Annotated in this window: 55 protein-coding genes (2 of these 55 cut by a window edge); 25 read left to right on the forward strand and 30 right to left on the reverse strand. The window is 62.9% G+C overall.

Translation table 11 applies throughout. The features are described 5' to 3' along the window. Positions 1 to 193, reverse strand: the beginning of a protein-coding gene (locus AC5ZG5_RS03995; protein ID WP_456641098.1) for a GlxA family transcriptional regulator. The gene continues 788 nt to the left of window position 1, outside the view; 193 of the gene's 981 nt are visible here — the first part of the coding sequence; it begins with the start codon at positions 191 to 193; its stop codon lies off the left edge, out of view. A gap of 111 nt (positions 194 to 304) precedes the next feature. Between AC5ZG5_RS03995 and AC5ZG5_RS04000 the strand changes: the two genes are divergently transcribed. Then, entirely contained in the window at positions 305 to 634 is a 330-nt protein-coding gene (locus tag AC5ZG5_RS04000) for a DUF3817 domain-containing protein (protein WP_456641099.1), read from the forward strand. Further along, on the forward strand, positions 631 to 1044 hold the full coding sequence (locus tag AC5ZG5_RS04005; RefSeq protein ID WP_456641100.1) for a CopD family protein: 414 nt from the start codon (positions 631 to 633) through the stop codon (positions 1042 to 1044). Before AC5ZG5_RS04000 ends, AC5ZG5_RS04005 begins: the two co-directional genes overlap by 4 nt. Here the strand turns inward: AC5ZG5_RS04005 and AC5ZG5_RS04010 are convergent. Further along, positions 1034 to 2368: a nucleotide disphospho-sugar-binding domain-containing protein gene (locus tag AC5ZG5_RS04010; RefSeq protein WP_456641101.1), complete on the reverse strand. Its 1335-nt coding sequence runs from the start codon at positions 2366 to 2368 to the stop codon at positions 1034 to 1036. The two genes, AC5ZG5_RS04005 and AC5ZG5_RS04010, sit on opposite strands and share 11 nt — an antisense overlap. A 288-nt stretch (positions 2369 to 2656) precedes the next feature. Between AC5ZG5_RS04010 and AC5ZG5_RS04015 the strand changes: the two genes are divergently transcribed. Next, positions 2657 to 3895 (forward strand): multidrug effflux MFS transporter, encoded by a 1239-nt coding sequence (locus AC5ZG5_RS04015; protein WP_456641102.1) that lies wholly within the window; start codon positions 2657 to 2659, stop codon positions 3893 to 3895. A gap of 189 nt (positions 3896 to 4084) precedes the next feature. Here the strand turns inward: AC5ZG5_RS04015 and AC5ZG5_RS04020 are convergent, their stop codons facing one another. Then, the gene (locus AC5ZG5_RS04020; protein ID WP_130224245.1) at positions 4085 to 5200 is read right to left on the reverse strand and encodes a branched-chain amino acid ABC transporter substrate-binding protein; all 1116 of its coding nucleotides are present in this window, start codon (positions 5198 to 5200) and stop codon (positions 4085 to 4087) included. Positions 5201 to 5472: 272 nt separating this feature from the next. On the opposite strand from AC5ZG5_RS04020, the gene AC5ZG5_RS04025 reads away from it, so the two are divergent. Beyond that, complete coding sequence (locus tag AC5ZG5_RS04025; RefSeq protein ID WP_456641103.1) at positions 5473 to 5715, forward strand: DUF1127 domain-containing protein; 243 nt, start codon at positions 5473 to 5475, stop codon at positions 5713 to 5715. Between the two features lie 350 nt (positions 5716 to 6065). On the opposite strand, the gene AC5ZG5_RS04030 is transcribed toward AC5ZG5_RS04025, so the two are convergent. Then, positions 6066 to 7043: a helix-turn-helix transcriptional regulator gene (locus AC5ZG5_RS04030; RefSeq protein ID WP_456641104.1), complete on the reverse strand. Its 978-nt coding sequence runs from the start codon at positions 7041 to 7043 to the stop codon at positions 6066 to 6068. Between the two features lie 349 nt (positions 7044 to 7392). Between AC5ZG5_RS04030 and AC5ZG5_RS04035 the strand changes: the two genes are divergently transcribed. Beyond that, positions 7393 to 8202, forward strand: coding sequence for an outer membrane protein (locus tag AC5ZG5_RS04035; RefSeq protein ID WP_456641105.1), 810 nt, complete (start codon positions 7393 to 7395; stop codon positions 8200 to 8202). 181 nt (positions 8203 to 8383) lie between these two features. Then, positions 8384 to 9562: a GGDEF domain-containing protein gene (locus AC5ZG5_RS04040; RefSeq protein WP_456641317.1), complete on the forward strand. Its 1179-nt coding sequence runs from the start codon at positions 8384 to 8386 to the stop codon at positions 9560 to 9562. 12 nt (positions 9563 to 9574) lie between these two features. Here the strand turns inward: AC5ZG5_RS04040 and AC5ZG5_RS04045 are convergent, their stop codons facing one another. Continuing rightward, positions 9575 to 10372 carry a MetQ/NlpA family ABC transporter substrate-binding protein gene (locus AC5ZG5_RS04045; protein ID WP_456641106.1) on the reverse strand — a complete coding sequence of 266 codons (798 nt, stop codon included), beginning with the start codon at positions 10370 to 10372 and terminating at the stop codon, positions 9575 to 9577. A gap of 61 nt (positions 10373 to 10433) precedes the next feature. On the opposite strand from AC5ZG5_RS04045, the gene AC5ZG5_RS04050 reads away from it, so the two are divergent. Together AC5ZG5_RS04050 and AC5ZG5_RS04055 are read left to right on the forward strand one after the other, a co-directional pair. Further along, complete coding sequence (locus AC5ZG5_RS04050) at positions 10434 to 10568, forward strand: hypothetical protein (protein WP_456641107.1); 135 nt, start codon at positions 10434 to 10436, stop codon at positions 10566 to 10568. Between the two features lie 40 nt (positions 10569 to 10608). Further along, positions 10609 to 12012, forward strand: coding sequence for an LLM class flavin-dependent oxidoreductase (locus AC5ZG5_RS04055; RefSeq protein WP_456641108.1), 1404 nt, complete (start codon positions 10609 to 10611; stop codon positions 12010 to 12012). A gap of 139 nt (positions 12013 to 12151) precedes the next feature. On the opposite strand, the gene AC5ZG5_RS04060 is transcribed toward AC5ZG5_RS04055, so the two are convergent. Next, positions 12152 to 12928 (reverse strand): MetQ/NlpA family ABC transporter substrate-binding protein, encoded by a 777-nt coding sequence (locus tag AC5ZG5_RS04060; RefSeq protein WP_456641109.1) that lies wholly within the window; start codon positions 12926 to 12928, stop codon positions 12152 to 12154. A 432-nt stretch (positions 12929 to 13360) separates the two neighbouring features. Here AC5ZG5_RS04060 and AC5ZG5_RS04065 point away from each other — a divergent pair, with 432 nt between their 5' ends. Further along, entirely contained in the window at positions 13361 to 14293 is a 933-nt protein-coding gene (locus AC5ZG5_RS04065; RefSeq protein WP_207230959.1) for an aliphatic sulfonate ABC transporter substrate-binding protein, read from the forward strand. 16 nt (positions 14294 to 14309) lie between these two features. Here the strand turns inward: AC5ZG5_RS04065 and AC5ZG5_RS04070 are convergent, their stop codons facing one another. From AC5ZG5_RS04070 to AC5ZG5_RS04080, 3 genes are all read right to left on the reverse strand, one after another. Continuing rightward, on the reverse strand, positions 14310 to 14975 hold the full coding sequence (locus tag AC5ZG5_RS04070; RefSeq protein ID WP_028162066.1) for a methionine ABC transporter permease: 666 nt from the start codon (positions 14973 to 14975) through the stop codon (positions 14310 to 14312). Continuing rightward, on the reverse strand, positions 14965 to 16086 hold the full coding sequence (locus AC5ZG5_RS04075) for a methionine ABC transporter ATP-binding protein (protein WP_456641110.1): 1122 nt from the start codon (positions 16084 to 16086) through the stop codon (positions 14965 to 14967). The genes AC5ZG5_RS04070 and AC5ZG5_RS04075 overlap by 11 nt, the downstream gene beginning before the upstream one ends. Before the next feature lie 172 nt (positions 16087 to 16258). After that, positions 16259 to 17353, reverse strand: a complete 1095-nt coding sequence (locus AC5ZG5_RS04080; RefSeq protein ID WP_456641111.1) for an LLM class flavin-dependent oxidoreductase — start codon at positions 17351 to 17353, stop codon at positions 16259 to 16261. A 436-nt stretch (positions 17354 to 17789) separates the two neighbouring features. On the opposite strand from AC5ZG5_RS04080, the gene AC5ZG5_RS04085 reads away from it, so the two are divergent. The 5 genes from AC5ZG5_RS04085 (at position 17790) to AC5ZG5_RS04105 (ending at position 22029) form a co-directional block, all read left to right on the forward strand. Beyond that, positions 17790 to 18560: an ABC transporter permease subunit gene (locus AC5ZG5_RS04085; RefSeq protein WP_456641318.1), complete on the forward strand. Its 771-nt coding sequence runs from the start codon at positions 17790 to 17792 to the stop codon at positions 18558 to 18560. Next, positions 18557 to 19276, forward strand: coding sequence for an ABC transporter ATP-binding protein (locus AC5ZG5_RS04090; RefSeq protein ID WP_456641112.1), 720 nt, complete (start codon positions 18557 to 18559; stop codon positions 19274 to 19276). The genes AC5ZG5_RS04085 and AC5ZG5_RS04090 overlap by 4 nt, the downstream gene beginning before the upstream one ends. Before the next feature lie 25 nt (positions 19277 to 19301). Then, positions 19302 to 20306 (forward strand): NrtA/SsuA/CpmA family ABC transporter substrate-binding protein, encoded by a 1005-nt coding sequence (locus tag AC5ZG5_RS04095; protein WP_456641113.1) that lies wholly within the window; start codon positions 19302 to 19304, stop codon positions 20304 to 20306. Positions 20307 to 20337: 31 nt separating this feature from the next. Further along, the gene (locus AC5ZG5_RS04100) at positions 20338 to 21570 is read left to right on the forward strand and encodes an acyl-CoA dehydrogenase family protein (RefSeq protein ID WP_456641114.1); all 1233 of its coding nucleotides are present in this window, start codon (positions 20338 to 20340) and stop codon (positions 21568 to 21570) included. Between the two features lie 255 nt (positions 21571 to 21825). Beyond that, positions 21826 to 22029 carry a hypothetical protein gene (locus tag AC5ZG5_RS04105; protein ID WP_456641115.1) on the forward strand — a complete coding sequence of 68 codons (204 nt, stop codon included), beginning with the start codon at positions 21826 to 21828 and terminating at the stop codon, positions 22027 to 22029. Here the strand turns inward: AC5ZG5_RS04105 and AC5ZG5_RS04110 are convergent. From AC5ZG5_RS04110 to AC5ZG5_RS04160, 11 genes are all read right to left on the reverse strand, one after another. Beyond that, positions 22026 to 22715: a DUF2848 domain-containing protein gene (locus AC5ZG5_RS04110; RefSeq protein ID WP_456641116.1), complete on the reverse strand. Its 690-nt coding sequence runs from the start codon at positions 22713 to 22715 to the stop codon at positions 22026 to 22028. The two genes, AC5ZG5_RS04105 and AC5ZG5_RS04110, sit on opposite strands and share 4 nt — an antisense overlap. Before the next feature lie 41 nt (positions 22716 to 22756). Then, positions 22757 to 24427 carry a thiamine pyrophosphate-binding protein gene (locus AC5ZG5_RS04115; protein ID WP_456641117.1) on the reverse strand — a complete coding sequence of 557 codons (1671 nt, stop codon included), beginning with the start codon at positions 24425 to 24427 and terminating at the stop codon, positions 22757 to 22759. Between the two features lie 40 nt (positions 24428 to 24467). Next, positions 24468 to 25970 (reverse strand): tripartite tricarboxylate transporter permease, encoded by a 1503-nt coding sequence (locus AC5ZG5_RS04120; RefSeq protein ID WP_456641118.1) that lies wholly within the window; start codon positions 25968 to 25970, stop codon positions 24468 to 24470. Beyond that, positions 25967 to 26419: a tripartite tricarboxylate transporter TctB family protein gene (locus tag AC5ZG5_RS04125; RefSeq protein WP_456641119.1), complete on the reverse strand. Its 453-nt coding sequence runs from the start codon at positions 26417 to 26419 to the stop codon at positions 25967 to 25969. Before AC5ZG5_RS04125 ends, AC5ZG5_RS04120 begins: the two co-directional genes overlap by 4 nt. Before the next feature lie 37 nt (positions 26420 to 26456). Next, positions 26457 to 27422, reverse strand: a complete 966-nt coding sequence (locus AC5ZG5_RS04130; RefSeq protein WP_456641120.1) for a Bug family tripartite tricarboxylate transporter substrate binding protein — start codon at positions 27420 to 27422, stop codon at positions 26457 to 26459. A gap of 40 nt (positions 27423 to 27462) precedes the next feature. Continuing rightward, the gene (locus tag AC5ZG5_RS04135; RefSeq protein WP_165435085.1) at positions 27463 to 28884 is read right to left on the reverse strand and encodes a UbiD family decarboxylase; all 1422 of its coding nucleotides are present in this window, start codon (positions 28882 to 28884) and stop codon (positions 27463 to 27465) included. Between the two features lie 107 nt (positions 28885 to 28991). Next, positions 28992 to 29567, reverse strand: a complete 576-nt coding sequence (locus tag AC5ZG5_RS04140) for a TIGR02444 family protein (protein ID WP_456641121.1) — start codon at positions 29565 to 29567, stop codon at positions 28992 to 28994. Continuing rightward, positions 29564 to 30169 carry a UbiX family flavin prenyltransferase gene (locus AC5ZG5_RS04145; RefSeq protein ID WP_456641319.1) on the reverse strand — a complete coding sequence of 202 codons (606 nt, stop codon included), beginning with the start codon at positions 30167 to 30169 and terminating at the stop codon, positions 29564 to 29566. The genes AC5ZG5_RS04140 and AC5ZG5_RS04145 overlap by 4 nt, the downstream gene beginning before the upstream one ends. Next, positions 30159 to 30539 (reverse strand): cupin domain-containing protein, encoded by a 381-nt coding sequence (locus AC5ZG5_RS04150; protein WP_028162054.1) that lies wholly within the window; start codon positions 30537 to 30539, stop codon positions 30159 to 30161. Before AC5ZG5_RS04150 ends, AC5ZG5_RS04145 begins: the two co-directional genes overlap by 11 nt. Before the next feature lie 19 nt (positions 30540 to 30558). Beyond that, positions 30559 to 32058 carry a 4-hydroxyphenylacetate 3-hydroxylase family protein gene (locus AC5ZG5_RS04155; RefSeq protein WP_456641122.1) on the reverse strand — a complete coding sequence of 500 codons (1500 nt, stop codon included), beginning with the start codon at positions 32056 to 32058 and terminating at the stop codon, positions 30559 to 30561. A 30-nt stretch (positions 32059 to 32088) separates the two neighbouring features. Beyond that, positions 32089 to 32619: a flavin reductase family protein gene (locus AC5ZG5_RS04160; protein WP_028162052.1), complete on the reverse strand. Its 531-nt coding sequence runs from the start codon at positions 32617 to 32619 to the stop codon at positions 32089 to 32091. 77 nt (positions 32620 to 32696) lie between these two features. On the opposite strand from AC5ZG5_RS04160, the gene AC5ZG5_RS04165 reads away from it, so the two are divergent. The 3 genes from AC5ZG5_RS04165 (at position 32697) to AC5ZG5_RS04175 (ending at position 35321) form a co-directional block, all read left to right on the forward strand. Beyond that, positions 32697 to 33383: a MarR family winged helix-turn-helix transcriptional regulator gene (locus AC5ZG5_RS04165; protein ID WP_456641123.1), complete on the forward strand. Its 687-nt coding sequence runs from the start codon at positions 32697 to 32699 to the stop codon at positions 33381 to 33383. Between the two features lie 139 nt (positions 33384 to 33522). Then, complete coding sequence (locus AC5ZG5_RS04170; protein ID WP_456641124.1) at positions 33523 to 34104, forward strand: amino acid synthesis family protein; 582 nt, start codon at positions 33523 to 33525, stop codon at positions 34102 to 34104. Between the two features lie 20 nt (positions 34105 to 34124). Beyond that, on the forward strand, positions 34125 to 35321 hold the full coding sequence (locus AC5ZG5_RS04175; RefSeq protein WP_456641125.1) for an amidohydrolase family protein: 1197 nt from the start codon (positions 34125 to 34127) through the stop codon (positions 35319 to 35321). 115 nt (positions 35322 to 35436) lie between these two features. On the opposite strand, the gene AC5ZG5_RS04180 is transcribed toward AC5ZG5_RS04175, so the two are convergent. Next, positions 35437 to 36939, reverse strand: coding sequence for a 4-hydroxyphenylacetate 3-hydroxylase family protein (locus tag AC5ZG5_RS04180; protein WP_456641126.1), 1503 nt, complete (start codon positions 36937 to 36939; stop codon positions 35437 to 35439). A 209-nt stretch (positions 36940 to 37148) separates the two neighbouring features. On the opposite strand from AC5ZG5_RS04180, the gene AC5ZG5_RS04185 reads away from it, so the two are divergent. The 8 genes from AC5ZG5_RS04185 (at position 37149) to AC5ZG5_RS04220 (ending at position 44491) form a co-directional block, all read left to right on the forward strand. Continuing rightward, positions 37149 to 37787, forward strand: coding sequence for a MarR family winged helix-turn-helix transcriptional regulator (locus tag AC5ZG5_RS04185; RefSeq protein ID WP_456641127.1), 639 nt, complete (start codon positions 37149 to 37151; stop codon positions 37785 to 37787). A 206-nt stretch (positions 37788 to 37993) separates the two neighbouring features. Beyond that, a complete protein-coding gene (locus tag AC5ZG5_RS04190; RefSeq protein ID WP_456641128.1) occupies positions 37994 to 39217 on the forward strand; it encodes an ABC transporter substrate-binding protein in 1224 nt (407 codons plus the stop codon). 71 nt (positions 39218 to 39288) lie between these two features. Next, on the forward strand, positions 39289 to 40167 hold the full coding sequence (locus tag AC5ZG5_RS04195; RefSeq protein WP_456641129.1) for a branched-chain amino acid ABC transporter permease: 879 nt from the start codon (positions 39289 to 39291) through the stop codon (positions 40165 to 40167). Continuing rightward, positions 40167 to 41003, forward strand: coding sequence for a branched-chain amino acid ABC transporter permease (locus AC5ZG5_RS04200; protein WP_456641130.1), 837 nt, complete (start codon positions 40167 to 40169; stop codon positions 41001 to 41003). Before AC5ZG5_RS04195 ends, AC5ZG5_RS04200 begins: the two co-directional genes overlap by 1 nt. After that, a complete protein-coding gene (locus tag AC5ZG5_RS04205; RefSeq protein ID WP_028162043.1) occupies positions 41000 to 41752 on the forward strand; it encodes an ABC transporter ATP-binding protein in 753 nt (250 codons plus the stop codon). Before AC5ZG5_RS04200 ends, AC5ZG5_RS04205 begins: the two co-directional genes overlap by 4 nt. Continuing rightward, complete coding sequence (locus AC5ZG5_RS04210) at positions 41749 to 42459, forward strand: ABC transporter ATP-binding protein (RefSeq protein ID WP_456641131.1); 711 nt, start codon at positions 41749 to 41751, stop codon at positions 42457 to 42459. The genes AC5ZG5_RS04205 and AC5ZG5_RS04210 overlap by 4 nt, the downstream gene beginning before the upstream one ends. After that, complete coding sequence (locus tag AC5ZG5_RS04215) at positions 42456 to 44171, forward strand: FAD-binding protein (RefSeq protein WP_456641132.1); 1716 nt, start codon at positions 42456 to 42458, stop codon at positions 44169 to 44171. Before AC5ZG5_RS04210 ends, AC5ZG5_RS04215 begins: the two co-directional genes overlap by 4 nt. After that, positions 44168 to 44491 carry a 2Fe-2S iron-sulfur cluster-binding protein gene (locus AC5ZG5_RS04220; protein WP_028162040.1) on the forward strand — a complete coding sequence of 108 codons (324 nt, stop codon included), beginning with the start codon at positions 44168 to 44170 and terminating at the stop codon, positions 44489 to 44491. Before AC5ZG5_RS04215 ends, AC5ZG5_RS04220 begins: the two co-directional genes overlap by 4 nt. Positions 44492 to 44536: 45 nt before the next feature. Here the strand turns inward: AC5ZG5_RS04220 and AC5ZG5_RS04225 are convergent, their stop codons facing one another. The 9 genes from AC5ZG5_RS04225 to AC5ZG5_RS04265 form a co-directional block, all read right to left on the reverse strand. Next, positions 44537 to 46867: a molybdopterin guanine dinucleotide-containing S/N-oxide reductase gene (locus tag AC5ZG5_RS04225; RefSeq protein WP_456641133.1), complete on the reverse strand. Its 2331-nt coding sequence runs from the start codon at positions 46865 to 46867 to the stop codon at positions 44537 to 44539. Between the two features lie 34 nt (positions 46868 to 46901). Further along, positions 46902 to 48461: an acetolactate synthase large subunit gene (locus AC5ZG5_RS04230; RefSeq protein ID WP_456641134.1), complete on the reverse strand. Its 1560-nt coding sequence runs from the start codon at positions 48459 to 48461 to the stop codon at positions 46902 to 46904. 34 nt (positions 48462 to 48495) lie between these two features. Further along, positions 48496 to 50151, reverse strand: a complete 1656-nt coding sequence (locus AC5ZG5_RS04235; protein WP_456641135.1) for an ABC transporter ATP-binding protein — start codon at positions 50149 to 50151, stop codon at positions 48496 to 48498. Next, positions 50148 to 50987 carry an ABC transporter permease gene (locus AC5ZG5_RS04240; protein ID WP_456641136.1) on the reverse strand — a complete coding sequence of 280 codons (840 nt, stop codon included), beginning with the start codon at positions 50985 to 50987 and terminating at the stop codon, positions 50148 to 50150. Before AC5ZG5_RS04240 ends, AC5ZG5_RS04235 begins: the two co-directional genes overlap by 4 nt. 7 nt (positions 50988 to 50994) lie before the next feature. Continuing rightward, entirely contained in the window at positions 50995 to 52017 is a 1023-nt protein-coding gene (locus tag AC5ZG5_RS04245; protein ID WP_028162035.1) for an ABC transporter permease, read from the reverse strand. Continuing rightward, complete coding sequence (locus AC5ZG5_RS04250; protein ID WP_456641137.1) at positions 52014 to 53603, reverse strand: ABC transporter substrate-binding protein; 1590 nt, start codon at positions 53601 to 53603, stop codon at positions 52014 to 52016. Before AC5ZG5_RS04250 ends, AC5ZG5_RS04245 begins: the two co-directional genes overlap by 4 nt. A 75-nt stretch (positions 53604 to 53678) precedes the next feature. Further along, a complete protein-coding gene (locus AC5ZG5_RS04255) occupies positions 53679 to 54974 on the reverse strand; it encodes an ArgE/DapE family deacylase (RefSeq protein WP_130224172.1) in 1296 nt (431 codons plus the stop codon). A gap of 77 nt (positions 54975 to 55051) precedes the next feature. Further along, positions 55052 to 56329 carry a 4-aminobutyrate--2-oxoglutarate transaminase gene (gene gabT / locus AC5ZG5_RS04260; RefSeq protein ID WP_456641138.1) on the reverse strand — a complete coding sequence of 426 codons (1278 nt, stop codon included), beginning with the start codon at positions 56327 to 56329 and terminating at the stop codon, positions 55052 to 55054. 68 nt (positions 56330 to 56397) lie between these two features. After that, positions 56398 to 56413: the 3' portion of a LysR substrate-binding domain-containing protein gene (locus tag AC5ZG5_RS04265; protein WP_130224168.1), read on the reverse strand. 908 nt of this gene lie beyond the right edge of the window; 16 of the gene's 924 nt are visible here — the last part of the coding sequence; the start codon falls outside the window, past its right edge; its stop codon occupies positions 56398 to 56400.

The raw sequence follows: 56413 nt of genomic DNA on the forward strand, positions 1-56413 counted from the left end.
TGAAATTCCTCGACCGAACTTCGCTCGCTTCGCTGCACACGCGGACACTATAGCTGGCGACGCCCGCCGCTCCACTCGCGCGGCCGAACACCTCGCACGGGACCGACAGGTCGAACGGCACGAACCCGTCCATCGCGAGAACTGAAACTTTATGCATGACCACCTCGGAGCGAGCATTTTCCAGGGCGAACATAGCCGAAACGCGTTTTGGCAGGAAATGATCGCAGGTTGTCATTTCGGTCACTCACCGAATGCGCGAGGCATTGTCTATGCATGCCGGCGGTCTCGAAGCGAGAAGGTGGGCGTGTCCAACGATTACGAATCGACGCAGTTGCGGTGGCTTGGAATGCTGTCGGTCCTCGAGGCGACAACGCTGGTCCTGCTTGTCGCAGTCGCCGTGCCACTGAAGCATATCGCCGGCTGGAACGTCGCCGTCCATGTCATGGGGCCGGTCCACGGCCTTGCGTTTCTCGGCTATTGCTGGGCTGCGATCCAGGCGATCGCGGAAGGCGGCTGGAGCCGATCGGAGGCGGTGCGGCTGTTCGCGGTCGCGTTCATCCCGTTCGCGGGCTTTGCCAATGCGCGGCTCATTGCACGAAAGTCCGCGGCCTTGCGCACCGGTGTGGTCCAGTGAGCCTTGCTACGCTTTACCCATGGCTGAAGGCGTTGCATGTCGTCAGCGCTTTCTTTTTTGTAGCCGGTACCGTCACCACGTCGATGGTGCTGGCAGCGGAGCGCGCGAATCCGGGGTCGGTCGAGCCCGTTGCGGGTTTTCTGGCCAAATCGGAACGCTGGCTGACCACGCCGGCCATGCTGCTGGTCTGGGCTTTCGGCTTGACGTTGGCGGTCACGGCCGGGTGGTTCTCAAGCACCTGGCTGCAAATCAAGTTTGCCTTTGTCGTTGTGCTCTCGGCCGTACATGGAATCCAGTCAGGCCAGCTCCGGCGCCTTGTCAGGAATAAGGCGCTAAAACCCCGGACAACGCTGCCCTTGATCCTCGTCTGCGTGATGGCGGTGGTCGTGCTGGTCGTGGTCAAGCCTTAGCCGCGCCCGCCTTGGGGCGCAGGCCATCCTGAGAGTGGAGCGAGATCTGCTGCCGAAGCAGCCAGCGGATCTCCGAAGGGGTATCGATCTCGCGAATGTCCTCCGCCAGCGACGCTGCGCGCTGGCGATATCTCGGATCATCCAGCACCGAGCGTACAGCGGGACGCAATTGCTCTGCGGTGGGTGCGTTGGTCGCCAGATTGACGCCGACCCCGGACCAGGCGACGCGGATGCTGACATCGCCGCGGTCGGCTGCCGTTCCCGCTGCGACGATGGGAACGCCGTAACTCAAGGCTTGATTGACACTGCCGTAACCGCCGTTCGTCACGAATGCATCGGCTTTCGACAACGCCCACTCAAACGGGAGATACTGCGCGACCCGCACATTTCCAGGCAGGGGTCCACCGAGCGCGTCGATCGGACGCCCGCCGGTCGTCACCATGACGAGAACATCCCGCTCGTTCGCCAGCGCCTCCAGCGTCGGCAGGGTCAGCTCGCTGAAATCGTTGTTGGTCAACGTGCCCTGGGTCACAAGGACGACCTTGCGTGAACCGTCCAACTCGTAGGCCCACGACGGCACTGGCGCCTGGTTCGGCGTAATCGGCAGCGGGCCGACGAAGTGCACCGAACTTGGCAGCCGGCGGCGCGGCAGTTCGAACCGCGGCACCGTGAGCTGCAGATAGATATCGGGCAGCTCCACCATCGCGTCATAAAGATTCAAACGCAGCGGCCTGCTCCCGATCTGGGCCAGGTACTCGTTCACGCATCGTCCGGCCGGGCCAAAGACGGATTGTTCGTAGGTTTGAAAGAGCGAGGCATACTCCCTTAGTTGCTGGTCGTTGCGCGCGGGCCGAATGCCTGCATCGTTCGGGGCGCCGTCGTCTCGACGTGACAGGAGGTAGGTGGTTCCAAGCAGGGCCACGGACGGCCGCTGCGCACGAGGACCAAGCAGCATCGGCAACACACCCAGCATGAGATGATCGCCGATGATGATGTCGGGAGGAAACTCCTGCATGACGATTTTGATGCTCTCATACTGAGCCAGCATAAAATTGGCGAAACCCTGCTCCAGGATCAGCCGCAACTGCTGTGCGCCCGGCGCCGCTGTCATGATTTCCGGAAACAGTTTGGCGGCGTCTCGCGTATCGACGTCGGCCGCCGGCACGAAACTGCGGAATTGAGCGCCGATCTTTTCGACACGGTCTCGCAGATAGCTCGATGTCAGGCCCATGACATTCCAGCCGTCGGCGATCAGTATCCGCCCGACTCCCAATACTGGATGGAGATGTCCCATCATCGGGGACGAGACGAGAAGCGCCTTCATGCACGGTCTCCGTTGAGCTGAGCAGTTGAGCCGCGGTCATTGACGGCTCGTCGGCTGCGACGGGCCAAGCACGGCGTCTCATTATTGTTCGGTCGCTGTTACGGCAAAGTCACCGGAATGGACGAATGCGCTACAGCCGCAACAATCGGTCGAATCAGCTTCGCGTTACGGAAGTAACAGAGCGCGTGCGGACTGAAATCAACGCGCAATATTGCGCTGACAGTGTTGGGCGAGGTCCTTCGATCCGGCGCTCAGTTGACTGACAGAACTTCGACAAGCTCAATCCAAATGACGGCGCTTCCAGGCAAGACGGACTCGCTCGCGTTCACGTGCCTGCTCGGTTTGATGGCCACCCTTCCGGGCTTCGGCACCGACATGGCACTGCCGGCCCTCGCGGACACAGCCACGTCTCTTGCAGTTCCGGTACATAGTGCCGGCCTGACGATCAGCAGTTACATGATCAGCTTCGGCCTTGCGCCGCTGCTGTTCGGGCCGCTGTCGGATCGATACGGTCGCAAACCGATGGTCACGCTTGGCACCATCATCTTCATCATGGCATCGGTCGGATGCGCGCTGGCACCGTCGCTGCCGGTGTTGATTGCATGCCGCGTCATCCAAGGCATCGGCGCGGCGGCCATGACCCTTGCCATCGCGATCGCCCGTGACGCGTTCGACGATACTGTCGTCCGCCAAAAACTGTCGAATATCGTGATGGCGATCTACGTCTCCCCGATCGCCGCGCCGATGGCCGGAGCGGCTTTGCTCGACCTTGCGGGCTGGCGCGCGATCTATGCAAGCCTTGCAGCGCTCGGAATTGTCTTGCTGGTAGGCCAGCGCTTTGGCCCCGACTATGACCTGAAGCCGCGATCGGCGACCCGCTTGAGCCTTCTGGCGCTTATCGGAGATTATCGCTGCGTCCTGTCGCATCCGACCTGCCGCGCATATCTCCTTGCCGCCGCGGCGTCCTTCGGGGTTCTCGCCGCCTATGCGACCGGATCGGCCCTTTTCCTTGTCCAGGTCGCCGGGATGAGCTCAAGTCAATATGGAATCATATTCGGCCTGACTGCATTCGCCGGAATGGCTGGAGCGTTCGTCGACGGCCGGCTCAACGCGCGCGGAGTTCCATCGCATTATTCGTTGTCGATCGGATTTGCCATCCAGGTTCTTACATCGTCGATCCTGCTGGCCATGACGCTGCTGAGCTGGACGCCGACCACCGCCGTCATCCTGCTATTCGTCACGCTCACATTCAGCGGAGGGATCGCGGCGCCGGGCCTCATGCAGGGAGCGCTGCAAGCGCTGCCGGACATGGCGGGCACCGTCAGCGCCGCAACCAACAGTCTTGTGATGATATCAGGCTCATTGACCAGCGCGCTCACGGCCGTTCTCTTCGACGGCCGGACGGCACTGTCGATGGCCGGCGTGATGGAATTCTGCGCTCTCGTTGCGCTGCTATTCTTGGGAATGGCAGTCGGGCGAGCCAGGCAACAGGCCGTGATACACATACCGCCGTCATCCCGGGCTTGACCCGGGACCCATGACCACAGGCCCCTGTTGTGTGCTCGGCTGCAGCCACTTGCTTGCGCCACAACCACTCCCTGTGGTTATGGGTCCTTGCTTTCGCAGGGACGACAGCGCGGCTGAGGTCTGCGCCTTGTACCACTAACATAGGCCAACGAGCGAAACTCGCTCGTTGGCCCTGGACCTCACGCTACCTCACAGCGCCTTGTCGACCTGCGCGTAGCCGCCTTTGCCGTCCCACTTATAGACGACATAATCGATGGCCTTGATGTCACCCTTTGCATCGAAGGCCAACTTGCCGATCACGGTGTCCCATTCGCCGGCCTTTATGGCATCGACCACCTTCTTCGGGTCGGTCGTACCGGCCTTCGCCACCGCCTGCGACCACACCTGGAACGCCGCATAGGTGTAGAGCGTGTAACCCTCGGGATCGATGTTCTTGGCCTTGAACTTCTCGACGATGGCCTTTGCGGTCGGCTTTTCGCGAGGATCGGGACCGAAGGTGAACAATGTGCCCTCCGCAATAGGCCCGGTGATCGAGGCGAACTCGCGGTCGTTGATCGCATCGCCCGCCATCAGCACCGTCTTGAGCCCTTGATCGCGCATCTGGCGCAGGATCAGGCCCGCTTCCTGATGATAGCCGCCGACATAGACCAGATCGATGTTCTCGCGCTTGAGCCGAGACACGATGGAATTGAAATCCTTGTCGCCCTTGTTGAAGGACTCGAACATCTTCTCGGTGACGCCGGCCTTGTTGAGCGCCTTCTTGGTTTCGTCGGCAAGTCCCTTGCCGTAGGTGGTCTTGTCGTTGAGGATCGCGATGTTCTTGCCGGCGAAGTTCTTGGCGATGTAGCCGGCGGCAACCAGGCCCTGCTGGTCGTCGCGGCCGCAGACCCTCAGCACGTTCCACAGCTTGCGCTCGGTAAGCAGCGGATTGGTCGAGCCCGGCGAAATCTGCAGCACGTTGCCGTCCGCATAGGCTTCCGAGGCCGGGATCGACGACGAAGAACAATAGTGGCCGGCGACGAACGGAATTCTCGCGCTGGCGATCTTCTCGGCGATCGAGCGCGCCTGCTTCGGATCGCAGGCATCGTCGTTGACATCAAGCACTAGCTTCCTGTTGAGGAGACCGCCGGCGGCGTTGATATCGGCCACCGCCTGCTCGGCGCCGTTCTGGAACTGGCGGCCGAACGCAGCTTCGCCGCCAGTGATCGAAGAGGCAACCGCCACCCTGATGTCCTGGGCCAGCGCTGCAGAGGACAGCACAAGTGACACACCTAGTGTTAGACCGAAGAGCTTGACCACTTTCATACGAAAGTCCTTGGGGTTGTTTTAGAGAGACGGCGACTGCGCCGGTCCCTTCATAGCATGGCCGGCTGACATCGGCGCGATGTCAGCGTATTTTTTTACCAATGGTGCTGGCTGCATCGAGGGCGAGGTGGCGTGAGCTCTGTTATGCGTTATCGCCAGGAAGGCCGCCGCGGCCCCGCGTTACGGCCGTAGCCGTATTTTCCCGCGTCGGAATGTTCCGGAAACATGGCCGCGCCAGAGTCTCGGCGACTGATATTTGCCGGGAGATATCGATGTCGCACATCGACCAACTGTTCTACACCCGCCCATATCCGAAACAGATCCAACAGGCGCCGAACGCTCCGCGATGGTATGTCTCGATCAGCGCGATGGTGACGTTCCTGCTGTCGAAGATGAGGGAAGAACTGGCGATACGCCAGGCCATGGCAGAGCTGCGGGATCTCGACGACCGAATGCTGCGCGACGTCGGATTGTCCCGCTACGATATCGCATCAATCCGCAGGCGCGAAACCTAGCCCGTTACACAGCGCGCAAGGACCTCGATCGCTGATGATCAACGGCGCGCACCGCGCGCCCGTTGAATTCGCGCGCCGACACGGTTTGCATTTCGATAGGACAGCATCATGAAGCACGAAACTGTGTTGCAGACATCGGCTGCGACCTCAGGCCTGGTCAGAAGGTTGGTTCGAGCCCAGGGTGATCCGGCGAAGCAACGTATACGCGCATGGCTTGGCAATATCTGTGACGAGAAACTCTTGAACTTCGGACTCTCGGCGGCCGATATCGCGCTCTTGCGGGCGCGTTGCCCTGAGAACCCTGATGCATCGGGTCGCAAATTGGAGGCCCGACGAATCGCGTGAGAGCTTCAGCGAGACGAATCGCGCCGGCACTCTGTCGGCGTGACTCCGAAACGGCGGCGGAACCGCTGGTTGAAGTAGGAGACCTCGCCGAAGCCGCATGCGAGCGCGATCTCGCTGATCTTGAGACGATCTCCCTGCTCGCTCGTAAGCATCTGCCGCGCCTGCTGCAGGCGACGCTCCAGCAGACGCTCCGTGAAGCTCTGGCCCGTCTCGTGCAAGAGATCCTGCACATATCTGGTCGAGAGACCGAGATGGCGGGCAACGTTCGCTGCCGAGAAACCGGCACTCATGAAGCTTCGATCGATCTCGGCAATAATGTCGTGAATGCGCGATGCCCGCAGGCCACGCGTCGTGGCGATCTGCGCGGCATCACCGCGCGCGCCGAGCACCAGCGCGATCAGGTCGAGAAGAGTGGTGCGAATATGCCCGTCGAGCTGCGGATCGTGGGGCGCACGCGACAGCTTCACGACGCTTTCGATATAGCGCCGCAAGTGCGCAACGGCCGGCCGCTGCGGATCGAGCGGCCGCGCCAACAGGTCGTCCGCCTGGCTGACCAGCGCAGTCAGTTGGTCCCGGCTGACCGTCAACGTCGTCCAGGCAAAGGGCGTATCGGACGCCATGTCGGTCGGCACGCCATTTGTCCCGAGAAATACGCCGCCGGAAGGGAGAGTCGCTTCGCGATTTGACTGATCCACCCGCAGCGTGCCGGTTCCGCGGTGGAAGACGAGGCAGAAATCGTCATCGGGGCCGCGAGAAATGGCGCTTCTCGATCGCTTCACCCTGCCGAAGGTGCCGCCGAATCGTGTGACGTGAATGTCCTGAAAGCCGGACCAGCGAAGAAAGCCGGAAAACGGTCGGTCCTCGAACCTCGTGATGTCGACGCAACAGGTGAGCGCCTCCACTTTCTCGTACCAGAGGGAAAACCTTCGATCGTCTTCGAGCGGCGGATCGAGATTGTCGGAGTGGAAGCTTGATTGATGCATTGTTCTTGAAATTGCACTTACACACGCATGCTACCGGGGCTAATCGACGCGGGCCATGAGTAACTCTGCCGCAGCGCGCCGCGAATCGCTGATGCCGCTTCGGGTTGTTGCACAACAGCCACATGGACGAACGGTTTAGCGGGAGCGCGCTCGGGCTAAAATCCGGTGCGGGCGAGAACAAGACCATCGGTGCAACCCCTGCCATGTTGCGACACGGCTGCTGCGAGGAACTGCGTCGAGCTCACCCCCTGCGAGGTCGCGACGCGCTCGCCCAGCCTTCACATGTCGCCGTTCCATGACGGCGATGCATTGGAAAACCCTTTCTCCAGGGAAATTTAGGGGCGTGGTAATGAAGACGTTTCTACTCGGCACTGTCTTTGGTCTTGGCCTGGCGGCGGGCCCGACTTTTGCCGCCGATCTGTCCTATCCGGTCAAGGCGCCGCCCATCGCGGCCGTCCCAGTGTTCTCCTGGACCGGCTTCTATATCGGCGCCAATGTCGGCTTTGGCGGCGACAAGTTCAACTATCCGTTCCAAGCATTCCAGCGGCAGCTTCAGGCGGAAGCACCTGCGCTCGAATCGAGCATCGCCGGCAATCTCAACCTGAACTCGAGCGGTTTCTTCGGCGGTGGCCAGATCGGCTACAATTATCAGTTCGCCAACAATGTGGTCGCCGGCATCGAAGCCGATTTCGAATGGTCGGGTATCGAGGGCAAGCTCGCGGGCGCCGCGCTCTTCACCGCTCCGGGCGTTGTCGGCAACGCAGGCTTCGACATCGGATCCGAGATCGAATGGTTCGGCACCGTTCGCGGTCGCCTCGGCTACACCTGGGACAGGGTCCTTCTCTACGCGACCGGCGGCGCGGCTTACGGCAAGGTCAAATCGCACGCCAGCTTCAACGCCAATGGACTTGTCGGTCCGCTGCCGGCCGTGATCTCGGCGAGCGACACGCAATGGGGCTGGACCGCGGGCGCCGGTCTCGAATACGCCCTCGCGCCGAACTGGTCCTTCAAGACCGAATATCTCTACGTCGACCTTGGCAGCCACACCGTGTTCAACAGCGCGGTCGATGACGTCGCCAACGGCTTCTTCTCGAGCGCCAGCATGGACGTCAGCACCAAGCTTCACACGGTCAAGGCCGGCGTCAATTACAGGTTCTGAGCGAATCCACGATCTTCAATGACCTGAAGGCTGCGGCATCGCCGCAGCCCTCGCCGTTTCCGGCTCTGCTCAACCGCCACCGAATCGATCGAATTGTAGTGAATTCGCTCTCGTTACTTTAAGGTCGGGCGGATAGCTGGTCGTGCTGGGGAAAGGTCCGGAGTTGTGGTCCTTGTTCGATATGTTCACCGTCGGGCTGTTGGCCGAGGCCGCATGCGCGATTGGCTGCTTGATCGTTGTGATCACATGGGTGCGGGATCGCTCCACTAAGTCCTATTCCTGGTGGATCCTCGGGTTCCTGCTGTCCTTTCTTGGCGTCATCCTTGCCGCACAGCGCCAGACGCTGCCCCAGCTCTCGGCCTTCGGCGTTCCCGGCTTTTTCGCCCTGTTTGGCGCGGGCGCGCTCTGGTGCGGTGTGCGTGTTTTCGACCAACGACCGCTACCTGTATTGGCCTTGCTGCCGCCGCTGATCTGGGCAGTGGGCCTGCCGTTCGCGTATCCAAGCTACGCGCTTCGCCAGATCGATTACAATCTCGCGATCGGCACGATGACCCTGCTGATCGGCCTCGATCTCTGGCGTTCATCGTCCCGGGAACTTTCGCCGTGGCTCTGCATCGCGCTGATCTGCCTGTTTGAGACGGTGGTCAGTTACAGCCAGGCCATTGCCATCTTCGTCATGCGCGACGAAATCGGCGCGGGCCCGCTCCGGGGGTGGCTCACCTTTGCGCCGTTCCAATCCGCCGTCGCGATGGTGGCGATCGTCGTCCTCGGCATTCTGATGATCGGCGAGCGTTCCGAACGCCGGCTCCGCGATCTCGCGATGAACGATCAGTTGACCGGCGTCCTCAATCGACGCGGCTTCTTCGACACCAGCGCAGTCCGCCTCGCCAAACTATCCGGAAAGTCCTGCGACATCGCGATTGCCCTCTTTGACATCGACTACTTCAAGGCCATCAACGACAAGCATGGCCATCCTGCCGGAGACGAGGTCATCGCCGAGTTCGCCAGGCGTGCCGCGCGGGCGATCCGCCAGGGCGACGTCTTCGGCAGGATCGGCGGGGAAGAGTTCGCGCTGCTGCTGCCGAACACCACGATCAACGATGCAAGGCTCGTCGTCGATCGAGTTCGCGCCACGTTCAGCGATGCGCCGATCCTTCATGACAACATTCAAATCATGGCCACCGCGAGCGCCGGGATATCGATCGCCGACGCTCGAGACATCGTCTTGGATCGGCTGATGTCGGCAGCCGATTCCGCCCTGTACGCGGCGAAGAAGGCGGGACGCAATCGGACCAGCATCCTGCACCCGGTGGCGCCGACCGATCGCGACGCTGCGCCGATCGTCCGCAGCTCGCCCTGACTTGTCTGGAGCCTAGCCGTCGAATCCCGCCGGGATGAAGGCCGGCAGCTTCTCCTCGATGAACTGCTTCACCTGCGGCGAATTGAAGACCTGGATGAACGCCTTCAGGCGCGGATCGTCCTTCTTGTCGGCACGTGCGGTGAAGCGCAGGACCAGGCCGTCATCGAGGGTGCGGTCGATGATCAGCGCCGATTTCGGATCGCCGCCGGCCGAGATCAGATAGGTGACGTTGACGAGCGCCAGCGTGACGTCGTCAAGCGAACGGTAGGTCTGCGCGGGATCGAGTTCGACGATCTTCAAATTCTTGGGATTTTCGATGATGTCGAACTTGCTCACCGAAAAACCCTTGCCCGGCGTCAGCTTGATCAGGCCGGCGCGTTCGAGCAGGATCAATCCGCGCGCCCCGTTCAAGGGCTCGTTGGGAATCGCGACGCTGTCGCCGGACTTGATCTCGTCGAGGCTCTTGATCTTCTTCGAGAACAATCCGACCGGCGCGATCACGCCCACCTTGTCGACCTGAACGAGATTGAAGCCGCGCTGCTTGTTCTGCAGCGCCAGGTAAGTCCCGTGCTGGAACAGGTTCGCATCGACATCGCCGCTGTTGACCACTTCGTTCAGCGCCACCCAGTCGCTGAGCTCGACAATCCTGACGTCCTGCCCCTTCTCCTTGGCGAGCTTGGCCGCATAGCCAGCCAACTGCCCGACCGGGCCGGCACTGGTCGCGATCTTCAGCGGCTCGTCGGCAACCGCAGCAGTGGTCAGGGCAAGCAACAGGCCGGCTGCCTGCGCCATACGCACGAACATCTTCATCTTGTCAGGTCCATCGCTTCTCGAAAGATCGTATCAGGCGGCCTCGCGGCGCCGTCGACGAATGATGCTTGCCGATCTCTGCTCTGTCGAGAGATCCGAGAAAATAGCGATGCGCGTGCTGGCGCTTTGCCCTGGGGCGGCGGTAATCTTTCATCCGGTGCGGCAAATTGAAAACAACGTCGTCCGGCTGGCGTGATAGTTTCCGTGAAACACGAACCCGTTGCGGAGAACGGCTGATGACGAGACCGCGAGAACTTCGCTTCAACGCGTTCAACATGACCGCGCCGAGCCACAACTGGGCCGGCCTATGGTCGCATCCGCGCGATGCGTCGATCGACTACAACACGCTCGACTATTGGACCGACTATGCCAGGACCGCGGAGCGGGGCCTGCTTGACGGCATCTTCCTTGCCGACGTATTTGGCGTCTACGATGTCTATGGCGGCAATCCGGATACGGCGATCAGCCACGCCGTCCAGTTGCCCAACGCCGAGCCGACGCTACTGGTCTCCGCAATGGCGCTGGTCACCAAGCATCTCGGCTTCGGCATCACGTCGAACCTGACATTCGAGCATCCCTATCAATTCGCGCGCCGCTTCTCGACACTCGATCATCTCACCAAAGGACGGATCGGCTGGAACATCGTGACCGGCTATCTCGACAGTGGCGCGCGCGGGATGGGTCTGCCCACCGCCCGCGCCCATGACGAACGCTACGACGCGGCGGAGGATTTTCTCGCCGCCGTCTACAAGCTCTGGGAAGGCAGTTGGGAGGATGACGCGGTCCGCCGCGACCGCGAAACGCGCGTGTTTACCGATCCGGCGAAGGTCCATCGTGTCAGGCACGAAGGCTCGCATTATCGCGTCGACGGCATCCATCTCGCCGAACCGTCGCCGCAGCGCACGCCATTGTTGTATCAGGCGGGAACGTCACGGCGCGGCCGCGCCTTCGCCGCGAGGCATGCGGAAGCGATCTTCCTCAACGGCCAGACCAGGCCGATCCTCGCGCGAGCCGTCCGCGAGATCAGGGAGGCCGCAAAGGAATTCGGGCGCGATCCCTATGACATCAGGCTGTTCGCCGGCGCCACCGTGATCGTCGCGCCGACGCGCGCCGAAGCCAACGATCTGCTCGCGGACTACGCCCGCCATGTCGACCAAGCCGGGCAACTCGCGCTGCTCTCGGGATGGACCGGCATCGACTTCTCGACCTACCGTCCCGAAGAGGCCGTGCAATATGTCGAGAGCAATGCGATCCAGTCGATGGTCGAGAATTTTACGCTGCGCAGCGAGCGGCCGGTGAAGATCGGCGACCTTGCCAGCTTGAGCCACCTCGGCGCACGCTCACCCTTCGTGGTGGGCTCGCCGCAGGACGTGGCCGACGAACTGATCGCCTGGGCGGAAGAGACCGACGTGGACGGATTCAACCTGTTCCGTCTTGTCGTGCCGGAATCGCTGAACGCGTTCGTCGATCTGGTGGTGCCCGAACTGCAATCCCGCGGCGTCTACAAGACCGCCTATCGCGACGGCACCTTACGGGAGAAGCTGTTTCCGGGACGCGGACCGCGCCTGCATGCGACGCATCCGGGCGCGGGATTTCGCCGCCAGCCGACCGATGCCGTTCGATCCAACGCCGCCGAATAGTGCACTAACTGTTCGGCAGTGCGAATCGAACAAACGCCGCGTAGGGTGGGCAAAGGCGCTCTTTGCGCCGTGCCCACCATCAAGCACTCCGCTCGCAATGGTGGGCACGCTTCGCTTTGCCCACCCTACGTCAGGTCTATCACCACGTCGCGATATAGGTCCCCTTGAAGCGCTTATCGAGGAACTCCTTCACCTGTTGCGAGTGATAGGCGTCGACGAGTTGCTTGACCCAGGGCTTGTCCTTATCTTCCTCGCGCACAGCGATGATGTTGACCCACGGGCCATCTTTCGACTCATGCGCGATCGCGTCGGTCGCGGGATTGAGGCCGGCCTGCACCGCGTAATTGTTGTTGATCGAGACGAGGTCGACATCCTGCAGCGAGCGCGGGAGCTGTGCCGCGTCGAGCTCGACGAAGCGCAATTTCTTCGGATTTTCGGTGATGTCGGCAATCGTCGAGGCGACGTTGTTCGGGTCCTTCAGCTTGATCACGCCGTGGAGGGCAAGGATCATCAGTCCGCGCGCGCCGTTCGAGGGATCGTTGGCGATCGCCACCCGCGCGCCCTCCGGCAGATCCGCCAGCTTCTTGTATTTCAGCGAGTAGACGCCCTGCGGCGAAGCGATGCTGGTGGCGACCTTCACGATCTTCCAGCCGGTCTTGGAGATCTGGTTCTTCAGATAAGGCTCATGCTGGAACGAGTTCGCTTCCAGATCCTTCAGCGCCAGCGCCTGATTGGGAATGACGTAGTCGGTGAATTCGACGACCTTGATGTCGAGGCCGCGTTCGGCGGCCACTTTCTTCACCACCTCGATGATTTCGGCGTGGGGCCCGGCAGTGACGCCAACCCGGATGGTTTCGGCCCGTGCGGCGCCGGCAAACAATGCGGCTGCCGCAACGATCGCGGTAAAGATTCGCATAAAGCTCTCCAAAGATCACACAAACGTAACTCGGCTGGCACTAGCGCCGATCATTGGTGGCTTCAACCGCCTGCGCGACAAAACGACGAAACGGCTGCGATCATTCAACGTGGGGAACAAAACATTTGCTCTGCATGGTGCAGCGCGATGCTTCTGTTCTCCGCAGCCGATCGGTCCTCCGTACGAACGGATGATGCAGCACGGTGACAGCATGTCACGCGAAACGTAATTCTCTTAATTGTGGGCCGCGGAGAATTTTGCACCACATCGGACGACTTCTCCGGAATTGCCACCGGCACGCGATTGATCGCAAATGAGGTTCCGGAATTCATCCGCATTATTTTGGAAGCCACAGATATGTTGTTCTCGTCTCGCCCGCGTTCGCAAGTTCCAGCCGCCTCCCGGATCAAACCCATCACGCGCCGGCTCGCCATGAGCGCGCTTGGCCTGCTGGCGATGATCTCGCTGGCGCGGCCTGCGATCTCGGAGGAAATCCGGATCGGTTACCAGAAATCCTCGACGCTCACCGCGATCCTCAAGACCAATGGTGAATTGGAGAAGGCGCTCGCGCCGCTCGGCATCACTGTGTCCTGGCACGAATTCACCAGCGGATTGCCGCTGCTCGAGGCCATCAATGTCGGCAGCGTCGATTTCGGCGCCGACGTCGCAGACACCGTGCCGATCTTTGCGCAAGCCGCCGGCGCCAAGCTCGCCTATGTCGCCGAGGAAGCCGCATCGCCGTCGGCGCAGGCGATTTTGGTGCCGAAGGACTCGCCCGTGAAATCTGTGGCCGATCTCAAGGGCAAGAAGGTCGCGGTGACAAAAGGCGCCGGCAGCCATTTCCTGTTGCTTGCAGCGCTCGCCAAGTCCGGCCTCACCTTCAAGGACATCACGCCCGCCTACCTGACGCCGGCCGACGGCCGCGCCGCCTTCGTCAGCAACAATGTCGATGCCTGGGTGGCCTGGGATCCCTTCCTCACCAGCGCCAGCCGCCAGTCCGGCGCGCGGACCCTTTCCGACGGCAGCAACGGGCTCGCAAGCTATAAGCGTTACTATGTCGCCTCGGCTGCCTTTGCCGATCGCCGCGGCGACGCGCTCAACGTGATCTTCAACAAGCTTGCCGAGACCGGGAAGTGGGTGAAGGCCAACCCCAAGGATGCCGCGACCATTCTCGCCGGCCTCTGGGGCATCGACGCCGCGGCAGTGGAAGAAGCCAACAGCCACCGCTCCTATAACGTCGGCGCAGTCACCGTCCCCGGCCTGTCGGAGCAGCAGCGCATCGCCGATGCGTTCGTCGCCGAAGGCTTGATCCCGAAGAAGGTCAATACCACCGACGTCAAGATCTGGGCGCCGAAAGGATCCTGACGGCGCCCGCGAGGGCTCAACGATGGCGCAGCCGGCGGTTGACCCGGCGCGCCAGATAGTCGCCGGCGGTCTGCACTGTCTGCACCAACGCGATCAGGACCACCACCACGGCCAGCATCATGCCCGGCATGAAGCGCTGATAGCCGTAGCGGATGCCGAGATCGCCCAGCCCGCCGCCGCCGACTGCGCCGACCATCGCCGAATAGCCGAGCAGGCTGACGACCGCGAGCGTCAGCGACAGCACGAGCCCTGGCAGCGCCTCGGGGATCAGGACCTTGAGCACGACCTGCAGCGGGGTGGCGCCGAACGACGACGCGGTTTCGATCAGGCCGGCATCGACCTCGCGGATCGCGCCCTCGACAAGGCGCGCGATGAAGGGCGTCGAGGCGATGGTGAGCGGAACGATCGCCGCTCCCGAGCCGATCGAGGTTCCTGCGACAAGGCGCGTGAACGGGATGATCGCGACGACCAGGATGATGAATGGCGTGGAGCGCGTCGCGTTGACGATCACGCCAAGGATCGCATTCGCAGCCGGCGCGGCAAACAATTCGCCCTTGCGGCTGGTCGCGAGGAACACGCCGATCGGCAGGCCGAACAACGTGCCGAGCGAGGCGGAGACCGCGACCATGAACAGGCTTTCGCCGGTCGCCTGGATGATGAGATTGATGAGTTCAGGCGACATAGCCGAGGCGCTCCGCGGAAAACCGATGTTGGGCAAGGAAGGACAGCACGCGCGCAACCACGGTCTCGTCGCCGGGCACGCCAAGCGTCAGTGACCCGACCTGCTGGCCGCCGATCTCGTCGATCCGGGCCGACAACAGCGCCGCGTCGATCGCAAGCTCGCGCGACAGCCGCGCCACCAGCCGATCGCCGCCATCGCCGCGGACGAGCACGCGGATCACGGCCTGGCCACCTGGCGTCGGTTGCTGCTGCAGCCGGCTCGACAAGGAAACCGGAACCGCGTCGCCGAGGACCTCGGAGAGAAAGCTCTGGGTAATCGCATGTTGCGGATGGGTGAAGATGTCGGCGACATGACCGCGCTCGACGATGTGCCCGGCATCGAGCACGATCACCTCCTTGGCGAGCTGTCGTACGACCGACATCTCGTGAGTGATTAGGATGATGGTCACGCCGAGCTCGCGGTTGATATTGGCGAGCAGGTCGAGAATCGAGCGCGTCGTCTGCGGATCGAGGGCCGAGGTCGCCTCGTCCGACAACAGCACGCTCGGCCGCGTCGCCAGCGCACGCGCGATGCCGATGCGCTGCTTCTGGCCGCCGGATAGCTCCGACGGATAGCGATTGCGCTTGTCGGCGATATCGACGAGGTCGAGCAGCTCGGTGACGCGCGCGGCGATTTCGGCTTTCGACCAGCCGGCGATTTCAAGCGGCAAGGCGATATTGTCCGCCGCCGTCCGCGACGACAGCAGGTTGAAATGCTGGAAGATCATGCCGATCGAGCGTTGGGCCAGCCGCAGCTCGCGACCGGAAAGCGCCGAGATGTCGCTGCCATCGACGATGACGCGGCCGGTCGTCGGTTTCTCCAGCCCGTTGATCAGCCGGACCAGGCTCGACTTGCCGGCGCCGGAACGACCGATCACGCCGGTGATGGCGCCGTGGGGAATTGCGAAGTCGATGTCCTGCAGCGCCGTGACGCTCGGCTTGCCGCGATAGGCGGGGTAGGTTTTCGAGACGGCCGCGAACCGCACCATCGCCTCCTTGGAGACGACATCGGGGGCGACGGGCGGAAATGCCTCCGGCGGTCGTGAGGCCGCGAGAGATTGATGCACATTCATTGCTGAAATCCGGTCTTTCGGCTGCGCGCTGCACTGCAAAATTACGCGAGCAGGGGCCGCTGGCAATTCCAGATATCGGCGGAGACGTAGGCCAAGCTTTCGTCGCTCGCCTCGGCAAGAGAAATTCCTTCCGCCAGACTGTGTGCTGGTTTTTTTGGGCACCGACCGATCGCTAGCGTGAACCTGCCAACAATGCAGTTCCGTCGGCCGCCGCCGCGGACTGCGCCTGCCGCACGCGCGGGATGACCTCCCTGGCAAAGCGCTCCATCTCGGCCTCGAACGGCTGGAACTGCAGCATGAACAGCTCGATGCCTGCCGTGTGGAATGCAAGGATGCGCGAGGCCACCTCGTCATAGCTGCCGACGAGGCCGGCCGCCGTGCCGCCATTGCTGCCGACCCGCGCGGACTTCTGCATCGTCTGCATCATCACGACCTTCGGATCGGTGTTCTGCTTCTGGATCGCCCGCATCGGCGCATCCTTGGCGGCGAGGTCCAAGAGCCGCCGGTACGCCGTCTGCGCCTCGTCGTTGGTCTGCCGCGCGACCACAAACGCCGAAAGGCCGAAGCGCAACGGCGCCGAGACCCGCGGCCGCGCCGCGACATCGGCAATCAGCGCCGCGACATCCGCCAGCGGCTGGCCGTTGATGAACCAGACGTCGCCGTGATCGGCGACCAGCGCCCGCGCCGGCTCGGATTCGCCGCCGACATAGATCAGCGGCCGTTGCCGGTAGAGGTCGGCGGGCCGGAGCGCATAGTCGCGCACGTCGAAATGCTCGCCCTTGTAGGTCAGGCGTTCGCCCTGCATCAGGCGCGACACCACACTGATCCATTCGCGGCCATAGGCATGGCGCGCGTCATGCTCGGCAAAGCCGATGCCCGCCTTTTCGAGCTCGGGCTTATTCCAGGCATTGACGAGATTGATCGCGAAGCGGCCGCGGCTGATGTTCTCGATGCCGAGCGCCATCTTCGCCAGCACCACCGGATGATAGAGATACGGCTTGATCGCGGCGATGATCTCGATCCGGCTCGTCAGTGCCGCAAGCGCCGCCGCCGCGCTCCACGCCTCCAACTGATCGAGATCCTCCTGATGCGGATTGATGGTGTGCTGCGCGACCAGCGTGGAGTCATAGCCGAGCCGCTCCGCTGCCAGCACCAGATCGCGGTTGCGTTCCCACGACGCATCATACGGCTCCTCCGGATCGTGATGCGCGGCACGCGGTCCATGAACCAATGCCCAGATGCCGAAACGAAGCGGTCGTGCCGTCATTTGTGATTTCTCTCGAATTGCGCGCATCATGCCGTGGCGGAAGCGCGGCTGTTTTCGCCAAAGCGCGAAGCGAGATCAAGCGCAGCCGCGGTGAAAGATATTCTTTGCCGTCTTGCGCGCGCAAAGAAACCAGAAAACTCTCCGGCACCAGACAATTGGAAAACCGCTCTATTTCTGTCCGGCTAAATTCGTGGGACATTTTGCGACGTATGGAAGGGCGTGCACTCACGCGGCGGAGCGCCGCAGTTGGGTGGGTGCTCCGATGTGCCTCGCGCGTGGCATCCTGATGTCGCTTCATCGGCGCGCGCATCATGCAACACCATGAAGCGAGGACGACGTTGTCTTGAGCAACCTGGAACAAACCGTTTCCCCGGCCGAATTTGATGGGACCGAGAGCAAGGACGGCGCGGCTGCATCCCCGCGGAAACCATTCGAGCTGAGCCGCCGCGGACTGCAACTGCTCTCCTGGCTCGCGCCGGTGACGCTGCTCGTCGTTTGGGAAGTGCTGGCGCAGGCCGGATGGCTGTCGCCTCAGGTGTTGCCGGCGCCGAGCAAGGTCGTCAGGACGGCGTTCAAGCTTCTGACCACCGGAAGCCTGCTCAACGATCTCGGCATCAGCCTGCTGCGTGCTGTGGCCGGCTTTGCGATCGGCGGCGCCATCGGATTTGCGCTTGGCACGCTGGTCGGCTTCTCGCGCATCGCGGAGGCCGCGATTGACCGCAGCGTGCAGATGATCCGCGCGATCCCGTTCCTGGCGGCGCTGCCGCTCGTGATTGTCTGGCTTGGCGTTGGAGAGGCCGAGAAGATCTTCCTGGTCGCGCTTGGCGTCACCTTTCCGATCTACATCAACACGACGTTGGGAATCCGCCAGGTGGATCCGAAACTGATCGAGCTCGGACGCATCCAGGGACTTGGCACGCTTGAATTGATCCGGCGGATCATCCTGCCGGGCGCCCTGCCCTCGATCCTGACCGGCGTGCGCTATGCGCTCGCGACCGCATGGCTTGCCTTGGTGGTGGCCGAGACCATCGGCGCGCAGTCCGGCATCGGCTTCCTCGCGATGGATGCCCGCGAATTCCTGCGCACGGACGTGATCGTACTGACGATCGTGATCTATGCGCTGATCGGCGTCGCGGCGGACGCGATCGCGCGCTTGCTCGAGCGGCGCTTGCTCGCCTGGCACCCGAACTATGGAGGCGCGCGATGACCCTTCATGTCGTGCCCTCCTCCGTTGCCTCGCCCGCGGTGGTGGTGACCAACCTGCGCCGTGCCTATGGCAAGCGCGTGGTGATCGAAAACCTCAATCTGCGCATCGAGCGCGGCGAGTTCGTGGCGCTGCTCGGCGAAAGCGGTTGCGGCAAGACCACGCTGCTGCGCGCGCTGGCAGGGCTCGACCCAATCGACGGCGGCCGCATCGTGGCGCCGCGACGTCCGGCGGTCGTGTTCCAGGAGCACCGCCTGCTGCCGTGGGACAGTCTTTGGCGCAACGTGTCGCTCGGACTCCAGGTGAAGGATCCGCGCGAACGCGCCGCAGCAGCGCTGGCCGAGGTCGGCCTCGGCGACCGGCTCGATGACTGGCCGCGCAACCTTTCCGGCGGGCAGGCCCAGCGCGTCGCGCTGGCGCGCGCCCTGGTGCAGCAGCCGGAGCTATTGCTGCTCGATGAACCCTTTGCCGCGCTCGACGCGCTGACCCGTATCCGCATGCACGATCTCGTCCGCGAACTGGTGGCAAACCATCGGCCGGGCGTCCTGCTCGTGACACACGACGTCGACGAAGCGATTGCCCTCGCCGACCGCATCCTGGTGATGCGCGAAGGCCGCATCGCGTTCGAACATCGAACCAATGGCAATGGCGCGAGCCGGATCGCCCGTGCCGAGTTGCTTGCGGAACTCGGCGTCGCTGCGACTCACCATACCGCTTGAGCTATTTTGAAGGGATCGTTCATCCATGGTTGACCTCTCGTTCGCAAAACCGTCCCGCCGCCGCTTCCTCGGCTCTGCCGCCGCGGGCCTGGGCGTGCTCGGCGGCTTCGGCTTGCCCAGGACCGCGCGATCGGCGACCGGCCGCACCACCGATACGGTCCGCCTCACCTGGGGCCTTAGCGGCCTCAACCTGATCGCAAAGGAACGCGGCGAATTCGACAAGCTGCTGGCCAAGGACGGCATCAAGGTCGAATGGCTCGGGCCGTTCCCGAACCATGCTCCGACGTTGCAGGCGGTGACCGGCGGCAGTGCCGACTTCAGCTTCGGCGGCAGCACCACGCCGGCGCTGGCCGCGATCATCGCCGGCTCGCCGCTGGTGTTCACGCAATTCGTCGTCTACGAGCCGCGCACCACTGCGATCATCGCCAAGGACGATTCCGGCATCAACAAGATCGAAGATCTCGTCGGCAAGTCGGTCGCGGTGAACCGTTCGGGCCTCGGCGAATTCCTGCTGGTCGCAGCACTGGAGAAGCACAAGGTCGACCGCTCCGCGGTGAAGTTCGTCTACCTCAATCCGCCCGATGCAGCGCCGGCACTCGCCTCCGGCAAGGTCGATGCATGGTCGATGTGGAGCCCCGGCGTTGACATCGCCCGGCTCGAATACAAGGCGCACGACATCTTCCTCGAGGGGCGCGACCTGGATTTCCAGATCGACTACACCTCCTATCTGACCACGCGCAAATTCGCGACCGACAATCCGGCGCTGGTCCGCGCCGTCAACGACGCCTTCCGCGCCGAGGGCAAATGGATTTCCGAGAACAGCAAGGACGCCGAGTACATCGCGCAGAAGGCCGGCAAGTACAGCGACCAGGTGCGCGACCAATTCATCGCGCTGAAGCGGCAATATCGCTACTTCCCGGTCAATGATGAAAGATTCCTCGCCGACTTGCAGAAGGCCGCCGACTGGCTGGTGGCGCGCAAGGTCTTGCCTGAGCCGGTCAAGATCACCGACCACCTCGCGCAACTCTGAACGATCATTCCAACTCCATCCAGGTCAAACGATGAACAAGCCTGTATCTGCACTTTCCTTGGGATCGTCGCACCGTCTCGATCCCCGCTCACCAGATGTTGAAGCGCTCCTGAAACATATTGCCGAAGGCGCCAGCGAGCGCGAGCGCGACCGTGTCCTTCCGTTCCAGGAGATCGACCTGATCCGCAAGGCGCGGCTCGGCGCGCTGCGGCTGCCAACGGCGGCCGGCGGCGCCGGCAGCACGATCCGCGAATTGTTCGAGGTCGTGATCCGCCTTGGCGAGGCCGACGCCAACGTCGCGCATATTCTGCGCAACCACTTCAGCGTGGTCGAGCGTCTGGTGCGCACGCCCAAGGACGAGCAGAGCCGGGAATGGCAGAAGGCGGTCGCGGGAGGCGCCATCATCGGACTTGCGACCACCGAATTGGAGAGCCCGAAGGTCGGCGACATCACGCCCAGCACCACGTTGACGCCGGATGAGAACGGCGAATTCCTGCTGAACGGCACGAAATATTACAGCACCGGCACGCTGTATTCGGACTACGTCCTGGTGCGCGCCGCCGATCCGTCCGGAGCGACTGGCGCCACGATCATCCCGGTGAAGCGAGAAGGCGTCGAGTTGATCGACGATTGGGACGGGCTCGGTCAGCGGCTGACGGCAACCGGTACGACCCATTTCCGCAACGTGAAGGTCAAACGGCAGGAGGTCGTGTTCGATGCGCCTGACATCGGCTACGGCGTGCCCTATTCGAACACGTTCGCGCAACTGTTCCTGACTGCGATCGTCGCCGGCATCGCGCGCTCGAGCCTGCGCGAGGCCGCTGCCCTCGTCCGCTCCCGCAAGCGGACCTTCTACTATGCGCCAAGCCAGATCCCGACCGACGATCCGCTGCTGCAGCAGACCGTCGGCCAGATCGCAAGCGGCGCCTTCGCCGCGGAGACCGTCGTGCTCGCGGCGGCCGACGCGCTTGACGTCGCAACCGATGCATTTGACGCGGGCGCCGCCAACGCGGTCGAGGCCGCGCACAACGCCGCGCTGCTATCGGCAAAGGCCAAGATCGTAGCCGACGAATTCGCGATCCGCGCCGGCAGCCTGTTGTTCGACGTCGGCGGCGCCTCCGCCACCAAGAAGCTCACCAACTTCGACCGCCACTGGCGCAACGCGCGGACCCTATCCTCACACAACCCAACGACCTTCAAGGCGCGCTCGATCGGACAATACGAGATCAGCGGCACACCGCTGCCGGCGAAGGGCTTCTTCTAGACCATTTCGGTTCTGATGAAATCAGAACCGAAGCTCTAGATTCTTGTTTTGACGCGCTTTCTTCACGCGAACCGGTGTCCACTTCGCTCGAAAACGCTCTAGAACATGCGCCGAAAAACCCGCCCCGGTTGCCGTGCTGACGCTGCCGGAACTCGCTCCGACTTTGACGTGGAGGTGTGATCTCGATCACAAATAAATCGGGCTAACCGCGCTAACGTCCGCCCCGCTTGCTGAATGTCTGCGGGGACAAAATCGATGGACGACGAGTTTTGCAGAGAAAGAGCGCGCGCGGTTCGGGCTATTGCGGAGCAAGCAGATCCATTCATCAAGCGGCGCCTGCTGCAGTTGGCTCACCACTATGAGCGACGCATTCGCCTGTCTGAAGGCAACAAGGATGACGGGGACCCGGATCGGAAGGTGCCGACCGAGTCCCAGATGAAGTCCGCCCGTGGCACCTAGCCCAGCACCGGCAGCGTGATGATCTCGTAGCCGTGGCTGATGCTGCGCTTCAGGACGGGATCTTCAATGACATAATCGAAGCGGCTGGCCGGGCGGATGCCACCCTTGGCAGCGAAAGTGCCGCAGAACATGGCGCAGCCATCAGGCAGTCGGGCAGTGCCAAATCCGCGCTCGATCAGATCGGGCACCGGCAGCATTCCGCTCAGCGCCCCTTCCTGATAAAGCACGCGTTCGCCGTCGATCGTCGCCCAGGATCGCAGCATGATCTGGTCCCAATGGCTTTCGATTTCAGCGAGATCCCACAGCATTGGCGCCACGGGCTTGTCGCACATCTGCTTTGATACCGTGATGTTGTAGGTCTCGACCTTGCGGTCGGTATGATCGGAGCCGACGCCGACGAACGTACGCCCTTCGAATCCAAACAGCACGAACTCGACCTCCCCGCTCGATTCGGTGCCGGTGCATTCAATGCTGCCGGCGGTCGTCATCCTGCGCGCGGCACATCGGTAATAGATCGGGGTCGAAGCCGGAGGCGCGATGCCGATCGCCGCGAGCTCGGCAATGTGCTTGTCGCGCGCGACCGGATCGCGTCCGGTCCAGCCGGCGATCACCGCCTGCGTGATCGACAGTTTGAGCGGCGTGGTGGCGTTGTTGGCAACCAAAGTGAATTCGATATCGTTCTTCATGTCCGTTCCATGTGGCGTGCTCGGTTTTCTTAAGCCGAGCTTTACAGGCTACGATCCGGGGTGAGTTGATTGCGATTGACGCGCAGTTCGATGACGGTCGGTAGATCCGCCCTTGCCGCCCGGGCAAAGGCATCGGGGAATTGATCGTGGTGATCGATGATCTCGCCGTGCGCGCCATACGATTTCGCCAGGGCCGCGAAATCTGGATTTAGCAGGTCCGTGCCGCTCGGTCTGGCCGGAAAATGGTTTTCCTGATGCATCCGGATCGAACCGTACATGCCGTTGTTGACAATGATGACAATGATTGGAAGCTTGTGCTGAACCGCGGTCGCGAACTCCTGCGACGCCATCATGAAGCAGCCGTCGCCGGCGAGACAGACCACCGTACGCTTCGGGTGACGCAGCTTCGCTGCGATCGCGGCCGGCAGCCCATAGCCCATCGAGCCGGACTTCGGCGCAATCTGGGTACCGAGTTGCCGGTAGCAGTAGTAACGATGCAGCCAGATCGTGTAGTTCCCGGCGCCATTGGTGACAAGGGCATCATCAGGCAGCACGCGATTGAGATGGGCGATCACCTTGGAGAGATCGAAGCTCGCTGTCGCCGGCCGCGGTGACTGATAATCGACCAGAGCCTGGCGTGACTCCTCGCGCCATGTAGCCCATGGCTTCGCATCCAGTGGCCGCAGTTTCGCAAGCGCGGTCACGAAACTGGACGATCGCGACTGGATCGCGAGCGTCGGACTATAGGTCCGGCCGAGCTCCTCGGCTCCCGGAAACACGTGGATCAGGATTTGCTTTGGCGTCGGCACGGCGAGCAACGAAAAATGGTTGGTGGTGACATCACCAAGCCTCTCCCCGATCACCAGGAGCAGGTCTGCCGCTTTCACGCGCTCCATCAACGCCTTGCTGCAGCCGAGACTGAGATCGCCGACATAGCTCGGGCTTCGATTGTCGAGCACATCCTGCGACCGGAACCCTGCGACGACCGGCAGGTCGTTGCGCACAACGAACGCGTCGAATTGCTTAGCCGCCTCCGGCGTCCAGCCGAGATTGCCGACGATGACGAGCGGCTTCCGGGCACGACCGAGCAGTTCGCCGACCTGCGCTATTTGCTGATCTGACGGCGCGGTCTGGGCAATCTGCGCAGGGAGCGCATCGGCGACATCGCTCGTGCTACTCAGGACGTCTTCGGGAAGCGACAGCACCACCGGGCCGGGGCGTCCCTGCATCGCGATGTGGACGGCACGATTGACGAACTCGGGAATCTGGTCCGGTGACTCGACCTCGCCGACCCACTTCGTCATGTCGTCGAACGTTCTGACGTAGTTGATCTCCTGGAACGCCTCGCGACCGCGGTGGCTGAGCGGCACCTGTCCGATGATCAGAATCATCGGCGTCGAATCCTGCCAGGCGGTGTGTAACCCGATCGCAGCGTGCATCGCGCCGGGGCCGCGGCTGACGACGCAAACGCCGGGACGTCCGGAAATCTTGCCGTCCGCTTCCGCCATGTGCGAAGCCGTAGCCTCATGACGACAGGTGACGAAGTGGATGCCTGCATCCAGCAGCGAATCGAAAATTGGCAGCGCGCTCTCGCCGGGCACGCCGAACATTCGGTCGATGCCATTGACGCGCAATGCGGAGACCAATAGCTGGCCGCCGCTGCGCAAAGCCGTTACCGGACCGGCCGGTTGCTCCGGATCATGCTTGTTCACGCGCTCGTTCCTGATTGCGTTACGGCGCCTGGCTGGCCGCTCACTCCTGGAAGACTTCGACGCGGCGCTGCCGCACCGTCGGCATCATGATCGAGATCAGCAAGGCTGCCGAGATCAGGAGCAGCGCGAGACTTATCGGCCGCTGCAGGAAGACCATGGGATCGCCATGCGAGGTGATCAGGCTGCGCCGAAAGTTCTCCTCGACCATGGGTCCGAGCACAAAGCCCATCAACAATGGCGCCGGCTCGGCGTCGAGCTTGCGCAGGACGTAACCCAGCAGGGAAAAGCCGACCGTCATGTAAACGTCAAAGCTCGAATTGTTCACCGAGTAAACGCCGATGGCGCAGACGACGACGATGACCAGATAAAGCAGCCGGTAGGAAACCGCGAGCAAACGAACCCAGATCCCGATCATCGGCAGATTGATGATCACCAGCATTGCGTTGCCGAGGAACATGCTGGCGATCAGGCCCCAGAACAGGTCTGGCTGCCGGGAGATGATCATCGGTCCGGGCGCGATGCCGTGCAGCGTCAACGCACCAACCATCAGCGCCATGGTGGCGCTGGTCGGAATACCCATCGTCAGCAGCGGCACGAACGAAGTCTGCGCCGCAGCGTTGTTGGCGCTTTCCGGCCCCGCCACGCCTTCAATGGCGCCATTGCCGAACCGTGACCGATCCTTGGCGACGCGCTTCTCGAGGGCGTAGGCGGAGAACGACGCGATGGTCGCGCCACCGCCCGGCAGGATGCCGAACAGCGTGCCGAGCGCGGTGCCGCGCAGAACCGCGCCCCATGCCCCTCGCAATGCGCTGAACGACGGCCAGATGGTGCCGATCCGCATCTTGTTGACGATGCGAACCGACGCCCCTTCGAGGTTCGAGATCACTTCGGCGACGCCGAACAGCCCCATGACAAGCGCGACGAAATTGATGCCGTCGGACAGTTCGACAAGGCCGAACGTCATGCGGGCTTCGCCGGTGTTGAGGTCCATGCCGACCATGCCGAGCAGCAGGCCGAGAAAGATCATCGCGATGGCGCGAAACGCCGAACCGTTAGCGAGCACCACGGCCGAGACGAGCCCGAGCACCATCAGCGAGAAATAGTCCGGCGAGGCGAACTGCTGCGTCATCAAGGCGAGCGGCGGTCCAAGCAGCGCGATGACGACGGTGCCGATGCATCCCGCGATGAAGGAGCCGATGGCGGCAATCGCGAGCGCCTCGCTCGCCCTGCCCTGCTGCGCCATCTTGTAGCCGTCGATGGCGGTGACCACGGAGGTGGATTCGCCGGGAATGTTGACCAGGATCGCCGTCGTCGACCCGCCATACTGCGCGCCGTAGTAGATGCCGGCCAGCATGATGATCGCGGAGACCGGACTGAGCGCATAGGTCGCCGGCAGCAACAGCGAGATCGTGGCGACCGGACCAAGGCCCGGCAACACACCGATCAACGTGCCGCAGATGGCACCGACCAGGCAGAAGAAGAGATTTATCGGCGTCGCGGCGACGGCGAAGCCATGACCAAGCTGGGCGAAGACATCGGTCATGGCAAGAGGTCCACCGGAATCTTGAGAAGCCACACAAAGATCACGGCCGAGGCCGCCGCGAGCAGCACGCCGCTCACGAGGCTCTGCCGCCAACGCGTCTCGACGGAGGCAAAATGCGCAATGGCCACCTGCGCGAGGATCGCGATGATCAACCCGGCGCGCTCGACCAGCACGCCGAAAGCCGTGAACGACAGCAGGATGCAGATCAACGGCCGCAGATGGAACGATCCAATCGGACTGCCTTCGGCGAGCAGCCCCTTGACGGCGAGGCAAAGCCCCATGCCGAGCAGAACGAGCGCAAGCCCGAGCGGGAAGTAGCCCGGCCCCATCTCCAGGACGGTGCCAACTGAAAGCGTTCGAATATAAAGCAGTGCCACGATCGCAACCGCGATCAGCAGCAAGCCGGAATAGAAGTCGGTATTGTTGCCGCGTCCGGCAGATGACCTCATGCTGATATTGCCTCCCGCTGACCTATCCCGAGGCCAGTCAGTTCTTCTTCTCGGCGATTTCCTTGAGGAGCTCCCGCCACTGTTCGACTTCAGCTGCGATCTGCGCCTTGTATTCGTCAGGCGTGGTGAACACGGTCGAGGCGCCGACCACCGCCATGCTCTTCTTGACCTCGGGGTCCGCCGCCATCTTCTTCAGCACGTCCGACAGTTTGGCGATGATCGGGTCCGGCGTGCTGGCCGGCGCCATCAGGCCGTTCCATGACTCGACGCTGTAGCCCGGCGTCACCGTTTCAGACACCGTCGGCAATTGCGGCGCGAACTCGTTGCGCTTGGCCGAGGTCACCGCCAGCGCGCGCACCTTGTTGGCTTCCATCTGCGGCAACGCATCGGTCATGTTGGTGAATGACAAATTGACCTCGCCCGACACTACAGCAGCCGTGGCCGGCGAACCGCCCTTGAACGGAACGTGGGTCATCTTGGTGCCGTTCCGCGCATCGAAGAGCTGCACCGAGTAATGCATCAGGCCGCCGGCGCCGCTGGACCCATAGCTCAGCTTGCCGGGGTTGGCCCTGGCATAGGCAACGAGATCCTGCATCGTGTTGATCGGGAGCGACGGGTTGACGATCACGGTCTGCGGAATCGTGCTGACGACACTGACCGGCTTGAAACTCTTCACCGGATCGTACGATGTCGTTTGCGCGACCGGAGCGACCGAAATGGCACCAACGCTGCAGATGCAGAGCATGTAACCGTCGCCAGGCGACTTTGCCACGAGGTCGGAGCCGACAATGCCGCCGCCGCCGGCGCGATTGTCGACGATCACCGTCTGTCCCAATTCCTTCTCGAGATATCGCGCGGTGATGCGCGCGACCGAGTCGGTGTAGCCGCCGGGCGCATAGGGCACGACCAGCTTGATGGTCTTGCTCGGCCACTCCTGCGCCGATGCCGCCGTGGCGCTCAATGCCATGCCTGCCGACAGAATGGCCGCCGCAATTCGCATCATCTTTCGTTTCCCCGCCTGTGATCTATTGAGTGAAGATGGTTCAGGTGATGTTCGATCCCGCAAGGCCGAGAGCGTTCCTGGCGACCGCCTCGCCCGCGGTGAATTCACTGAGCTCTACCGGCGTCGGCGCGAATTCGACCCGCCGGAACTTGTCCTGATCCTCGAACGGCACCGTGGCGTCGATGCCGAGCTTGGTACGCACGCCCTCTTTGCTGACGCGCACATATTCGTGGCCGCGCGCACCAGGGATCATGAACAGGTCGGCGGACGCTTCCATCCGCGTCGCCACCGCATATTCCACGTCGATGGGATCGCGGATGTCGATATCGTGGTCGACCACGGTGATGAGATCGAGATCCTTCAACGCACCGAATGCGGCCAGGATCGCGTTGCGCTGAAGCCCGTTGTGCTGACGGCTCTGCTTGTGGACCTGGATCACCGCGTGGAAACGATGCAGACCGCCTGACGTCATCTCGACGTCAGTCACGATTGGAATCGCCGACTGCAGCACTTTCAAAAGGCTGGCTTCGAGTACATATTTCCGCAGGATGATGGTCTCGCGTCCGAAGCCGTTGATGACGTGGTAGATCGGCCGCAGCCGATGCGTGACCGCGGTGATCTTCAGGACCGGCGCGTCGGCCGCCGGCGCGGCGAAGCCGACGAACTCGCCGAATGGCCCCTCGGGAGCGACCTCGTCGGCGAGGATCTCACCTTCGAGGACAAACTCGCTCTCCGCCGGCACCAGGATATCTTGCGACACTGCCTTACCGACCGTGAGCGGACGGCCCGCGAGCCCGCCCGCGACGGCAAGCTCGTCGGCGCTTTCCGGCATCTGCGAACCCATAGTCGCCGCGGTAAAGTGCAGCGCGAGGTCGGTGCCGATGCAGACCGCGACCGGCAGCGACCTACCCTGCTCCTTGGCGCGCTCGAACGCCAGCCGCAAGTGACGACCGAAGTCGAGCTTGATCGCGACGCGGTCCGGCCCCAAGAGCTGCAGGCGATGGTAGGAGGCGTTGTAGATGCCGGTGACCGGATCCTTCACCACCACGATGCCGGCGGTGATGTAGCGGCCCGCATCGCCCGGCGCGTGAAACAACGCGGGTATGATCTTCGTAATATCAAAGCCGGTGCGGAGCACCACTTCCTGAACAGGAACTTCTTTCACGAGCTCCGGCTTCAGCGGACCACCGAGGGCGCGCTGCACGAGGCCGCGGATGCCCCTGAAATCCAGCCCGAAACCCGCTTCGCAGTTTTCTCTCGAACTCAGGAGATTGCCGACGACCGGAACGTCCGCGCCCTTGACCGACGGAAACAGCAGGACCTGCTTGCCGTCGTGCTTCTTCAACATCGCGGCGAGCTCGAGGTGCGGATCGACCGGCTTTTCATAGGTGAGGATGCGGCCACGTTGCGCCAGACGGGCCAGCGCCGAACGGAAACGCGTATCGAGAACTTCAGGCTGCAAGATCGATCCCATCTAAATTACTAAACAAGAATAGCTAAGCAATAAAGCTAGTCAAGCCTGCTTGCTAGGCACGCCGTGCTGAAGATGTGCGCGCCGTGCGCGCAGACTTAGTTGGAAGGTCCAAGCGCTCGATCGACAATCGCGTCGATCAGCGAGAGCTGCGCCGCACTCGGCTCGCCTTGGCGCTCTTGCAGCGCAAAATCAATCACGGCTCGCAATGCGCAGATGATGTCCTTACGCTGCAGTGCACGCGACCGCGCCGGCAGCTTCGCAAGCCATTGCGCGAGCGCTTCATTCTGCAACCGTTCGGCGGACAGTTCGGCCGCCTTGATGCTCGATCGCAATTTCTCGCTCCGCTCGTTAGGCGCCGGCGCTGGTCCCGACTTCAACATCGTGCGAAGCGCGCGCAGCGGAAGCACGACCTGCTCACGCCAGTCGCGGCATGCCGCGTCCATCGCGGCGACATCGAACGGCGTCAGCGCAATCCCACGGCGGACGGCGGCGAACGTGGCCATCAACAACACCATGACGTCGACGCCGCATTCGTTCTGTAATGCAAGGCAGGCATCGGCGATGCCCGGCTCGGCATAAAGCTCCAGCGCAAACGCCCAGCTTTCCGCATCGATTGCCTGGCTCGCGCCGGCCGTGGCGCCATTCTCTTCCCCCGACGCCGCGCCGCTCAACGCGGTTCCTTGGCATCGGCAGGCGCAAGCCCCCGCCAACGACTGACCACGTCAGTCGAGATATCAAAGAGGTCGAGGACGCGGCCGAGCGTATGATCAACCATCTGATCGAGGCTTTCCGGACGCGCGTAGAACGCCGGCACCGGCGGGTAGACGATGGCGCCGATTTCGGTCGCGGCCACCATCGACCTGAGGTGGCCGAGATGCAGTGGCGCCTCGCGCACCATCAGCACGAGCCGGCGCCGCTCTTTCAACACCACGTCCGCCGCTCGCGTCACCAGCGATGACGTCACGCCGCTGGCGATCTCGGCAAGGCTCCGCATCGAGCACGGCGCGATCACCATCCCGAGCGTCTTGAACGAGCCGCTGGAGATCGAGGCGCCGATGTTGTCGACCTGGTGGACGACATCCGCCAAGGCCGTTACGTCCGAAACCTTGACGTCCAGTTCCTGGGTCAGCGTGATCTTTGCCGAACGGCTCATCACCAGATGAGTCTCGATCGGCATCGACTTCAACAGTCGCAGCATCCGGACGCCATAAATGGCGCCGGATGCTCCGGTGATGCCGACGATCAGACGCCTCGGCTCGCCCTCAGGCGGGATCGAAATAGTGAATCTCCATCAGAAGGCAGCCGGTCACCGACTTGAACGGTCCATGATAGACGCCCGGCGGGCGGCATGCATAGGTATTCGGCTTGAACGACTCGCCGCCATTGCCCTGCTCGTCATTACCGACGATCAGGTCGCCCGAAAACAGGAACACCTCTTCCCAATATTCGTGCACGAACGGCTTGGTCGTGTAAACGCCCGGCTCGAACCGAAGCAGCCGGGTGCGGCTGCCGCGCTTGTTCACTTCATCCAGGGCGCCCGAGAGGATTTTCTGCTGGATACCGGCCGGATAGCCCGGGGGCGTCTCCCACCCGCTGGACATATCGATGGCGCGAAACTCGTCGTGAAGCTTGTTGATTGCCATTTTTCGACTTTCCTGAAGTTTAGGCGACCGCTCGGGACGATGAAGCCGGTTTTTGGCCGTTGGTCAATTCGTCCGTCAGATCGTAGCTCGACAGCATCTTGTCGAGCAACGCCGCCGACTTCTGCCAGTCATAGGTGCGGAAGGCATGCCCCTTGGTGACGAAGGTCGCACCGGCATAGAACATCTCATATTGCGCATGCCGCGAGGCGAATTCCGATCCGACCGCATCCCAGGCGAGCTTGTAGAACTTCACCTTGTCCACGGCGCCGGCGGCCGGCGACTGCTGGGTCTTGCCGATCAGCTTCGCCAGATCCGGATTGTCGAAATCCTTCACGGAGGACGGCAGCATGATCATGCCGCCGCCGGCAAGCTCGCGCAGCGCGTTGATGATCTTGGCATAGAGCTGCTGCGTCATGGTCTGCGCCCCGTAGAGCATCTGCCGATCCGGCACAAAGTAAACGCCGCGCTGCTGGCCCTTGGTCTCCATCGCGACCATGAACGCTTCCACCATGCTGACCTCGGCGGCGAGCTGGCCGAGCGTCTCCTTGACCTGCGGGAAACCGATGATGCCATTGGTTTCCGCGATACGGTGCGCGATTCCCGCAAGGAAGCGCAACTTGATCGAGAGCCGGATCATGGCCTGGTAGTTCTGGTAGACGTGCGCCGGCGTGACGTGGAACTGCTTCTGGCACATCGCGATGTCATCGACGATGAACACCCTGTTCCAGGGCACCTTAACCTCATCGAAATACAGAACCGCATCGTTCTCGTCGAAGCGGCTCGCCAGCGGGCTGTCGAACACCGCCCCGGCCCCCGCCTCGTAGGATTTGCGCGAGAGGATCTTGAGTCCCTTGGTGTTCATCGGGATCGCAAAGGAGATCGCGTATTTTTCATCGCCCGGCTGCAACGGCTGGATGCAGGTGACGAACACCTCATTGGCCATGATCCCGCCGGTCGCCAGCATCTTGGCGCCGCGCACAACGATGCCGTCAGCATCGCGCGACACGATGCCCGCGGTCAGGTAGGGATCGGCCTGCCCAGCGGCGCTCTTCGAGCGATCAGCCTGCGGATTGATGATGACGTAGGTCAGATAGAGATCGTTGTCGCGCGCGTAGCGGTAATAATCCGCAAGAGCCTTGGCGCGCTCCTTGTCATAGGCCTCGAAGACCTCGAGCCCCATATACATGCCCGCAATGCACGAGGCGACATGGTCCGGCGCTCGCCCCATGAAGCCGGCATGCAGCTCTGTCCACGCTTCCAGCCCGCGCCGGCGCCTGACCAGCGCCTCATAGCTGCCCGGCAACTCCCAAATGCGATTGGCGCGGGTGCCGGTGTCGGTCTCAAACGTCATGAGCTCGCGATTTTCCGGCGCGCTTTGGAAGTCGAACATCCGACCGACCGAAGCCACGGCGCCGCGAAACGCCGGATGCGTGGTGACATCGGTCACCAGCTCGCCGTCAAGATAAACTTCGCGTCCGTCGCGTAGGCTCGCAATGTGCTGTGCGCCAGTCTTGATCATGAAGGCCTCGAGATCTCCTGGATGGATTTACTAGTAGTGCATTGGAAGCGGCCATTCCGGGCTGCTTTCGGTTCCGGCAAGGCTGCGATAGGCCCCGCGAAAGAATATAAGCGGTTCTTTGGGAGGATGGGCGGAAAACCGCACGACCCTCCCGACGAAGATCACATGGTCACCTCCGTCATACTGCGCGTAAGGCACGCATTCGAAATGCGCCAGCGCGCCGGCGATCAGCGGCGCCGACATATGGCCGATCGTGTGCTCCACCGCAGTCCATTTATCGCCGAGCGCCCGGGCGAATTGGTTCGACAGATGCTCCTGATCGTGCCCCAGGATGTTCACGGCATAACCCTTGGCCTCCGTCATCGCGGCCAGGCTGAAGGCCTTGCGGTCGATCGAGAACAGGATCAGTGGCGGATCGACCGAGACGGAATTGAACGAGCTCATGGTCAGCCCGATCGCACTTCCGTCGGCAGCCTGCGCGGTGATCACGGCAACCCCGGTGGCAAACTGCCCCAACGCCCGGCGGAAGGCACGCGCATCGAGATCTGTGGTTGCGGTCATCAGGAGTCACAAGCCCATAATTAGCTTTATAACAAAGCTATATTATCGAGGTAAAAAGACCGCTGTCAAGCAAGCCGATGCCGATCTTTGCGGCAGCGCAACGCAAGCTGTTCGTGCTTGTGCCAGACGACATATCGCGGCGCAACAGCGAGGAATTCATGCCGAGCAAGACAAGATCACGGACAGCCAAGACCAATCGGAAGGCACAAAAGCCTGGAATTGAGCCAACGGTCTCGATCCCCCATTTGATGATGGATGGGTCCGACTGGGCCTTTCGGCACTTCATTCACGATGCGCTCGCCTTTTTTACAAGATTGCAGGCGGTACGGAGCCAACTCGGCGCGGTGCTCGGTCTGTCCGGAACGCAGTATACGGTGCTGATTGCGGTCGCACATCTGAGCGGCGAGAACAGGAAGATTGGAGTGAACCAGATCGCCGAACATCTGCATTTCAGCAGCGCCTTCGCCACAATCGAGATCTCCAAGCTCGTTGCCAGGGGCCTTGTCCACAAGCACGTCGATTCGGAGGATCGGCGGAGGGTCATCCTCGCGGTAAGCCCGAAGGGCCGAGCCTTGATCAACGAGTTGGCGGCGCTGCAGCGTCCGGTCAACGACATGCTGTTTCGCGGGTTGTCGGCAACCGACTTCCGGAAAATGCGCAAGCTGATGACTGGCATGGTGAATGCTGCGGACGAGGCCGCACACCTGATCGAGAATACGTTGCGCGGCCGCCAGCGCTCGCTGGGGGATCGTGAGGCTTCCTGATTGGGCTACCCCGGCTCGCGTTCCCCGCATCCAACTCGGGTTGCCACCCCTCCCTACCCTTGCTTCGCAACTAAGCTATTGCTCAAACATATTTGATGCGGCAGGATTTGCCGTAGCTGGTTTGGGAGAAACTCATCAAATGAAACTCGATGTCAGGCGCCTGCTCTGTTTCACCGATCACAAGGAGGTCGAGGCGGGCCGGCGACACGCCAGTCCGCTGCGCCGCGTTGCCGCGGTCGCAATTATCCAGAACCCCTATGCCGGGCGCTACGTCGAGGACCTGTCCGAAGGGACGGTTGCCAGCGCGGAGATTGGAGCCGTGCTGGCCAAGCTGGCGATCGAGGCGCTCGGGCCGCACAAGGCTGAAAGCTATGGCAAGGGCGGCGTCGTCGGCCTCGGCGGCGAACTCGAACATGCCAACGCCTTGCTGACCACCACCTTTGCGACGCCGCTGCGGGAGGCCGTCGGCGGCGCCAAGGCCTGGATCCCCTCCTTCACGAAACTCGCGGCGCCAGGGTGCCTGATCGACGTTCCGTTGGCCCATAAGGACGCCCTTTACGTCCGCTCACACTACGACGGCGTCTCGGTGACGCTGCCGACCGACGCGCCGGCCGCCGACGAAATCGCGCTGATCGTCTGCCTCGCCAATCGCGGCCGCCTCAACGCGCGCGTTGGAGGCCTGTCTGCTGACGCCATCGTCGGCGAGGACGGACTACACTAACCCCAGCGACAGGACTCTCCATGCGCACCGCGATCGTCAACATCGGCACCATCGTGACGGGCGACCTTGCCGCTCCCTTTGCCAAGGGCGACGGCATCTTGATCAATGATGGCAGGATCGTCGAGATCGGAACGCTTTCCGCTGACGCGGTCGCAGCTTGCGATGTGGTGATTGATGCCGCGGGAACGACGGCGGTGCCCGGGCTGATCGACAGCCACGTGCACATCACTTTCGGCGACTACACCCCGCGCCAGCGCGTGGTCGGCTATCTCGAAAGCTATCTGCACGGCGGCACGACGACGGCGATCACCGCATCGGAAGTGCATGTGCCTGGCCGACCAAAGGATGCGACCGGCGTCAAGGCGTTGGCGCTGGCGGCGCGGGCGTGCTTCCTGGATTATCGTCCCGGCGGCGTGCGGGTTCACGCCGGCTCGGTCATTCTCGAGCCCGGCCTCACCGAGGGTGATCTTGAGGAACTCGCAGGGGCCGGCATCTGGCTCGCCAAGGCAGGGTTCGGCGCCTTCGCCACGCCTTTCGACTATGCACCGCTGATGCAGGCGGCGCGACGATTGGGCATGGTGACCACCATGCACACCGGCGGCTCCTCGATCCCCGGCTCGTCAGGGATCTGGGCCGAGCATGTGCTGGCGTCCAATCCGACCGTGTCCTTTCACGTCAATGGCGGTCCGGTGGCGATGCCGGAGGCGGGCTTTGCCCGGCTGGTCAACGAGAGCACCATTGCCTTGCAGCTTTGCACCGCGGGCAATCTGCGCACCGCGCTCCTGACCGCCAAACTGCTCGACGAAGTGGGGCAGCCGGAGCGGCTGTTGATCGCCACCGATACGCCGACCGGAAGCGGCATCATGCCGCTCGGCATGTTCTACACGATCAGCCACCTGGCAAGTCTCGGCGGCATGCCGCCGGAACAGGCGATCGCCGCGGCCACCGGCAACAATGCGCGCGTCTATCGGCTCAACACCGGCCTGCTGCAACCCGGCAAGGAAGCCGACGTGCTCCTGATCGATGCCTGCGCCGGCGGCTCGCAGGACGACGCCTTGTCGGCCTTGCGCAACGGCGACGTCCCCGCGGTATCCGCCGTATTGACGGCGGGCATTCCGCGCTTCGTGGGTCGCAGCCGCAACACGCCGGCGGGCATCCGCAACGTGCGCGTCGCGGAAAACCGCCTGCCCCGCGACTTCTCAGGCGCCGCGCATTAGACCCGACGCGTTTTCCGCGCAGATAAGTCTGCGCAATCTGCGTAAACTTGATTGCTATGCGAACCGGGTCCACCCTCGGATCAAGTCCGAGGGCATGCTTCGCTCGAAAACGCTTCTAGTTCTCAAAATCCGGCAACCGGTACTTGCTCGCCAACCGGTCGGCAAGGCCCGAGGCGCGATCCCAGTCATAGGTGCGATAGCTGTGGCCGCGGGTGACGAACTGCGCACCGGCGTAGAACATCTCGTATTGCAGATGACGCGAGGCGAATTCCGAGCCGACCGCATCCCAGGTCATTTTCAGCATCTTGACCCGCTGCTCGCCGCTCATCGCCGGCGAGATCTGCGTCAGCGAGATGATGTCGGCCAATTCCGGATTGGCGAAATCCCGCACCGATGACGGCAGCATCAACAGCGCCCCACCGGCCAGTTCACGGATGGTGCTGATGATCTGCGGGTACATTTCCTGCGACTGGACCTGCGCCGCATAAAGCAGATGCTTGTTGGGCAGGAAATATTCGCCGCGCATGGCGCCGCCGGCTTCCATGCCGAACACCATGCCCTCGATCAGCGCCGCCTGCGAGGCGAGCTTGCCGAGCGTATCGACCACTGGCGGAAAATTGATGGTACCGATGGTCTGCGCGATGCCGCGCGCCAGGCCGACCAGAAACCGCAGCTTGACCGAAAGCCGGATCTGCGCCTGATAGTTCTGATAGATATGCGCCGGCGTATCGTGAAGCTGTGCCCGGCACATGTCGGTGTTGCGCAGCAGGAAAACGCGCTCCCACGGCACCTTGACGTCGTCGAAGAACACCAGGGCGTCGTTCTCGTCGTAGCGATAGGCCAGCGGATTGTCGTACTCGCTGACCGCGTGCGCCTCGAACGACTTCCGCGACAGCATTTTCAATCCCTTGGTGCCCATCGGCAGCGCACAGGAAAATGCCAGATGCTCCTCACCCGGCCGGAGGGGCTGGCCGGAGCCGACAAACAGCTCATTGGCCATGATCGCACTGGTGGCAAACAGCTTGGCGCCGCGAATGGTGATGCCGGAAGCGTCCTCGTCGACGATGCGGGCCACCATGTCCTCGGCGCCCTTGCCCTGGCTGCCGAACGCCTTGGAGCGGTCGCCCTGCACGTTGTTGATGACGTAGGTCATGAACAGGTCGCTCTTGCGGGCGTAGTCGAACCAGTCGCGAAACGCCTGGGCGCGCTTCGGGTCATAATTTTCGAAAACCTCGATGCCCATCATCATGCCGGACATCGAAGACGCGACGTGGTCCGGCGATCGGCCGAGGTAGCCGCAGGACAATTCGGCCCACTCCACCAGCGCCTTCCGGCGCTCGACCAGATCCTCATAGCTCCTGGGGAGCTGCCAGGCCCGGCTGATGCGCCGGCCGCCGCCGACGTCAAAGGTCATCCGCTGCAGATTGTCGGGATGCGCCTGATAATCGTACAGCACACCGGCCGATTCGACGGCATGACGATAGGCAGGATGCGTCGATACATCGGCAACGCGCTCGCCGTCGAGAAAAACCGCCCTGCCGTCCCGCACGCTTGCGACGTGCTCGGCGCCGTTCTTGACCAAACCGCCCACAGCCGCCCCGGATGATGCCTCGTCCATCGCGATCCCCCAAAAAACATCGAACAAATGGCACCTCGTGCCAGCCCGATGCAGGATTAGATAGCTAATATCCGAAGCTATTATGGGCTGAATGTCAAGGCGGCAATCAACGCTGTGCCCCTCCGGGCACAAGCATTGCAATGACAAGCATTGCAATTGCCATTGGGACCGTTCAATCTTCCGACGAACCCAATCAATGAGATGATCCCTTGGCCAAGACAGCAGCGCGCGCCATCACCACCAAACCCGGCGCCGGACGCATCGCCCATCGCACTGCGCTCACAACCTCCCGCCCTGAACTGCTCGTAGACGGCTCCGACCAGCAGTTTCGCAAACTGGTGCACAGCCTGTTCGGATTTCTGGCCCGGCATCAAACACTGCGCGATGGCCATGCCGCCGTCATCGGTCTTCCCGGGATCGAATACACCACGCTGATCGCGATCCGGCATCTGGCGGCGCAAGGCGACGTCCACGTCAAGACCGTCGCCGACCACCTCCATCTCAGTGGCGCCTTCGTCACCACCGTGACCAACAAGCTGGAAAGCAAGGGCTTGATCGAAAAGGCTGCGCATCAGGGTGACCGCCGACGGCTCTCGCTCAGCGTCACGTCGCGGGGCGTCGAATTGCTCGAGCGGCTGGCGCCGACGCAAATGCAGATCAACGACGTGGAATTTGGCTGCCTGAGCGCGCGGGAGTTCGAGATGTTGCTCGACCTGGTGCAGCGCCTGGTGGAGTCGAGCGACCGCGCTATCGCGCTGCAGCGATACCTGGCCGAAACCAACGTCCAGCCGATGGCCTCGCCATCGCGTAAATCCTCGTCCAAGCCGCGGAAGACCGGCAAGGCGTGACAGGTTGCCGCAAACTTCACCGCAGTGCCGAAAAAATAGCTTCCAAAGAGAACTAATCTACAAAGCTGCGAAATTTTCGTTTGTCAAAGAGCCAAATCTGTTGGAGCATTAGCTACGCGCGGGGCCACTGGCACGCCGCGTGCATTGCACCCTTCCGAGATCGGCTGCTGTAGGCAGCCATGGTTAATAGCAACGGAAAGAAGTCGATGTTGAAGGTCATATTGAACCCGTCGCGGCTGCTAGGCACCCTCGCCGTGATCTCGCTGAGCGCGGGCAGCGCATTGGCGCAAGCCCCGGAGATCGCGCTTGGCGCGGTCGTGCCGAGCAGCGGCCCATTCGCCGAATGGGGCCGCAGCAACAGCGTCACGCTGAAGATGCTGGAGAAGCAGACCAATGATGCCGGCGGCATCAACGGCGCCAAGCTGAAGATCACCATTCTCGACGACGGCGCCAAGCCGGCCCAGGCGGCGAGCTCGCTGCGCAAACTGGCGGGCGACGAAAAGGTTCTCGCAGTCGCAGGCCCGCTGACCAGCAGTGCCGCGGAAGTGACGTTTCCTGTCGCCAACGAGATGAAGGTGGTCGCAACCTCGCAGGCTTCCTCGAAGCCTGGAGTAGCCAAGCTGAACCGCCCGTGGGCGTTCCGCAACACCATCGACGAAGGCGTGCTCGCCAAGACGACGGTGCCCTATTTCAAGAAGGCGTTCAACATCAAGACCGTCGGCATCATCTTCGATGCCAAGGACGCCACCGCAGCGACCGTCGGCAAGGCGATCATGCCCGCCGCGCTGAAGGCGAACGAGATCGCCATCGTCAACGAATCCGACCCGCTGTCCTTCAACACCGGCGATCTCGACGTCAGTGCCCAGGTCACCAAGCTGAAGTCGCTGAACCCGGACGGTGTGGTCGTCAGCGCGGACTATAGCCAGGCCATCACCGTGCTGCGCGAGATGAAGCGCCAGGGCCTGATCAAGCCGGTCGTCGGCGCCACCCAGTTGATTTCGTCGGCGATCCTCAAGGCCGCGCCGGAAATTCCGATCATTGCGCCGGCGACCTTCTTCGCCACCATGAAAGGCGAAGCGGCCGAGAAGTTCGTCGCCAGTCTGCAGCCGCTGCTGCGCAAGGAGAGCGGCTTGCCGGCCGAGATCGAACCGAGCATGTATGACGCCAACATCTATGAGATCGTCAGCATGTATATCGATGCGATCAAGAAATCCGGTGTGACCGGCAAGCCTGCAGACGTCGAGGCCGATCGCGCCAAGATCCGCGACCATCTTGCCAAGCTGGAAGGCTTCCAGGGCCTCGGCGGACCGATTGGCTTCAACGACGACGGCGATGCGATCAAGGCGTTTTACGTGCTGCAGGGTCAGAACGGCGCGTGGGACACCAAGGTCCGCGGCTGCAGCTCCGCGCCCAACCACGCCGGCTGCTGATCGACGCGGCAATCATTCGGTGGCCGGGTTCGCCCGGCCCCTCTCTTCAACATCCGACCGACTGAACATTCATGCTGTGGCAGCAACTCGTGAACGGCCTCACGCTAGGAGCGATCTACACGCTGCTGGCGCTGTCGTTCTCCATCGTGATGGGAATTCTCGGCATCCTCAATCTGGCGATCGCCGAACTCTTCATGATCGGCGGCTATTTCGGATTCACGCTGATCGCCGCAAACTTTCCCCTTCCCGTCGCCGTGCTCGGCGGCATGGCGGGCGCGGCCATTGCCGCCATGGTGATCGAGAGGATTGGCTATCAGCCGTTGCGGGGTACTCCTGTCGTCACGCCGATGCTGAGCACGCTCGGCTTCTCGATCATCCTGCAGAACGTCGCGACAAATTTCTGGGGCTCCGACCCGCTGCAACTGCCTGATGAGTATCTGGGGCGGCAGTACACGCTCGGCCCGGTCAATATCGGCCAGATGCAGCTCATCGTTGTCGGCGCCACCATCGTGCTGGTGACGCTGATCGCCTACACCGTGCAGCGAACCACCATTGGCCGGGCGCTGCGGGCGGTCGCCGAAAACCGCGAAGTGTCGCGCCTGCTCGGCGTCTCGGCGGACCGGTTGACCTTGTTTGCCTTCGCCCTGTCAGGCGCGCTCGCCGGCGTTGCCGGCGTCCTGATCGCGCTGCATTACGGCGCAATCACACCATATCTCGGCGTCGAAATCGGGCTGAAGGCGGTCGCTGTGATGGTGATCGGCGGCACCACCAACATCTGGGGCGCGCTGCTCGCAGGTCCCCTGATCGGCGTGGTCGAGGTGCTCACGGTGGCTTATGGCGGCTCGCAGGTCCGCGACTTCGTCGTGTACGGCTTCATGATTCTGATCCTTTTGCTGCGCCCACAAGGTCTGCTCGGCGGCGCGCGTTCCGACCAGGGCCAGCGCGTGTGATGTCGACCTATTATGCCAGCCTGTTCGCTGAAGCCGGCATCCTGCTGCTCGGCGCGCTCAGCGTTTACATCATCCTCGCCACCGGCCAATTGTCGCTCGGCAACGCGGCCTTCATGGCGATCGGCGCCTATCTGAGCTCCTACCTCACCGTCGAACTCGGCATGCCGCTCACGCCGGCGCTGACCCTCTCCGCGATCGCGGCCGGCATCATCGGCGTGATCGTGGGCTTCCCTGCCCTTCGGCTGAAAGGCATCTATCTTGCGATGGCCACGCTCGGCTTCGGCGAGATGATGCGCAGCTTCTTCATCAACTTCCCAGCGATGGGTGGATCCGGCGGCTTTCACGGCATGGCGCACATTTCGGTCGGGTATATCTGGGCATGGGCCGGCGGCATCCTTGTCGTCCTGATCCTTGTCGAGCGCTCGCGCGTATGGCTCGAGATGCAGGCCGTGCATGACGACGAAACAGCCGCGGGGCTGGTCGGCCTAAACACCGTGGCGATCAAGGTGGGCGCATTCGGGATCGGCGCGGCTGTTGCTGCGATCTCCGGTGGGCTGTTCGCGCACCATCACGTCTATATCGAACCCGCCAATTTCGGCTTCGAGCGCTCGATCGACTTCGTGCTCGCGACCATCCTCGGCGGCTCCACGCTCGGGCTGGGCTCGCTGATCGGCGCGATATTGTTGGTCTTCCTGCCCGAATTCCTGCGGCCGATCGCGGACTGGCGCCTCGCCGCCTTCGGCACGCTGCTGATCCTGGTGCTCCTGGTGCGCCGCCAGGGCATCGTCGACCGCACGCTGCTGCGTGGGCTCACGTTCAGGAAGGCGGCATCATGAGCGCGCCGCTTCTTCAACTCAGCGAGGTCACAAAGAGCTTCGGCGGCATCCATGCGCTTTCCGCCGTGACCAGCGGCGTGCCTGAGGGCAAGATCGTCGGCATCATCGGTCCCAACGGCGCTGGAAAGACGACGCTGTTCAACGTCATCACCGGGGCCTACCGCGCCGATTCCGGCACGGTTCGCCTGAATGGCACGGCGCTGAATGGGCTGCCTCCCCACCAAATCGCGCGCGAAGGCATTGCGCGAACCTTCCAGAATATCCGCCTCTTCCCCAGCATGACGGTCTGGGAGCATCTGCTCGTTGCGCAGCCGCACCGCGAATCCTGGTGGCGCCGATTGCTGCCGGTCGGCTGGGGCGACCCTGCCGCGCAGGTCCGCGCGGTAGAGGTGATGGAGTTCTTCGGCCTGACCGACTTGCGCGACCGCCCTGCCAAATCGCTGCCTTATGGAATGCAGCGCCGGGTGGAGATGGCGCGTGCCCTCACCGCGCGGCCGAAGCTGTTGCTGCTCGACGAGCCCGTGGCCGGCATGAACCATGACGAGGCCGAAGAGATCCGGCAACTGATGCTGAAGCTTCGCGCAACCGGATTGACGATCCTTCTCATCGAGCACGACATGAACTTCGTGATGCGGCTGTGCGATTATCTCTATGTGCTCGATTTCGGCGTCCTGATCGCGGAAGGCGCGCCAAGCGAAGTCCGAACGAATCCTCGCGTCCTCGACGCCTATCTTGGTAAGGACGAATGATACTCTCGGCTCGTGGGCTGCAGGTCCGGTATGGCGCCATCACCGCGGTGCGCGGCGTGGACATCGACGTCGCTGAAGGTGAAATCGTCGCGTTGCTCGGTGCCAATGGCGCGGGCAAGAGCACGATCGCCCGGGCGATCGCGGGCCTCCTGCCGTTCCAGGGCGAGATCGTCTACAAGGACCAAAAGCTGAGGCCGAATGATGCCGAACGCAACGTTCGCCGCGGCGTCGTGCTGGTGCCCGAAGGGCGCGGCATCCTCGGACGCATGACGGTCGAGGAAAACCTCGCGATGGGGATCTATACCCGCGCGGACAAGAGCCAGGCGATCGCGGACCTCAAGCGCATGCAGGAGCGCTTTCCGATCCTCGGGCAGCGGCGTCACAACGCGGCGAGCCTGCTCAGCGGCGGCGAGCAGCAATTGCTGGCGACCGCGCGCGCGCTATTGTCGAAACCGCGCCTGTTGCTGCTGGACGAACCGTCGCTCGGCCTTGCGCCCCAAGCCACGGCTTACCTCTTTGGCGTCATTGCCGAGACCCGCGCCGAAGGACTATCTGTGCTATTGGTTGAGCAAAAGGCGCGTCAGACGTTGAAGGTGGCGGACCGGGCGTACGTGCTCGAGACCGGTCGCGTGGTGGCATCGGGGCCGGCGCAGAAGATGATCGAAGATCCCGCGGTCTCGGATGCCTTCTTGGGAGGACCGGGTTGAATTCAGCCCAGAACTTGAGCCCGGCGCATCTTGAGACCGACGTGCTCGTGATCGGTGCCGGCGGCGCCGGCATGTACGCGGCGCTGGAAGCTGCGCGTGCCGGTGCGTCCGTGATTCTCGCCGATCGCAGCCTGATTGGTCGCGGCGGCGCAACGGTGATGGCGCAAATGACGGTGGCGGCTGCGCTTGGCGAGCAGACGCCCGATCACTGGGAGTACCATCTGGCGGATACGCTCGCGGCAGGCCGCGGACTGTGTGACGAGCGCCTCGCCGCGCTGCTTTGCGAGGACGGGCCGCGGCGGCTGCGCGAGATGGACGACTGGAAGGTGGGCTGGGCGCGGGAGGACGGCCACATCAAGCAGGCTCAGGCGCCAGGCCATGACCGTCCCCGCTGCGCCTATGTCGATTTTCTCTCGACGGGTCCCGCGGTCTCCAGGACACTGCGGACCCGACTGAAAAGTGCGAGCGATGTGCGCTTGATCGGCGATCTCGTGATCGTCGATATCGCCATACAGGACGGCGAGGCCTGCGGGGCAGTCGCGTTGCACCTGCCGACCGGTCGCGCGGTGACACTCGCCGCGAAAGCCGTAATCATCGCAACTGGCGGCCTTACCGGCCTCTATCGCCGCAACAGCGCCTCCGCCAACATGGCCGGCGATGGCTATGCGCTGGCCTTGCGCGCCGGGGCGGAGTTGATCGACATGGAGTTCGTTCAATTCTTCCCGATTGGCCATCTGGCACCGCGTCTGATCGGCATGGATCCGATCATGTGGGATCCGTTCCGCTACAAGCTGGGCGGCAGGCTGCTCAACTCTGAACGCCGGGAATTCGAAACGGCCTATGCGAGCCAGGATTCCCGCAGTGACGGCCGTTACGTCCTGACTCGCGATCTCGCGACCTATGCGATCACCAAAGAGGTCGAGGCCGGTCGCGGCAGCCCGGCGGGCGGCGCCTATCTCAGCTTCCGTCACGTACCCGAGGCGGAGATACGCCGCGCATTCGGACCCGTCGTGGATCGTCTTCTTGCCAACGGTATCGACCTTGCTCGACAGGACGTCGAGGTCGCGCCGATCGCCCACTACACGATGGGCGGGGTTCGGGTCGACGAGACGCTGCAGACGCGCATACCGGGACTTTATGCCGGCGGCGAGGTCGTGGGCGGCGCCAATGGCGCCAACCGGCTGTCCGGCAATGCGATTACCGAAGCGCTGGTCTTTGGCGCGCGCGCCGGTCGCAACGCCGCGGAACGAGCCAAGGCACAAAGCCTGTCCTGGTCAGCAGAGGCGGTTCGCCCTGTGCTTGATCTGCTGCGCAGCGCAACAAGACGAGATGCGCCCAATCCTGCGGCCGCGATTGCCGGGTTGCAGACGGCGATGGCCGACAAGGTTGGTCCTTTCCGAACAGAAGCCAAGCTTCGCTCGGCACTCTCCTCGATCCTGCAGCTCAGCCGGGAGATCGGCAATGTTCCGCTTTCGACCGGGGCGCCGTTCGACACGATGATGACTGACTGGCTGGACCTTCGGAACATGCTGCTGGTGGCGCGGTCGGTCACAGAGGCTGCGCTGGCGCGCAGCGAAAGCCGCGGCGCGCATCAACGGGAAGACCAACCGAGACTGTCGGAGGACTGGTGCGTCAACCAGACCATCAGCCTGTCACAAGGCGATATCAGCCTGCGCAGGATCGCGCCGGCCAATGGAAGGCCCGTGGCATGAACACAACTCTGCGCATTCGGCGCGGCAACGCCGGGGAAACGCCGCGGTTCGAAGAGTTCGACGTCACGTTCGAGCCAGGCCAATCCGTGCTCGATGGCCTTCGCATGGTACGTCGACTGATCGACCCCACCCTCGCCTATCGGTACTCCTGCATCAACGCCAACGCGTGCAAGGAGTGCATGATGCTCATTGACGGCACAGTCGACTACGCCTGCACGGTGCGCCTCAAACAGGGCGTCATGACGCTGGCGCCGCTGCCGAAGAAAGCGCTGATAAGAGACCTCGTCACCGAAATCGCGCCACCCGACGAGCGGCTATAGCCGCGTTTGAAGCAACAATTTGCGATCATTCCGCGATCATCGCCACTATCGCGAGCGAGATTTCACGGGAATCGGCGGCTCATAGGCTCGGACGGCCGGAGCCGTTCCGACGAACTTCTCGCAATCGACGACAGTGATTTGCCCGCAGCATCCTTGAGCCAGCCGTGACGTGCCGACGTCGCGCGTCAGCACATTGGGATTGCCATGGAGGCAAAGCGGATTCTCCGCGCCATCAGGGGCGGGATCGTACCAGGCGCCAGTCGGCAAATTGACCACGCCCCGCATGACGTCGTCGGTCACCTTAACCGCCGCGAGGCAGGCGCCGCGCGCGTTGAATATCCTGATGACATCGCCGTCGACGATCCCGCGCGGCGCGGCATCGTCCGGATGCATCCGCGCGACTTCCCTGCCCTCGATCTTCCGGGACTGGCTATAGTCACCGAAATCGAGCTGGCCATGAAGTCGCGTCGCCGGCTGATTGGCAACCAGCCACAATGGAGCCGTCGCGTCCGGCTGCTCGGTCGAGGCGAGCCAGGTCGGGTGGCCCGGGCAATCGTCATAGCCGTAGCCGGCGATCGTCTTGGAGAATATCTCGATCTTGCCGCTGGGCGTCGGCAGCGGATTTACCTCTGGCTCCGTTCGAAAACGACGCAGGATGCCTCCGTCGTCCGGTTCCGACGGAAGCGCCAGTTCGCCGCGATCCCAAAACTCCTCGAAATCTGGCGCCTCCCAGCCGCGGCCGGCCAGGGCCCGCCGCGTCGGCTCATACAGATGGCGCATCCACTGCGCGGCATCGCGTCCTTCGGCAAAGACTTCTGCGGCGCTAAGGCGTTCGGCGAGATCGCAGAGAATCGCGAAGTCGTCACGCGCTTCACCGACCGGGGGCGCAACCTTGCGCATCGCGATCAGGCGCGGATCGGTCGCCGCCGCGCCGATATCATCGCGCTCCAGCGTCATCGTCGCAGGCAGCACAATGTCGGCGGACCGTGCCATCGCGGTCCAGGCGAGTTCATGGACCACGATCGTATCGGGGCGCGCGAATGCCTGACGCAGACGATGAATATCCTGATGATGATGGAACGGGTTGCCGCCCGCCCAATAGACGAGCTTGATGTCGGGATAGCGCAGTTCGCTGCCGTTATATGCGAATGGCGCGCCCGGATTCAGCAGCATGTCGGAAATCCGCGCCACCGGAATGAACTCGCGAACCGGGTTGGTGCCTTGTGGCATGGTCGGAATCGGCACGGCGTTGACACGGCGGCCGGTGTGCCCCATCGCGCCGAGCGCATAATTGTAGCCGCCGCCGGGCAGGCCGATCTGACCGGCCATTGCGGCAAGGACTGCAGCGGCCCACACCGGCTGCTCGCCATATTGCGCCCGCTGCAGCGCATGGGCCACGGCAATGAGGCTGCGGCCATGCACAAGGGAGCGCGCGATATCCCTGATCGTGTCGGCCGCAATTCCGCTGATTGCGGCAGCCCAATCGGCATGCTTGGGCTGTCCGTCGCGGTCACCGCGAAGATAGCGCTCGAACACGTCGAAGCCGGTCGTGTAGCGGTCGACAAACGCACGGTCGCAAAGATTTTCCGCGAGCAAGGTGTGCGCCATCGCGAGCATCACGGCAACGTCGGTGCCCGGACGAATCGGAATCCACTCGGCCCTGGCCTCGGGCGGGAAATCGTCGCGCAACGGGCTGATCGAGATGAACCGCGTGCCTCGCTTGACCGCCTCGCGCATGGCGTCGGGCTCGACGTGCCGGCTCAGCCCGCCGCTGGCGATCATCGAGTTCTTGATCGGCATGCCGCCGAACGCGAGCACGATTTCAGTGTGGGTCCGTAGCTGGTCCCAGGTGACGTTGCGGCGCGAAAGCGCCTCGAACGGCCCCATCACATGCGGCAGAATCACTGACGACGCGCCGGCGCTATAGCTGTTGACCGAACGCACATAGCCCCCGCAAACCAGGTTGAGAAAGCGGTGGATCTGGCTTTGCGCATGATGAAAACGTCCCGCGCTGGCCCAGCCGTACGAGCCTCCATAGATTGCGCGCGGGCCGAAATTGTCGCGAACGCGCGCGAGCTCGCCGGCGAGCAGATCGAGCGCGGTGTCCCACCCGCATTCGACGAAATCGTCGCCGATTTCGCGCCGCTGCGGGCCTGGCCCATGCTCGAGCCAGTTGCGGCGGACCATCGGCTTGAGGATACGCGCCTTGTGGCGCAAGGCACCTTTGAAGTTACCGAGGATCGGCGATGGCGCAGGATCGCCGCCGTAAGGCAGGATCGCGACATCCTGACCATCCCAGCGCGCCGAAAACGCTCCCCAATGCGCACTGTGCGTCGCGAAGGCCTCGTTATGATCGGTCGCGTTGGAATGCGTCATGCGAGGTTGCCCCGTCTATCAATCGCCTCAAGAGTTACAGCAACGATGCCTCGATAACGAACGGCCCGCGCTGTCGAAGCGCAGCATCGAACACTTCAGCGAAACGCTGAACGGTCGTCACGCGTTCCGCAGCTACGCCCATGCCGCCGGCAAGCTTGACCCAATCGATCTCGGGATCCTCGATGTCGAGCATGCGGCGGGCATTCTGGCCGGGGTTGGCGACGCCAACCTTGCGCATTTCGCCGTGGAGGATTGCATAGCCGCGGTTGGCAAAGACGATGGTGACGATATCGAGCTTCTCGCGTGCTTGCGTCCAGAGCCCCTGAAGCGTGTAGAGGCCGCTGCCATCAGCCTGAAGCGAGATGACCTTCCTTCCCGGACAGGCGATCGCGGCCCCCGCCGCCATCGGCACTCCGATGCCGATGGCGCCGCCCGTAATCTGGAGATAGTCGTGCGCGGGCGCGTTGTAGGACAGCTCGTAGAAGCCGGAGGACGTGATCGCCTCGTCGCACACGATCGCGTTCTTCGGCAGCTTCGCGGCAACCACGCGATTGATCATTTCGGCGGTCAGAGGACCGTCGGCCTGGAAGGACATCTCGGCTGGCGGCAGCTCGCTCGTCTGCACACCTGCCGTCGACTTGGCGCCGACAGCTTCCGCAAGATGGGCGAGAATTCCCTTCAGATCGTGACCGAGCCCACCGAGCTCGACCACGCTGCACCCCTCAGGTGCGAGGCGACCCGACTGGGTTGGGTAGCCAAAGAACGTGACCGGCTCCTTGGCGCCGATCAGCACGATCATATCGAGCCCTGCCAATGCGGCACGACCCGGCTCCCAGGCGAAGGATATCTTCTCGATCGGCGCCCGACCGCGCCCGCGCTCGATGCGCCCGTTGACGCCCTGTGCAAACAGCCGCGCGCCGGTCTTGGCGCAAATCCTTTCGGCATCGGCAAGCGCATCGGCGCGCAAAGCCTGCCCAGACAACATCAGCGCCGCCTTGCAACCGCGGCGCAAACGATCGACGACCGCCTTGAACTTGTCCGGATCGACTTCGCGCCGCGGCGGCGGCGAACGCCTGGCGAGCGGAGCCGCGGCTGATCGCTCCGACCAGGCCATATCCGCCGGCAAGAGCAGCGTCGCGATGCCGTTCGCCAAGCTTGCGTCCCAGGCATCCGCGACATCCTGCTCGATCGAGGCGGCACTGCCGATCCGGCGCACGAACGCCGACATCGGCCGGGCGAGCGTTTCGATGTCGCTCGTCAGCGGCGCGTCGAGCGGAAGATGCGCGGTCGAATGCTCGCCGACGATATTGATGATCGGCGTGCCGGCGCGCCTGGCGTTGTGCAGGTTGGCGAGCCCGTTCGCCAGACCGGGGCCGAGATGCAGCAGGGTCGCCGCGGGCCGGTCCGTCATCCGGCCATAGCCATCGGCAGCTCCGGTGACGACGCCCTCGAACAGCCCAAGCACGCAGCGCATGTCCTGCCGACGATCGAGCGCGGCGACAAAGTGCATCTCCGACGTGCCCGGATTGGCGAAGCAGGTATCGACGCCAAGCGCGAGCAGCGCGTCGCAGAGATGATCCGCACCAGTTTTCATGTCATTGCGCCCCGTGTTTCCCGTTCGCGAGCGCCTAGGCGAAACATACGTTGGCCGACGGCTCGTGAGGCCTGCCGAACAACGAACGCCCAGGAATGGCCTCGAGCAGCTCGCGGGTGTAAGCGTGCTGCGGCGCGCCGAATACCGATTGCGTCTCACCCTGCTCGACGATTTCGCCGCGCCGCATCACGACGATCCTGTCGGCGATCTCCGATGCGACACGCAGGTCATGCGTGATGAACAGCATTGCGAGGTTCATTTCTTCGCGCAGCTCGGCCAATAGCTCCAGAATGTGCTGTTGCACGGAAACGTCGAGCGCCGAAACGGCCTCGTCCGCGACCAGCACCAGCGGCTTCAACGCGATGGCGCGCGCGATACAGATACGCTGGCGTTGCCCGCCGGAGAATTCATGAGGATAGCGTTCATATGCGCTCTCCTTCAGCCCAACTCGCGCCAACAACCGCTTTGCGTCCGCAATCGCCTCGATTGGCGGCGTTCCATAGGTCATCGGTCCGCGCGCGATGGCTTCGCCGACCTTCTGTCGTGGATCGAGGGCTGCAAAGGGATCCTGAAAGACGATCTGCACCTTGCGGCGCATCGCGCGCAATTGTGCGCCTTTCAGTTTGAGAAAGTCGCCCCCATCAAAATCGATCGAACCGGTGTCGGGCTCGATCAGCCGCATGATCATGCGCGCGAGCGTCGATTTGCCCGATCCGGACTCACCAACGACGGCGACGGTCTCGCGCGGCCGCAGCGTGAGAGCGACGTCCTGCACGGCCGATACCCGTCGCACCGGCCTGAACGCGCCCTGACGCGACGCGAATACCTTGTTGAGACCGCGGGCTTCCAACAATGGATCGCTGCCCAGCGCCTGGCTGTGCGCCGTTGGGGGGCGCCCGCCCGGCACTGCCGCAATGAGCGCCTTGGTGTAGTCATTCTTGGGGGCGCGAAGCACCTCATCGACCGTGCCCTGCTCGACCACACAGCCGTTGCGCATGACAACGACACGGTCGGCTATGTCGGCGACGACACCAAAGTCGTGCGTGATGAACAGGACGCCCATTCCCCGCTCGGCCTGCAACTTCCGGATCAAGCCGAGGATTTGCTTTTGCGTGGTGACGTCGAGTGCGGTGGTCGGCTCGTCGGCGAGCAGCAGTGCCGGCTCGTTTGCCATCGCGATCGCGATCATGATGCGCTGGCGCTGACCGCCGGAGAGCTGGAATGGATAGCTGCGGGCGAGCGCCGGAGGATCGGGCAGGCCGACCGCCGCGATCAGTTCGACGACCCGCGCGTCCAGCTCGGAACGGTACAGCTTCGCGCCGGCGTGCGTGACGATGGCTTCCGCGATCTGCTGACCGACACGCGTCAGCGGATTGAGCGCGCTGAGCGGCTCCTGGAAGATCATGGATATCGGGCCGCCCCGCAGCGCCCGCATTGCCCCTTCATCCGCTGTCGCGAGGTCCGTATCCTTGAAACGGATGGCACCGCCGGCGACGTGAAGAGCCGGCGGCAACAGCCTGAGCACGGCGTGCGCGGTGATCGACTTACCCGAGCCGGACTCGCCGACCAAGCAAACGATCTCGTTCCGACGCACGGCGAGCGAGACGTTTTCCACCGCGAACTGCCGGTCGCCGCCCTTTGGCAAAGCAACGGACAGATTTTCGATTGCAAGCAGCGGTTCGTCCGTCATGCACCTCGCGCCTTCCGCGACAGTCTCGGGTTCAGGGTATCGTTCAGTCCTTCGCCAACGAGGTTGATCGCCAGCACGGTGAGGAAGATGGCTACACCGGGGAACACGCTCATCCACCACGCTTGACGCATCACCGAACGGGACGCGCCGATCATGAATCCCCACGACATCAGATTGGGGTCACCGAGCCCCATGAAGCTCAGCGCACTTTCGATCAGGATCGAACTGGCGATCATCAACGAGCCGGTCACGATGATCGGCGACACCGCGTTCGGCAGGATATGGCGCAACACCACCGACATCGGCGGCTGCCCCTGACAGACCGCGGCCTGCACGAACTCCCGGCTCCGCAGCCGCAGAAACTCGGCGCGCGTCAGCCGGGCGAGCTGCGGCCAGCTCACAGCGCCGATCGCGAGGATCACGTTGGTCAGAGAAGGTCCGAGCGTCGCCACCAGCAGGATGGCAAGAATGAAGCCAGGAATCGTCTGGAACAACTCGACGAAGCGCATCAGAAAGTCGTCGACGCGGCCGCCGAAATAGCCGGCAACGGCTCCCACGGTGACGCCGATCGTGAGCGCGGCAAGTGTCGACGAGACGCCTATGAGAAGCGAGACCCGCGCGCCATAGGCGATGCAGGCGGCGACGTCGCGGCCGAGCATGTCGGAACCGAGCCACGTCTCGCCGTCGAACGGCGGCTGGAACGGCGCGGCCACCATATCCCAGGGATCGACGGGAAACAGGGTCGGCGCCACGATGGCCAGCACAACGACTCCGGTCAGGATGACCAGTCCGATGACGCCGGCCGGATGCCGAAGAAAGGATGCCAGGTTCTTCACGGCCGCCTCACCTCACACTTCGTACGGAGATGCGCGGATCCACCATGCGATAGACCGCCTCGGTGAGCAGGTTCAGCCCGATCACCACAATCGACATGACCAGGAAGATGCCTTGCATGACCGGATAGTCGCGCTGCAGCACGGCGTCATAGATCAGCCGCCCCAGGCCGGGCCAGGCGAACACGGTCTCGACAACAACCGCGCCGCCAACCACCGCGCCGGCCTGCATTCCGGCGACCGTGATAACGGGCAGGATCGCGTTGCGAAGCAGATGGTGCATCACGATCCGGGACTCGGTCACGCCCTTGGCCCGCGCCGTCTTGATGAAATCCTGCTGCTTGACCTCGATGATCGAGGAACGCATCAGCCTGGCGTAGATCGCGAGATAGACAGCGGCCAGTGACAAGGTCGGCAGGACCATGTGCGAGGCAATGTCCGCGATGCGCTGCCACGCCGTCATCTCGACGCCGACGGTCACGTAGCCGAATGGCGGAAGCCAATTGAGCTGCACGGAAAACAACAGCACGAGCATCAGGCCAAGCCAAAACACCGGCAAGGCATAGAGCAGCAGCGAGACGATCGTAAAGAACGTGTCGGACCATTTTCCCGCACGTGTGCCGGCTATCGTTCCTAACGCCGTACCGAAGACCAGGGACAGGATGAACGCCGTACCCGTGAGCAGCAAGGTCGCGGGCAGCCGCTCGAGCAGCAGCGACAACACGGTCCGCTGTTGCCGATAGGAATAGCCGAGATCAAGCGTCAGCGTCTTCTTCAGGGAGCTCGCCAGTTGCACCAGGTACGGCTGATCGAGGCCATAGGCCGATCGTATCTGGCGGAGCAATGTTTCGTCGGCAGCACCGCTTTGTCCTGCGATCACCTGCGCCGGGTCGCCGGGCGCCGCGTGAACGAGAATAAAGTTGAAGGTCGCGATAACCAGGATCACGCCGATGATCTTCACCGCTCCGTAGGCGATGCCCAGCACGTAGGCCGACAAGCGGCCTCCGTACCGGGTGATGGCGACGACGCTCATTCGAACCGGACCGCGCCGAAGGTTTCGTGAACGCCGATGGCGGTCGTGGTCACATTCTTGAGCTTCTTGTCTGTAAACGTCGGAAAGTCCTGTTCGAGCAGCCACACGATCGGCACATCCTCGACCAGAGCCTTCTGCACCGCGCTGTACAGTTCCTGCCGCTTCTCGTCCGGCGAAGCGGTCGCAGCTTCCTCGAAAAGACGATCGACTTCCGGATTTGAATATCCGGCCGTGTTGGAGAACATGATGCCCTTGCGGATGTTCGACGAAATGTAGGTGCGCGATACGCCGATAGCGGGATCTCCGAGCTGATAGACGAGATTCGTCGTCATCGAATACTCCCCGTTGCTGACCTTCTGGATCCAGCCCGCGACATCGGTGCCTTCAAACTGCAGGTCGATTCCGACCCGCAGCAGCGACTGGCGCAAGAACTCTGCGACGCGACGATAGAGCTCGCCCGATGGCGTGACCAGGAACGGAACGGTGATCCGCTTGCCATCGGCGCCCGGCTTCAATCCCATCTCGTCGAGAAGAGCTTTTGCCTTGTCCGGTGAGTATTCGTACTGCTTTACGTTCTTGTCGTAGAACCGGGTCTTCGACGAGATCGGACCGGTCGCAACCTTGCCGAGACCGAAGTAGACACGCTGGAGCAGAGCCTTGCGGTCGATGGCGTACATCACCGCCTGACGGAAGCGCTTGTCATTCATCGGCGCGATGCGATTGTTCAGCTCGAGCCACAGATGTGGCGCGAAGTACTCATATCCCTTCGTCGTCATGTCGAGATGGGGCAGCTTGGTGAGGCGAGCCACATCGTACTGCTCGATGTCGCTCCACTGCGTCAGCTTGACGGTTCCCTGCTCGAGCGCGACCGAACGCGCCGCTGCGTCCGGAATGACGCGGTAGATAATCTCGTCGATATGAGGTTCACCGGCGCGATAATAGCCGTCGTGCTTGACCAGGTGAATGTGCGATCCCCGCACCCATTCCTTCAGCTTGAAGGGACCGCAGCCGATCGCCTTGTCATTCGCAGGATTGGTCTTGAAGTCGGTGCCTTCGTAGATGTGCTTCGGCAGGATCGGCGCCGTGGTGCAATCGAATGCTCCGAGGAACGGAGAAAACGGCGACTTGAGCTTGAACACGACCGTCAGCGGATCGGGAGCTTCGGCGCTATCGATGCGGGTGAATATCGGCCGGGCCCGCGCGTGGGTCTCGGGCAGGATCTTGGTCATCGAGAAGATGACGTCGTCGGCCGTCAGCGGCTTGCCGTCGTGGAAGGTGATGTTCGGGAACAGCTTGAACGTATAGGTCAACCCGTCGGGAGAGGCGCTCCAGGATTGCGCCAGGCCGGGGATCGGTTTCAGGTCAAAGTCGTAGCGAAGCAGGCTCTCGTAGATCTTGCCGCAGATCGTCAGCGTCGGCTGGAGCTGGCTGATCGCGGAGACCAGCATGGCCGGCTCCGGATGGGTAATCGTGCTGAGCGTGCCGCCGCGCGTCTGCCCCGCGGCACGGTGCAAGCCGAGCGGGATCCCCGCGACGCTAGCCATTCCCGCGGCCAGTCCCAACTTGCCGAATTCACGCCTGTTCATTCCCATGATATCCCCCCTTCCTGTTGACATGGCTCTCTGGACGAGACGCGCCGGCCGCAGATGCGGCGGCGACCATCACAGCTTCTTCAATCCGCACCAGTTGGCGACGAAGAGCGCGATGCTCAGTGTGATCTTGCGGACGCTTTCGAGATCGACGCGCTCATTGAACGCATGCGGCCCGATGCCGTAATGGCCGTAGCACAGCGCCGGAATTCCATAGTCGACGTTGTAGTAGCGCGTATCGGTAACGGCGGTGCCGATCTGCAACTGCATCGGCTCGTTGAAGACCACCTGATGCACCGAGGAGAGCACCTGCTCGGCTTCGCTTCCGGGCTCCAAGACCGACGGATCTGCCTGGAAGCCGCTCCAGATCAGTTCAGCCGGATTGCTGGACAGGAAGCTGTCGGTGGCCTGTGCGTCGGCCAGGCACTTCTCGATGCCACGCATCGCCTCCTGCGGGCTAGTGCCGGGAAGCAGGCCGAGCCGGCAGTCGAACTCGCACCAGGCCGCCGTCGAGCTTGCCCAATCGCCGCCCTTGATGATGCCGACGTTGAACTTGATCGGCGATTTGACGGTCTTGAACCACGGATGATCCACGGCCTGTTCGTTGAGCCGCTTGGTGTAGTCCTGGAACGCACGGATCACGTGCATGGCCGACAAAATGGCGCTGGTGCCTGTCTCGGAGTAGGCGACATGGGCCGGCGTGCCTCGCACTCGCACGCGGAACCAGATCGCGCCGACCTGCGCGCGCAAGAGCTTTTGGCCGATCGGCTCGGGGATGAGGCACGCGTCGGCGCGATAGCCGCGCATCAACGTCGACAGCGCGCCGTTGCCGGTGCTTTCTTCCTCGGTGACGGTCTGCACGTGGATGCGGCCCTGCGGCGCGTAGCCCGCGGCCCGGATCGCATCGAGCGCAAAAATCATCGCCGACACGCCGGCCTTCATGTCCTGAGCGCCGCGGCCGTGCATCCAGCCGTCGCGCACCACGCCGTCAAATGGCGGAAAATCCCAGAAATCCGCCGGGCCTTCCGGCACCACGTCGATATGACCCTGGAGGATCAGGCTGCGCCCCTTCCCGCCTCCCTCATAAGTCGCCACAACTTGCCTCGAGCCGGCAAGATCGATCCCGTCCATCGGAGCCGCCTTCGGATGGCTCATCAGATCGACGTCGGCGAGACTGAAAGCATCGACCTTGTAGCCGCGCTCGGCCAGGCGCTCGGCCATCCAGGCCTGGAGCGGAGCCTCCTGACCGCGGAGACTGCGGAATTGTACCAGGCGCGCGAGAAAGGCCACCTGGTCGTCAAAGTTGCGATCGACGGCAGCCCGCAATTCCTCCGCGAGGCTATTGGTCTTGGTCAGCTCAGTTTCCAAGGTCGTCTCCTGTTCGCAGGGGTTATTTCACCCGAGTGCTCGTTGTTGGTCTGGTTGATGTTCGTCGGTAGCGGGGTTCAGGCGACGAGGCAGGATTCCAGGATCGAAAGCCCCTCGTCCACAATGTCGTCCGATGCCGTGAGCGGGACCAGAATCCGAATCGTGTTCGCGGTCGTGCCGCAGGACAGCAGGATCAGGCCGTTCTGGTGCGCAAGCCTGGTGACCTGACTGGTGGCTTCGGCGTCCGGCTCGTTGCTCCCCCGCTGCTTGAGCACATCGAAGGCGATCATCGCGCCCAATCCGCGAGCCCGGGAAATCGGCAGCAGATGATTGGCCTGGGCAAAGCGATCGATCGCATCGCGCAAGCGCGCACCGATCTCATTGGCGCGCGCGAGAAGGTTCTCCTGTTCGAACACATCGAGCACCGCAAGCGCAGCCGCGCACGCCAGCGGATGACCGGCATAGGTGCCGCCGAGGCCACCCGGCTCCGCCGCGTCCATGATCGCGGCACGCCCGATCACGCCAGATAGCGGCAAGCCACCGGCAAGGCTCTTCGCGACACAGATGAGGTCTGGCTTGACGTCGTAGTGCTCCATCGCGAACATTTTTCCAGTCCGACCGAATCCGGTCTGAACCTCGTCCGCGATCAGCACGATCCCATTCTCGTCGCAGATGCGGCGCAGCCCACGCATCAGTTCGGGAGGAGCCTGGTGGAAGCCGCCTTCGCCTTGCACAGGCTCGATGATGATCGCCGCCACCTGGGACGCATCGATGTCGGCCTTGAAAATGAAGCCGATATAGCGCAGCGCGTCGTCGACGCTAATCTCGCTGCCACTGATCGGAAATGGTACATGCCACACGCCGGGCAGAGGGGAAACAACACCCTTCTTATAGGGCACGACTTTTCCCGTCATCACCGACGCAAAAGCAGTGCGCCCGTGGAAGCCTCCGGTGAACGCGATGACCCCGCTGCGGCCGGTTGCCGCACGAGCGATCTTGACCGCATTCTCGGTGGCCTCGGCACCGGTTGTCAGCAGTATCGACTTCAGCGGCCCGCTGATCGGCGCCAGCGCGTTGAGACGCTCGGCGAGCTCAACATAGGAGTCATACGGAGCGACCTGGAAACAGGTATGCGTAAAGCGATCCAACTGATCGCGAACCGCCTTGATCACCTGCGGATGGCGGTGACCCGTGTTGAGAACCGCGATACCACCGGCAAAATCGACGTAACGTCGTCCCTCGACGTCCCAAAGCTCGCTGTTGAGTGCCCGATCAGCGAAAACCGGTGTGGCATGACCAACACCACGGACCACCGCAGACTGCCTGCGTGACATCAGTTCGGAGTTTAGCGCCATTCTTACTTCCCCAAGTTGAGGGGACCGTAGTTGGCGGTATCGAACGAACAACCAGTTTTATTATCGCGCTATGGTGACTCACAT

It is taken from the genome of Bradyrhizobium sp. Ses1 (assembly GCF_059512365.1).

Excerpts from the sequence above, each read along its gene's own strand:
- AC5ZG5_RS04010 (WP_456641101.1), bottom strand. The coding sequence starts at position 2,368 with ATGAAGGCGCTTCTCGTCTCGTCCCCGATGATGGGACATCTCCATCCA.
- AC5ZG5_RS04015 (WP_456641102.1), top strand. The coding sequence starts at position 2,657 with ATGACGGCGCTTCCAGGCAAGACGGACTCGCTCGCGTTCACGTGCCTG.
- AC5ZG5_RS04020 (WP_130224245.1), bottom strand. The coding sequence starts at position 5,200 with ATGAAAGTGGTCAAGCTCTTCGGTCTAACACTAGGTGTGTCACTTGTG.
- AC5ZG5_RS04025 (WP_456641103.1), top strand. The coding sequence starts at position 5,473 with ATGTCGCACATCGACCAACTGTTCTACACCCGCCCATATCCGAAACAG.
- AC5ZG5_RS04030 (WP_456641104.1), bottom strand. The coding sequence starts at position 7,043 with ATGCATCAATCAAGCTTCCACTCCGACAATCTCGATCCGCCGCTCGAA.
- AC5ZG5_RS04035 (WP_456641105.1), top strand. The coding sequence starts at position 7,393 with ATGAAGACGTTTCTACTCGGCACTGTCTTTGGTCTTGGCCTGGCGGCG.
- AC5ZG5_RS04040 (WP_456641317.1), top strand. The coding sequence starts at position 8,384 with ATGTTCACCGTCGGGCTGTTGGCCGAGGCCGCATGCGCGATTGGCTGC.
- AC5ZG5_RS04045 (WP_456641106.1), bottom strand. The coding sequence starts at position 10,372 with ATGAAGATGTTCGTGCGTATGGCGCAGGCAGCCGGCCTGTTGCTTGCC.
- AC5ZG5_RS04050 (WP_456641107.1), top strand. The coding sequence starts at position 10,434 with ATGATGCTTGCCGATCTCTGCTCTGTCGAGAGATCCGAGAAAATAGCG.
- AC5ZG5_RS04055 (WP_456641108.1), top strand. The coding sequence starts at position 10,609 with ATGACGAGACCGCGAGAACTTCGCTTCAACGCGTTCAACATGACCGCG.
- AC5ZG5_RS04060 (WP_456641109.1), bottom strand. The coding sequence starts at position 12,928 with ATGCGAATCTTTACCGCGATCGTTGCGGCAGCCGCATTGTTTGCCGGC.
- AC5ZG5_RS04065 (WP_207230959.1), top strand. The coding sequence starts at position 13,361 with ATGAGCGCGCTTGGCCTGCTGGCGATGATCTCGCTGGCGCGGCCTGCG.
- AC5ZG5_RS04070 (WP_028162066.1), bottom strand. The coding sequence starts at position 14,975 with ATGTCGCCTGAACTCATCAATCTCATCATCCAGGCGACCGGCGAAAGC.
- AC5ZG5_RS04075 (WP_456641110.1), bottom strand. The coding sequence starts at position 16,086 with ATGAATGTGCATCAATCTCTCGCGGCCTCACGACCGCCGGAGGCATTT.
- AC5ZG5_RS04080 (WP_456641111.1), bottom strand. The coding sequence starts at position 17,353 with ATGACGGCACGACCGCTTCGTTTCGGCATCTGGGCATTGGTTCATGGA.
- AC5ZG5_RS04090 (WP_456641112.1), top strand. The coding sequence starts at position 18,557 with ATGACCCTTCATGTCGTGCCCTCCTCCGTTGCCTCGCCCGCGGTGGTG.
- AC5ZG5_RS04095 (WP_456641113.1), top strand. The coding sequence starts at position 19,302 with ATGGTTGACCTCTCGTTCGCAAAACCGTCCCGCCGCCGCTTCCTCGGC.
- AC5ZG5_RS04100 (WP_456641114.1), top strand. The coding sequence starts at position 20,338 with ATGAACAAGCCTGTATCTGCACTTTCCTTGGGATCGTCGCACCGTCTC.
- AC5ZG5_RS04105 (WP_456641115.1), top strand. The coding sequence starts at position 21,826 with ATGGACGACGAGTTTTGCAGAGAAAGAGCGCGCGCGGTTCGGGCTATT.
- AC5ZG5_RS04110 (WP_456641116.1), bottom strand. The coding sequence starts at position 22,715 with ATGAAGAACGATATCGAATTCACTTTGGTTGCCAACAACGCCACCACG.
- AC5ZG5_RS04120 (WP_456641118.1), bottom strand. The coding sequence starts at position 25,970 with ATGACCGATGTCTTCGCCCAGCTTGGTCATGGCTTCGCCGTCGCCGCG.
- AC5ZG5_RS04125 (WP_456641119.1), bottom strand. The coding sequence starts at position 26,419 with ATGAGGTCATCTGCCGGACGCGGCAACAATACCGACTTCTATTCCGGC.
- AC5ZG5_RS04130 (WP_456641120.1), bottom strand. The coding sequence starts at position 27,422 with ATGATGCGAATTGCGGCGGCCATTCTGTCGGCAGGCATGGCATTGAGC.
- AC5ZG5_RS04150 (WP_028162054.1), bottom strand. The coding sequence starts at position 30,539 with ATGGCAATCAACAAGCTTCACGACGAGTTTCGCGCCATCGATATGTCC.
- AC5ZG5_RS04155 (WP_456641122.1), bottom strand. The coding sequence starts at position 32,058 with ATGATCAAGACTGGCGCACAGCACATTGCGAGCCTACGCGACGGACGC.
- AC5ZG5_RS04160 (WP_028162052.1), bottom strand. The coding sequence starts at position 32,619 with ATGACCGCAACCACAGATCTCGATGCGCGTGCCTTCCGCCGGGCGTTG.
- AC5ZG5_RS04165 (WP_456641123.1), top strand. The coding sequence starts at position 32,697 with ATGCCGATCTTTGCGGCAGCGCAACGCAAGCTGTTCGTGCTTGTGCCA.
- AC5ZG5_RS04170 (WP_456641124.1), top strand. The coding sequence starts at position 33,523 with ATGAAACTCGATGTCAGGCGCCTGCTCTGTTTCACCGATCACAAGGAG.
- AC5ZG5_RS04175 (WP_456641125.1), top strand. The coding sequence starts at position 34,125 with ATGCGCACCGCGATCGTCAACATCGGCACCATCGTGACGGGCGACCTT.
- AC5ZG5_RS04180 (WP_456641126.1), bottom strand. The coding sequence starts at position 36,939 with ATGGACGAGGCATCATCCGGGGCGGCTGTGGGCGGTTTGGTCAAGAAC.
- AC5ZG5_RS04190 (WP_456641128.1), top strand. The coding sequence starts at position 37,994 with ATGTTGAAGGTCATATTGAACCCGTCGCGGCTGCTAGGCACCCTCGCC.
- AC5ZG5_RS04195 (WP_456641129.1), top strand. The coding sequence starts at position 39,289 with ATGCTGTGGCAGCAACTCGTGAACGGCCTCACGCTAGGAGCGATCTAC.
- AC5ZG5_RS04200 (WP_456641130.1), top strand. The coding sequence starts at position 40,167 with ATGTCGACCTATTATGCCAGCCTGTTCGCTGAAGCCGGCATCCTGCTG.
- AC5ZG5_RS04205 (WP_028162043.1), top strand. The coding sequence starts at position 41,000 with ATGAGCGCGCCGCTTCTTCAACTCAGCGAGGTCACAAAGAGCTTCGGC.
- AC5ZG5_RS04210 (WP_456641131.1), top strand. The coding sequence starts at position 41,749 with ATGATACTCTCGGCTCGTGGGCTGCAGGTCCGGTATGGCGCCATCACC.
- AC5ZG5_RS04220 (WP_028162040.1), top strand. The coding sequence starts at position 44,168 with ATGAACACAACTCTGCGCATTCGGCGCGGCAACGCCGGGGAAACGCCG.
- AC5ZG5_RS04225 (WP_456641133.1), bottom strand. The coding sequence starts at position 46,867 with ATGACGCATTCCAACGCGACCGATCATAACGAGGCCTTCGCGACGCAC.
- AC5ZG5_RS04230 (WP_456641134.1), bottom strand. The coding sequence starts at position 48,461 with ATGAAAACTGGTGCGGATCATCTCTGCGACGCGCTGCTCGCGCTTGGC.
- AC5ZG5_RS04235 (WP_456641135.1), bottom strand. The coding sequence starts at position 50,151 with ATGACGGACGAACCGCTGCTTGCAATCGAAAATCTGTCCGTTGCTTTG.
- AC5ZG5_RS04245 (WP_028162035.1), bottom strand. The coding sequence starts at position 52,017 with ATGAGCGTCGTCGCCATCACCCGGTACGGAGGCCGCTTGTCGGCCTAC.
- AC5ZG5_RS04250 (WP_456641137.1), bottom strand. The coding sequence starts at position 53,603 with ATGAACAGGCGTGAATTCGGCAAGTTGGGACTGGCCGCGGGAATGGCT.
- gabT (WP_456641138.1), bottom strand. The coding sequence starts at position 56,329 with ATGGCGCTAAACTCCGAACTGATGTCACGCAGGCAGTCTGCGGTGGTC.